Here is a 57,671-nt window from a genome sequence, read left to right on the forward strand (position 1 = left end):
AGGAGCTGCATGACGCGGCGGAGCATGCGCTCGTCGGTCGGCGCGAGCGCGGCGGCGTGGCGGGCGTAGCGCGTGGCGATGGTGTAGTCGCCGCCGTCCTCGAAGCGCGCCGCGAGTCCCCACGCGCACGCCGCCGCGCGGTCGCGCAGCTCGGTGCGGCTGCGCTCGAGCCAATCCTCGAACTCGCCGGCGTCCTGCACGAAGAAACCCGGCAGCAGCTCGCCGCGCCGGTACAGCTCGAGCGCGCGCGAGTAGTAGCTCTTCTCGACGCACTCGCTGAACTCCACCGCGTCGCACCACACCGCATCGGGGGCGAGCCCGATCTCCTCGTCGCCGCGCGCCGCGAGCGCCGCGGCACCGAGCGCGCGCCGGAGCGCGTACACCGCCTTGCGCAGCGCCGCGCGGGCGTGCTCCTGGTCGAGCTCGGGCCACAGGAGCCCGACGAGCCGGTCGCGGCGATGCAGCGCGCCGGGCGACGCGAGCGCGAGGTAGGCGAGCAGCGCGACGCACTTCGACTGCGCGAGCAGCGCGCCCGCCTCCTCCGCGGCGACGCCGCGCAGGTCGGTCGGGCCGAGCAGCCGGAGCTCGATCATGGCGGCCAAGGTACGGCCGACGTGGGCGGGGGGAAAGTCGACCTGGCGGCGCGGCGCGCGCGGAACGCTCGCGGAACGGTTCGCGAACGCCGGGCCCACGATGCCGGAACCGCCGCCGCGAACATTGGGCGCCGTGACGTCGACGCTCGATTCCGCGACCGCAACCGGCCCGCCCATGCCCACCCGCCTCGACCTCCAGCGCACGCTCCCGCTCGGTCACGCACGCCCCGACACGGACTCGGCGCTCGACCCGCGCGCGTTAGGCACCCGCTACCGCGTCGAGCGCGAGCTCGGCGGCGCCGGGGCGAGCCGCGTGCTGCTCGCGCGCGACCTCGCGGCCGACCGCAGCGTGGCGCTCAAGATCCTCGGCGCCGGCGCCGACGCGGCCGAGCGCGCGCGGTTCGATCGCGAGATCGCGCTCACGGCGCGCCTGCGCCACCCCGGCGTCATCGAGGTGCTCGACGCCGGCCGCGTGGGTCCCGGCGGCTCGACGTACTACGTGATGCCGTACGTCGGCGCCGAGTCGCTGCACGAGCGGATCGCGCGTCACGGGCCGCTCGCCGTGGGCGACGCGCTCCGCATCGCGCACGCGCTCGCCGGCGCGCTCGCCCACGCGCACGCGCACGGGGTGGTGCACCGCGACGTGAAGCCGGCGAACGTGCTGCTGGCCGGCGCGCGCCCGGTGCTCATCGACTTCGGCATCGCGTGCACGCTCGACGGCGACGTCGGCGGGGAGCGCATCACGGCGACCGGCTCGCTCGTCGGCACGCCGACGTACATGAGCCCCGAGCAGGCCGCCGGCGACGGCGGCGTGGACGGCCGCGCGGACGTGTACGCGTTAGGCTGCGTGCTGTACGAGATGCTTACCGGCGAGCCGCCGTTCAGCGGCCGTACCGACGTCGTGCTCTGCCGCCGGCTGCGCGAGCGGCCGCCGCATCCGCGCCATCGGCGGCGCGACATCCCGGCCGACGTCGACGCCGCGGTCGTGCGCGCGCTCGCGCCGCTGCCGACCGCGCGCTACGACAGCGCCGCCGCGTTCGCCGCCGCGCTCGAGCGCGCCCTCGCGCGCGACGCCGGGCGCGCCGAGCGCGGCGAGCCGTGGCACACGCGCGGCTGGCGCGTGCTGCGGTCGCTCGGCCTCGCGCTCACGATCGGGGCGTGAACACATTGAACCGCAGAGGACGCAGAGGGGTGCAGAGGACTGCCTCTTCGAATTGAACCACAGAGGGCACGGAGGACACGGAGGAGAACCACGTCAATGGGTTTCCTCCGTGTCCTCTGTGCCCTCCGTGGTCAATGGCAGTTGACGTTCTCTTCGACAGGTTCGAGGTGCCAGGCGAGTACTCTGGGGATCCAACGGCGATGAAGAGGATCTCGAGATCTCTTCAATCGCACGTGGATCCCCAGGGTACTCGTCTATCCCCTCGCTCCATCGATGTTCTCTGCGACCCTCTGCGTCCTCTGCGGCTCGATACGAAGCGTCGGCGCTCCACGTTCACGACGCCCGATCGATCTCGTCGCGGACGAGGTAGTACGACGGCCCGCGGCGGCCGCGGCGCAGTCGGACGAGGCCGAGCTGCGTGAGCATGCGCACGTGCGGCGCGATCGCGCGCCATGCCGCGCCGAGATCTTCCGCGAACTCGCGCGGCGTGCGGGGACCACCGCTGAGCATGTCGAGAATCGCGCGACGGCGTGCGTCACGCAGCACGTTGCCTCGAGGACGCATGGGCCCACCGTGGTCCGCGGCACGCGCGCGCGCCAGCGCGGTGGGATCGGCCGTGCATTCGCGCGGGCGAGTCGCGTCACGCGCCGTCGCTCTCGTCGAGCCCGCGCTCGGCGCGGCGGAGCAGCTCGCGCAGCCGCGTCGCGTCGACGGGACGCACGTCGGTGCGAGCGCGCACGGCGCCGGAGCGGCCGTCCTCGGCGGCGAACAGCGAGGCGAGCATCCCCTCGACGCGCGCGGCGAGCACGTCGCGCCGACGGACGAGCGCGTGATACACGCCCTGGCGTCCGTTCAGCCGGTGCGTCACGAACCCGCGCTGCTCGAGCCGGCCGAGCAGGGTGGCGATCGTCTTCGGCGCGACGTCGGCGCGGTGCCGCACCGCGGCGTGCACGTCGGCGATGGTCGCCTCGCCCCCGGCCCACAGCGCGCCGAGGATGAGCAGGTGCAGGTCGGTGAGCTCGGCGAGCTCGCCGCGTCGCGGCGGGGCCGCGCTCACGGCGTCGTCGCCGCGCGGCGCGGGCGGGCGAGCGACGCGAGCCCCAGCTCGTCGAGCACGCGGCGGAAGCGCGCGCTCGGACGCACCTCGTCGAACAGCGGCGACCAGAGCGGCTCGGTGGCGAGGAACGGGTCGTGTTGCTCCACGGCGCGCTCCAACGCATCGAGCGCCGCGGCGGTGTCGCGCACGCCGAGCTCGAGGTGCGCGAGCGCGAGCGGCCGGCCCGGCAGGGTGCCTAACCCGTCGATGCGTGCGCGGTACTTGCGCGCTTCCTCCAGGTCGCCGGCGCGCGCCGCCGCGTAGCCCGCGAGGCCGAGGCCGAGCGCGGAGCGCGGCTCGAGCGCGAGCCCCGCGCTGAGCGCGGCGAGCGCGTCCGCCGGCCGGCCGTCGAACAGATGCACGGCGCCCATGAGCATCCATCCCGTCGCGAGCGTGGGATCGCCCTGCACCGCGAGCGACGCCTCGGCGCGCGCGCGCGCGGGCTGCCCCGCGGCGGCGAGCGCCACGGCGAGCGACGCGTGCGTGATCGCGGTCGACGAGTCGAGCCGCGCGGCGCGCTCGAGCGCGGCCACCGCGCCGGCGGCATCGCCGCGCACGAGCCGGTGCTCGCCGTACGCCTGCCACGCACCCGCGTCGCGCGGCATGCCGGCGAGCGCGCGCTGGTACGAGCGCTCGGCGTCGTCCCACTGCCAGAGCGCGTCCTGCACGCGCGCCTGCGCGATGTGCGCCTCCCCCGACCCCGAGTCGAGCGCCACGGCGCGCTCGGCGGCGGTCGCGGCGCGCGCGAGCGCATCGGTGACCGACGCGGCGCCGTAGAGTGGGAGCAGCGCGTACGCGTCGGCCAGGGCGCTCGCGGCGGGCGCGTACGACGGCGCGAGCTTCAGCGCGCGCTCGAACGCGCCGATCGCCTCGCGCAGCGCGCGCGGACGGCGCGTGCGCACGAGATAGCGGCCGCGGAGCACGAGCTCGTACGCCTCCGGCGGCACGGCGGCGGCCGCGTTAGGCGCCCGCAGCGCGTCGGCGGCGCCGGGCCGGATGCCGTTCGCCACGCCGGCGACGACGTCGTCCTGGAGCGCGAACAGCTCCTCGGTGCCGTGCTCGAACGCGCCGGCCCACTGCATGGTGCCGCTCTTCGCGTCGACGAGGCGCGCCGTGGTGCGCACGCGTCGGGCCGCGCGCTCGAGCGTCCCCTCGACGAGCAGCGAGGCGCCGAGCCGGCGCGCGATCTCATCGGGGCTCATCCCCTCGCGCATGAGCCCCTGCACGCGCGACGGCGACACGACGCGCACCGACGGCAGCCGGCTCAGCATCGCCGCGAGGTGCGCGGTGACGCCCTGCGCGAGGTGCGCGTCGGACGAGTCCTCGCTCAACGAAACGAGCGGGACCACGAGAACGACGGAGGCGGGTACGGCGGAAGCGGGTGAACCGGCAGCGGGTGAACCGGCAGCGGGTGCGGCGGACGCGGATACGGCAGTGCGGGCACGCCACGCGGCGCCTAACGCGGCGACCACCGCCAGCGCGCCTAACGACGCGAGGACGGCGGTGCGACGCGCGGGCGAGATCCGGCGTGGGAGCGCGGCCGCCCGCCGGCGGCCGGTGTCGCTCGCGGCGACGCTGAGCCGCTCGACGACGGCCGCGGCGTTCGCGGGGCGGTCGGCGGGCTGCGGGGCGAGGCACTCCTGCACGAGCTCCGCGAGCGACGCCGGCACGTCGGGACGCACCGCGTCGACCGGCGGCGGCAGCTCGGTGAGCTTCGCCCGCAGCAGCGCGTGCGGCGCGAGGTCGGCGAACGGCGCGGCGCCGGTGAGCATCTCGTACGCCGTGACGCCGAGCGCGTAGACGTCGGCGCGGCTGTCGACGGCGGGGTCGCCCGCCGCCTGCTCGGGCGCCATGTACAGCGGCGTGCCCACCGAGAACCCGGTGCCGGTGAGCGAGTCGCGCGACGGTGCCGATGCGTCGGGCGCGCCGCCTAACGGCCGCTCACCGCTGCCGCCGTGCACGGCGTCCCGCAGCGCCTTCGCCACGCCGAAGTCGGCGACCATCGCGGCGCCGCTCACGAGCAGCACGTTGCGCGGCTTCACGTCGCGGTGCACGATGCCGCGCTCGTGCGCGTAGGCGAGCGCGCGCGCGCGACGTCGCGCAGGATCGCCGTCGCCTCGGCCACCGGCAGCCGCGCGCGGCCGGCGAGCCGCTCGGCGAGCGACGCGCCCTCGATGAACGGCATGACGTAGTACGGCACGCCGTCCACGTCTCCGGCGCCGATCACGCCGACGACGTTCGGGTGGTGCAGCCCGGCGACGAGCAGGATCTCGCGCCGGAAGCGGTCCACCGCCGACGGCGTCGCTAGGTGGCCGGGGAGCACCTTCACCACGACCAGGCGGTCGAGCGCCACGTCGCGGGCGAGGAAGACGCGCGACATGCCGCCCGGCGTCAGCTCGCGCTCCACCTGGTACGTGGGGCGCAACCGCTCCACCACGCGCTCGGCCGGCACGTCGAGCGTCCCGACGGCCGGCCGCGCCCGCGGGCCCGTGCCGCCGGAGTCGCTCGCCCAGGTCATGCCCAGTCTGACACCACCGGAAGGCCTTCGGTTTCAGCGCGACGGCCGATCATCAGCCCGCGAGCGCCCGGTCCAGCTCGTCGAGCAGGATCTCCAGATCCGCCGGCACCGTCTTGTAGTTCGTGATGCACGCGCGTAAGACGCGTTCGTCACCGGTGAGCGCGACGTCGCTGATCCAGGCGTGCCCGCGCGCCTGCACCGCCGACACGACCGCCGCCGTCGTCCGCTCGCCGGCGCGGATGCGTGGGTGCGTGAAGCACGCGAGCGGCAGCGGCGTGTCGTTGACGACGATCCAGCCGCGCTCGCGCAGCCGCGCGCGGAGCAGGTCGCCCATGTCGGCCTGGTGCTCGAGCGCGGCGGCCATGCCGTCCGCGCCTAACGTGGCGAGCGTCATGAACAGCTTGAGCCCGATGAACCGACGGGACCACTGCAGGCTGCCGCGATAGAGATCCTCGCGCCCCGGTGCATCGGGCGGCACGTACGACGCCTCGACGTCGAACGCGTGGCGGAGCACCTCCGGGTGCCGGGTGAAGAACATCCCGGCGCCCATCGGCACGGAGAGCCACTTGTGCGCGTCGCAGGTAACGGAGTCGGCGCGCTCCACGCCGCGCACCGCGCCCCGCAGCCGCGGCGACAGCGCCGCCGCCCCGCCCCACGCCGCATCCACGTGGTACCACGCGCCGCACGCCGCGGCCACGTCGGCGAGCGCGTCGAGATCGTCGATGATCCCCGCCCCGGTCGTCCCCGCCGTGGCGACGACGAGCACCGGGCGCCATCCCGCGGCCCGGTCGGCGTCGATGCGTGCGCGGAGCGCGGCGGCGTCCATCCGCAGCCGGTCGTCGTGCGGCACGACACGCAGCGCGTCCTCGCCGAGGCCGGAGACGCGGACGCACTTGTGGAACGAGTGATGGCTCTGCGTCGACACGTAGACGGCCGGCCGCTCGCCGAGCGCCGCGGCGCCCCGCTCGGCGTACGCCGGCATCACGTGCGACAGCGCGGCGACGAGCGCGGTCTGGTTCGCCTCGTTGCCGCCGGTCGTGAAGTGCATCGCGCACGCGGCGGGGTCGAGGCCGAGGGCGCGCGCCACGAACGCGAGCGTGTGCCGCTCGATCTCGTTCCCTGCCGGCGAGTGCGCCCACGCCGCGAGCTGCGGGTTGTAGAGCGCGGCCAGCGCGTCGGCGCACACCGCGGCGGGATGCACCGCGGGGTTGAACAGCCCGAAGTAGCGCGGGTGCGTGACGTGGAGCGACCAGTCGCGCAGCATCCGCGCGACGTCGGGGAGCACGGCGTCGAGCGGGCGCGCGGCGTCGAACGGATACGCCTCGGCGAGATGGGCGCGGATCTCGGCGGCGGTCACGTCGGGGGTGACGCGCAACGAGGCGACGGCTTCCGGGAACGCTCGGATCTCGCGGGCGAGGACGTCGAGCGCGTCGGGCGAACGGTCGGCGGTGGTCACGGGCGGAGATCTAGGGCCGGCGCGGCCCGCCCGATATCACCATCCGACGGTCTTCGCCGAGCGCGGGCGTTGACAGGTCTCGCTCCGGTTCCAAGAGTTGAGCGCCCCTCCTCCTGTCCCCCCGCCCCCCGCCCCACGCTCAGATGACGGAGAGCTCCTCCGCGCGTCCCCACACCGGACCGCGTGTCGCAGTACTCGTGGTCGGCGTCGTCGTCGTCGCGTTCGCCCTCATCGACCGGTGGCTCACCGTGCGACGCGGCTTCAGCGCGCCGGTGGGCACCGTGCCCTTCCTGGTGTTCGGCGGCCTGCTCGTGGCCGCGGGGCTGTTCGGGCGCAACGTGGTGCCGGCGTATCGCGGCACCGCCACCATCCTCCTGAACGTCATCCTCCTGCTCGTGCTCGTCGAGGGCGCGTCGGCGATGCTTCGCCGCTGGCGGGCGCGCAACCGCGTGGAGCGCAGCTACGAGGAAATGGCGTGGCACCCGTTCTACCGCGACAAGCCGTGGGCGGCCGAGTACTGGCGCGAGTTCGAGGAGTCGAAGCCGATGGCGTACGCGCCGTTCGTCATCTTCCGGCGGCGCCCGTACAACGGCCAGTACATCCACATCGACCGTGACCGCCGCCGCGTGACGCCGGGGGCGAACTGCGCGCCCGGCGCGTTCGTGGTCTACATGTTCGGCGGCTCCACGATGTGGGGCACGGGCTCCCCCGACTCGGCGTCGATCCCGGCGTACGTCCAGCAGGGGCTGGCCAAGCGCGTGTCGGGCCCGGTGTGCGTCGTGAACTTCGGCGAGAGCGCGTACGTCTCGCTCCAGGGGATGATCCAGCTCGCGCTGCAGCTGCGCGCCGGCGCGCGCCCGAACGCCGTCGTGTTCTACGACGGCATCAACGACGTCGGGACGACGTGGCAGTTCGGGCGTGCCGGCAGCCACTCCGACCAGTCGGACATCGCGGCGGCGTTCGAGCGGCGCAGCGCCGTGCGGCAGCTCGCGGAGCAGACCTCGACGTACGCCGTGCTGCGCCAGAGCTTCGCGCCGGTGCGACGCGACACGTTCCCCATCGCGGGGCTCGCCGACTCGGTCGTGCACAACTACCTCGGCGTGACCGAGGTGGTGCGCGCGCTCGGCAAGGCGTACGGCTTCCGCACCCTGTTCTTCTGGCAGCCCGCGCTGAGCGAGTCGGGCAAGGTGATGACGGCGCTCGAGAAGCGCGACGTCGGCACGCGCGCGCGACGGCACCTGCAGCTGTTCGCGGAGACGTACACGCGGATGCGCGCGATCGCCGCACGCGACTCCGCCGACGATCTGCACGACCTGTCGAGCGTGCTCGCCGACATGCGCGGCGACGTCTTCCTCGACCAGGCGCACCTCACGCCCGACGGCAACGCGCGCGTGGCGGCGGCGATGCTGCGCGCATGGGACGGGCTGCCGGACTGCACGGCCCCGCGCGGGTGCGCGCCGGCGGCGCTCGCCGCGCGCTAGCGCCGCGACTCCACGTACGGGGTCTCCTGAGACTGAAGAAGGACTGAAGGAGGACTGAAGAAGGAAACACCAACAGGGTTGTTGGTCCTTCTTCAGTCCTCCTTCAGTCCTTCAGAAACACGTACGTGGAGGCCCGTCAGAAGATCGTGTAGATGAACGGCGCGAGCGCCGAGCCCTGCGCGAACACCATGAGCCCACCCACGGTGAGCAGCACCACGACGATGGGCAGGAGCCAGAACTTCTTCCGCTCCCGCATGAACGCCCACAGCTCGCCTAACAGTCCGCGACGGGCCACGATCGGATCCTCCCGGTAACTAGAACTGACGCTCCATGCGCTCGGCGGTCGGCACCGCCGGCATGTGCGGCTCCCACCGCGACGCGGTGCGCGCGCGGCGGCCGCCGATCGGGCCGCCGGTGCGCCGGCGGACGAACCCGGCGGGCGTGATGGCGACGAAATAGACGACGCCCATGAACACCGGCGTCGTGACCTTCGAGATGCGGTGCGCGAGTCCCATCCACGCGCGCTCCACGGGGCCGAGCGCGGTCGGCGCGACGAGCGCCGCGACGACGAGCGCCCCGCCGACGCCCTGCAGCACCGCGGCGGTGCGCACGCGTCCGCGCCACCACGCGATGCCGCCTAACGCGAGGAACGCGAGGCCGACCGTGAGGCCGAACTTCCGCCCGTCGGCGGCACTCAGTCGAGCTGGAACTCGCGCTGCCATTCGGTCTCCTCCTTCCACTCGCCCTGCCCCGCCTTGTGCAGCACGAACGGGCCGAGCACCAGGCCGTCGATGTGTGTGCGCATGAAGCAGCGATACGCGTCCTCCGGCGTGCAGACGATCGGCTCGCCGCGCACGTTGAACGACGTGTTCACGACCACGGGGCATCCCGTGAGGTCGCGGAACGCGGCGATGAGGTCGTGATAGTCGGGGTTCGTCTCGCGGCTGACGGTCTGCACGCGGGCCGAATAGTCGATGTGCGTGACGGCGGGGATGTCGGAGCGCACGATGTTGAGCTGGTCGATCCCCCACAGCTGGCGCGCGTCGTCGGGCATCGGGATCTGCCGCTCGCGCTTCACCGGCGCGACGAGCAGCATGTACGGCGAGTCGACGTCGAGCTCGAACCAGTCGGCCACGTCCTCGCGCAGCACGCTCGGCGCGAACGGGCGGAACCCCTCGCGGAACTTGATCTTCAGGTTCATCTGCGCCTGCATGCGCGGGCTCCGCGGGTCGCCGAGGATGGAGCGGGAGCCCAACGCGCGCGGGCCGAACTCCATGCGCCCGTTGAACCAGCCGACGATCTTCTCGCCCGCGAGCTCCTCGGCCACGTGGCGCAGCAGCTCGTCGCGCTCCATGCGCCGATAGCTCGCCCCCTTCGATTTCAGGAACGCCTCGATCTCGTCGTCGCCGAACGAGGGGCCGAGGTACGCGCCCTTCATCGTGTCCTTGCCGCGCACGACACGCCGCTCGCGCGCGAGGTAGCGATGGTGGATGAGCTGCGCGACGCCGAGCGCGCCGCCGGCGTCGCCCGACGCGGGCTGGATCCAGATCCGCTCGAACGGCCCCTCGCGCAGCAGCCGGCCGTTGCCGACGCAGTTGAGCGCCACGCCGCCGGCGAGGCAGAGGTTCGGCAGCCCGGTCTCGCGGTGCGCGGTGCGCGCCATGCGGAGCATGATCTCCTCCGTGACCTCCTGCACCGAGCGCGCGAGGTCCATCTCCTTCTGCGTGAGCTTCGACTCCGGCACCCGCGGCGGCCCGCCGAACAGCTCGTCGAACGCGGCGCTCGTCATGGTGAGGCCGCTGAGATAGTCGAAGTACTTCTGGTTCAGCGTGAACGAGCCGTCGTCGCGCAGGTCGACGAGGTGCTCGTAGATGCGGTCCACGTACGTCGGCCGTCCGTACGGCGCGAGGCCCATCACCTTGTACTCGCCGGAGTTCACCTTGAACCCGGTGTAGTACGTGAACGCGGAGTAGAGCAGGCCTAACGAATCGGGCCACCGCATCTCGCGCAGCAGCGTGAGGTCGCGCCCGCGGCCGACGCCGATCGACGCCGTGGCCCACTCGCCCACGCCGTCCATGGTGAGGATCGCCGCCTCCTCGAACGGCGACGGGTAGAACGCGCTCGCGGCGTGCGACTCGTGGTGCTCCGCGTACAGCAGCGACCCGTCCCACCCGCCGAGCGCGGCGCGCAGCTCGCGGTCGGTGAACAGCTTCTCCTTGATCCACAGCGGCCCCGCCATCAGGAACGAGCGGAACCCCTTCGGCGCCACGCCGAAGTAGGTCTCGAGGATGCGCTCGAACTTCAGCAGCGGCTTGTCGTAGAAGCCGACGTGCGCGACGTCCTCGATCCCGATCCCGGCCTCGCGCAGACAGTACGCGACGGCCTGCGTGGGGAACCGCTCGTCCCCCTTCTTGCGCGTGAAGCGCTCCTCCTGCGCCGCGGCGACGATCTCCCCGTCGCGCAGCAGGGCGGCGGCGGAGTCGTGGTAGTACGCGGAGATGCCGAGGATGTACTCGTGCGCCATGTGCGTCAGACCGCGCGGGCGGGAGGATGAGGCGGGCAGGACCCGCGGGCGAGCGACGGCCCACGATGCGTCCGGGCCCCGATCGTGGCAAGCGACGGGTCGACGCATCGTGTGGCGCACGCGCCACGGAACAGTGGCCTCGGCGCCAGTGGTGCGCCGTTTCCAGCCGCAGGGTATGTTGTGACTCCCTCGAGCGCGGGGTCGTCGAGCCGCGAGCCCTTCCGGCCCGACTCCGCCGCCATGGACCGCCGGTCGCCCCCGCCACGGTGCGGGTGTGACTCCCCGACCGGCCCGACCGACAGCCCTCCACTTCCTCGCATGAACATCGCCGTCGTGGGTCACGTCGACCACGGGAAGAGCACCATCGTCGGCCGTCTGCTGGCAGATACGGGGACTCTCCCGGATGGGAAGCTGGAGCAGGTGCGCGCCACGTGCGCGCGCAACGCGAAGCCGTTCGAGTACGCGTTCCTGATCGACGCGCTGAAGGAGGAGCAGGGCCAGGGCATCACCATCGACTCCGCCCGCGTCTTCTTCAAGACGCCGCGCCGGCCGTACATCATCATCGACGCGCCGGGGCACCTGGAGTTCCTGAAGAACATGATCACCGGCGCCGCGCGCGCCGAGGCGGCGCTGCTCGTCGTCGACGCCCGCGAGGGGGTGCAGGAGAACACGCGCCGGCACGGCCGGCTGCTCCCGCTGCTCGGCGTGCGCCACGTCGCGGTGCTCGTGAACAAGATCGACCTCGTCGACTACAGCCGCGCCGCGTTCTGCGCGCTGGAGCACGAGCTGCGCGAGTTCCTCGGCGGCTACGGCGTGACGATCGAGGCGTGCATCCCCGTGTCCGGCCGCGAAGGGACCAACCTCGCCGCGCGCGCGCCCGAGACGCCGTGGTACGCGGGACCCACCGTGGTGGAGTTCCTCGACGCGCTGGAGGAGGAGCCGGCGCCGGTGGAGAAGCCGTTCCGCATGCCGGTGCAGGGCGTCTACAAGTTCACCGCGCAGGGCGACGACCGCCGCATCGTCGCCGGCGGCGTGGCGTCGGGACGGCTCCGCGTGGGCGACGAGGTGCTGTTCTACCCGTCCGGGAAGCGCAGCCGCGTGAAGACGCTGGAAGGCTTCAACGTCGACCCGCGCGCCGAGGCGGGCGCCGGCGAGGCGGCCGGGTTCACGCTCACCGACCAGATCTACGTGCAGCGCGGCGAGGTGGCGTGCCGCGCGGACGAGGAGCGTCCGTCGGTCGCCGCGCGCATCCGCGTGTCGCTGTTCTGGCTCGGCACGCAGCCCCTCGTGCGCGGCCGCCAGTACCGCCTCAAGCTCGGCACCGCGTCGGTGGGGATGGAGCTGGAGGCAGTCGAGCAGCTCGTCGACGCGTCGGAGCTCGGCGAGCGCGACACGGCGGACGCGGTGCAGCGCCACGAGGTCGCGGAGTGCGTGCTGCGGCTCGAGCGCCCGCTCGCCGTGGACGCGGAGATCGGCATCGCGGCGACGGGTCGATTCGTGATCGTCGACGAGTGGGAGATCCGCGGCGGCGGCATCGTGCGCGAGGCGCTGCCCGACCCGCAGGCCGCGGTGCGCGAGCGCGTGCTGGTGCGCAACGCGAAGTGGGAGCCGAGCGGCATCCCGTTCGAGCGGCGCGTGGAGCGCTACGCGCAGCTGCCGGCGATGGTGCTCATCACCGGCCCGCGCGACGCCGACCGGAAGAGCCTCGCGCGTGCACTGGAAGCCAGGCTGTTCGAGGAGGGGCGGCTCGTCTACTTCCTCGGCATCGGCAACCTGCTCTACGGCGTCGACGCGGACCTCGAGCGCACCGGCGTGCACCGGCACGAGCACCTGCGGCGTCTCGGCGAGGTGGCGAACCTCATGCTCGACGCGGGGATGCTGCTCGTGGTGACCGCCGCGGAGCTGACGCCCGACGAGCTGGATCTCGTCGGCACGGCGGTGGAGCCGGGGCGCATCCACACGGTGTGGCTCGGCGGCCGCGGGCCTAACGATCTCGCGTCGGACCTCGTCGTGGATGATTCCGATCTCGGCGGCGAGCAGGTGGAGCGCATCTGCCGGCTGCTCGAGGAGCGCGGGGTGGTGGGACGATGAGCGCGCGTGGCGGGGATGGCTCCGTGGCACGCACCGCTCCTCGAGTGTTGGACGCGGATCACGCGGATCACGCGGATAGGCCGATGGCTGAAGCCGGGAGCCTATCCGCGCCATCCGCGCGATCCGCGTCCACTCTCACGGAGCCCGACGCGCTCGCGGGGGCCCGCGACGGCGCGCTGATCTCCGACGAATCGCTCGCCCGACTCGTGCGCATCGCCCGCCACGCCGGCGCCGCGATCATGCCGTACTATCGAATCGACAGCGGCGCGCGCGCGAAGAGCGACGGCAGCCCGCTCACGCTCGCCGACGAGGCGGCGCACCACGTGATCGTCGACGCGCTGCGCGCGTGGACACCGGACGTGCCGGTCGTCTCCGAGGAAGGCGAGATCCCCGACGCGTCGGTGAGGCAGTCGTGGCGCCGCTTCTGGCTCGTCGACCCGCTCGACGGCACGAAGGAGTTCCTGCACCGGAACGGCGACTTCACGGTGAACGTCGCGCTCGTCGAGGACGGCGAGCCGGTGCTCGGCGTCGTCTACGCGCCGGCGATCGACCGGTGCTGGTACGCGGGCAAGTCGTTAGGCGCGTGGGTCGAGGCGCCCGACGCGCCGCCGACGCGCGTCCACTCGACGCCGCCGGCCGAGGGCGCGCCGCTCGTCGTGGTGGAGAGCCGGTCGCACCCGTCGGAGGCCCTCGAGCGGTGGCTCGCGACGGTGCCGGTGGCGCGCCGCGTGCCCGCGGGCAGCTCGCTCAAGTTCTGCCTCGTGGCCGAAGGGACGGCGGACGTGTATCCGCGCTTCGGGCCGACGATGGAGTGGGACGTCGCCGCCGGCGACTGCGTGTTCCGCGAGTCGGGCATCGACGGACCACGGCGCTCGCCGCTCACCTACAACAAGCCGGATCTGCGGAACGGCGACTTCGTCGTGGGGCTGTGATGTTCTACGAGACGCACTGGCGATCGATCATCAAGGCGGTCTCCTGGCGCATCATGGGGACGGTGGCGACGGCGCTGCTCGTCTTCATCTTCACGCGCAAGCTCGCGTTGTCGCTGTGGGTCGGCGCGCTGGAGTTCACGTCGAAGATCGGCCTGTACTGGCTGCACGAGCGCGTGTGGGACCGCCTGCGCTTCGGCAAGAAGGAGGTGCGGCCGGCGGTGATCTGGTTCACCGGCCTCTCCGGCGCGGGCAAGAGCACCATCGCCGACAAGGTGTACCGCGCGCTGCAGGAGCGCGGCCTCCGCGTCGAGCGGCTCGACGGCGACAGCGTGCGCGACATCTTCCCGGCGACGGGGTTCACGCGCCCCGAGCGCGACCAGCACGTGCGCCGCATCGGGTTCCTCGCGAGCAAGCTCGAACAGAACGGCGTCACGGTCGTCGCGTCGTTCGTCTCGCCGTACGAGGAGTCGCGGCAGTTCGTGCGCGGGCTGTGCGGCCGCTTCGTGGAGGTGCACGTCGCGACGCCGCTCGCCGAGTGCGAGAAGCGCGACGTGAAGGGGCTGTACGCGAAGGCGCGCCGCGGCGAGATCACGAACTTCACCGGCATCGACGATCCGTACGAGGAGCCGACGCGCCCCGAGCTGCGGCTCGACACCGCCGCGCTGTCGCTCGACGAGTCGACGCTGCGCGTGCTGCAGTACCTGGACAAGCAAGTGCTGAGGGTGAGCTGATGACGGACCATCTCGACCGCCTGGAGGCGCAGAGCGTCTACATCCTGCGCGAGGCGTACGCGTCGTTCCGCAGCCTGTGCATGCTGTGGTCGATCGGGAAGGACAGCACGGTGATGCTGTGGCTCGCGCGGAAGGCGTTCTACGGCCACGTGCCGTTCCCGCTCGTGCACATCGACACGTCGTACAAGATCCCGGAGATGATCCAGTACCGCGACCGCCTCACGGCGGAGTGGCGGCTGAACATGATCGTCGGGCAGAACCGCGAGGCGCTCGCCGCGAAGCAGACCTTCCCCGACGGCGCGATCGATCGCATCAACTGCTGCCGGCTGCTGAAGACCGAGGCGCTGAAGAACACGCTGAGCGGCGCGTGGCCGCGGCAGCGGTTCAACCACGACCTCGGCGCGTACGAGCCGGACCCGAACCCCGAGCCGTTCACCGGCGTCATCGCCGGCGTGCGCGCCGACGAGGAGGGGAGCCGCTCGAAGGAGCGCTACTTCTCGCCGCGCACGGTGCGCTCGCAGTGGAACGTCGGCGACCAGCCGCCCGAGTTCTGGAACCAGTTCAACACCGACTTCCCGCCCGGGACGCACGTCCGCATCCATCCGCTGCTCGACTGGACGGAGCTGAACGTGTGGGAGTACATCGAGCGCGAGCGCATCCCGACCGTGTCGCTGTACTACGACCAGGGCGAGGGGCAGCGCTATCGCTCGTTGGGCTGCGGCCCGTGCACGCTGCCGGTCGCGTCGGACGCGCAGACGGTGTCCGAGATCATCGTGGAGCTGCGCTCGGGCCGCTACGCGAACGTGGCTGAGCGCTCGGGACGCGCGCAGGACAAGGACGACGGCGGCGGGCTCGAGACGCTCCGGCGCGAAGGGTACATGTAAGCGCGATGACGGCGACGACTGCACGGCCACGCCGGCACGGCGAGCACTTCACGCCGACGTCGGCACGGCGACCGCCGCACCCGGGCGCGCCGCCGGCGACCGCCCGCGAGCACGGCACGTCGTATCGCGCCGACGTGCAGGGGCTGCGCGCCGTCGCGGTGCTCGCGGTCGTGCTGTACCACGCGGGCGTGCCGCTGTTCGGCGGCGGCTACGTCGGCGTGGACGTGTTCTTCGTCATCTCCGGCTACCTCATCACCGGGCTGCTGCTGCGCGAGGTCGAGCGCACCGGCACGATCGACTTTGCGGCGTTCTACGGCCGGCGCGTGCGCCGACTGCTCCCCGCCGTGACCGTGGTGCTGCTCGCGACGTTGGGCGCGACGGTGCTCTTCCTGTCGCCGCTGGAGCAGCGCGAGCTCGCGCCGGCGGCGCTCGCCGCGGCGCTCTACGCGAGCAACTTCTGGTTCGGCTTCCAGGCGACCGACTACCTCGGCGGGGACGTGCAGCAGAACCTGGTGATGCACACCTGGTCGTTGTCGGTCGAGGAGCAGTTCTACATGGCGTGGCCGCTGCTGCTGCTCGTCGGCGCGCGGTTCGGCGCGCCGGATCGGCGGCGCGGGCGGCTGCTCGCGCTCATGACCGGCGTGGCGCTCGCGTCGTTCGTCGGGGGCCTGTGGCTCATGACGCGCTCGCGACCGTGGGCGTTCTTCGGCTCGCCGCCGCGCGCGTGGGAGTTCGCCGCGGGCGCGCTCGTGTGCCTGGCCGAGGCGAGGCTGGCGACGTTAGGCAGGCGCGCGGCGACGGCGCTCGCGCTCGTCGGCGCGGCGGGGGTGCTCGGCGCGATCGTCGCGTTCGGCGACCGCACGGCGTTCCCCGGGGTGGCCGCCGTGCTCCCCGTCGCGGGCACCGCGCTGCTGCTCGCCGCGGGGGCCGCGCGCACGCCCGGCGCGGTGTCGCGACTGCTCGGCGTCGCGCCGCTGCGCGCGGTGGGCGACTGGTCGTACTCGCTGTACCTCTGGCACTGGCCGCTGCTCGTCTTCCCCGCGCTGCTCGGCCTCACGCTCGGACCCGCGGCGCGGGCGGCGTGCGTGCTGGCCGCGCTCGCGCTCGCGTGGGCGAGCTACCGGTGGGTCGAGAACACGCTGCGCTTCGATCGGCGGCTCGTCGCGCGGCCGTGGCGCTCGCTCGCGCTCGGCGCGTGCCTGACGGTGGCGGCCGGCGCGGCGGCCGCTGCGGTGTGGGCCGCCGGCGGCCGCACGATCGACGCGCGCATGGCGTCGTACCGGCACGCGCGCGACCTGCCGAAGGTCTACGCCGACGGCTGTCACGCCGAGTTCTCGAAGGTCGACGTCGGCGGGTGCGTGTACGGCGTCGCCGATGCGCGGCGCACGGTCGTGCTGTTCGGCGACAGCCACGCGGCACAGTGGTTCCCGGCGCTCGAGCGGCTCGCGCGCGACGGGAAGTGGCGACTGGTCTCGCTCACGAAGTCGGCGTGCCCGCCGGCCGACGTGTCGGTGACGAACCCCGATCTCGGCCGCCCGTACCGGGAGTGCGACGCGTGGCGCGCGAAGGCGATCGCGCGCGTGGCGGCCGAGCGGCCGGCGCTCGTCGTGATGACGAGCGCCTCGGGCTACATGTTCGAGGCAGGCGCCGGTGCGGGCGCCGGTGTCGGCGCCGACGCATGGCGCGATGGGATGCGGCGGACGCTGCTCGGTCTGCGGCGCGCGGGCGCGCCGATCGCGGTCGTGCGCGACACGCCGCGCCCCGGCTTCGACGTGCCGCGCTGCCTCGCGCGGGCGCTGCGCAACCACGGCGCGTCGGCGGCCCAATGCGACTTCGCGCTCGACGCGAACCCGTGGGGCGCCGAGGTGTTCGGCGTGAACCGCGAGGCGGCGCGCGGGCTCGACGACGTGCGGTTCGTCGATCTCTCCGACGTCATCTGCGACCGCGGCCGGTGCGTGGCGACGCGCGACGGAGAGGTGATCTTCCGCGACACGAACCACCTGGCCGTGCGGATGGCCGAATCGCTCGCGCCGGTGCTGCGCGACCGGCTGCGCACCGCCGGCCTGCTGCCGCCCTGACGGGCCACGCCAACCGGACGACGTCACCACGTTAGGCGGGAGGATACGATGACCGCGAAGGTGTTCTGCATCGGGTTCCACAAGACCGGCACGAAGAGCCTCACCGCGGCCCTCGGCACGCTCGGCTACCGCGTCACGGGGCCGAACGGCGTGCGCGACCCGGACATCGCGACGAAGGTGCTCGACCTCGCGAACGCGCTCGTGCCGAAGTACGACGCGTTCCAGGACAACCCGTGGCCGATCATCTACCGCGAGATGGACGCGCGGTACCCGGGGAGCAAGTTCATCCTGACGCTGCGCGACCGCGACGCGTGGATCCGGAGCCAGGTGAACCACTTCGGCACCGAGGTCACCCCGATGCGCCAGTGGATCTACGGCGAGCATGCGGGCTTTCCGGCGGGGAACGAGGACATCTATCTCGCGCGCTACGACCGGCACAACGCGGAGGTGCGGGAGTACTTCGCGCACCGTCCCGACGACCTGCTCGTGATGCCGATCGACGACAGCGCGGACTGGGAGCCGCTGTGCCGGTTCCTCGGCCGCCCGATCCCCGACGTGCCGTTCCCGCACCGCAACAAGGGCAGCGATCGGCAGGTCCGGCGCGAGCGGGGCGAGGGGCCGCCGCCGCACCTCGGGCTCGTCGACGTCGCGGCGCCGAGGTCGACGGCGGGCGGATTCCTCCGGCGGCTGCTGGGGCGGGGACGCTAGCGCCTAACGGCCGTCAGTCGCCGACGCCGGCCAGCACCGAATCGACGGCCGGCGCGTCGGCCGACGCGGGCCCGGCCGCGCAGGCCAGGAAGCGCCGCGCGAGCTCCCCCACGAGCGGCTCGCGCAGGCCGGCGGTGTGGCCACCGGGCAGGTCGTGGGTCACGACCTCCGCGGCGAGCTCGCCCCAGCCGTAGGTCGCGTCGAGCCGCGCGCCGGCGCGCTGCTCCGCAGCACGGAACAGCACGATCGTCCCGTCGTAGAAGCGGCCGCGGTAGCGCCGCGCGATGCGGCGCGCGGCGAGGCTGAAGCGCGTCACGCGCTCCGGGAGTGCGAGGTCGTGCGGGGCGCGCCGGTGCTCGTACTTCCACGCGAGCCAGTCGCCGCGCGCCTTCTCCAGCCACCACCGCCGGACGCGCTGCACGCGCCGGTAGAGCGTGCGCGCCGAGCGGCCCTGTCCCGGGTCGGCGTCGAGGACGGCGCGGAGCGTCTTCAGCCGCACGCCGCCATGGTCGTAGAGCCAGTGCGCGATGCGTGCGCCGAGCGTGTACGTCGGGTGGCCCGGCGCGGGCTGATCGTAGAGCGCGACGAGCGGTACCTCGTGCCCGCGCTCGCGCATGACGCGCGCGAGCTCCACGGCGATCCAGCCGCCCATCGACAGCCCGAAGAAGATGTACGGGCCGTGCGGCCGCACCTTCAGGATCTCGTCCGCGTAATACGCGGCCATCGCCTCGATGGTCTCGTGCGGCTCCTGCGTTCCCCAGTTGCCTAACGCCTGGAGCCCGTACACCGGATGGCGCCCGCCGATCGCCGCCGCGAACCGCTCGTAGATCAGCACGTTGCCCATCTTGCCGTGCGGGCAGAACACCGGCACGCCCGCCGCGCCGGCGTCGCCGAACGGCACGACGCACTGCCACGACGCCGCGTCGGCGGGCGCGCGCAGCAGCGCGGCCAGCTGCTCCACCGTGTCGTGCTTCAGGATGGTGACGAGCTGCAGACGCCGGCCGAACTCCTTGCCGATGCGCGTGAACACCTTCACGGCCGCGAGCGAGTGGCCGCCGACGTCGTTGAACCGGTCGGTGACGCCGAGCCCCGTGACGCGCAGCACCTCCTCCCAGATGCGCAGCACGCGCGCCTCCACGTCGTCGCGCGGCGCGACGACGTCGTCGCGCGCCGGCTCCGCCTCGGGCGCGGGGAGCGCCTTGCGGTCGATCTTTCCCGTCGGCGTGATCGGCAGCGCGGGCAGCTCGACGTACGACGACGGCACCATGTGCGCGGGCAGCGTGCGTCCGAGCGCCGCACGCAGCTCGGCGGCGGTCGTGGTCGCGCCGTCGACCGCCACGTAGTACGCCACGAGGCGCGGCTCGCTGCCCGCGTCGGCGCGCAGCACGACGGCGGCGTTGCGCACCGCGTCGAGCGCGACGAGCGTCGCCTCGATCTCGCCGAGCTCGATGCGGTAGCCGCGCAGCTTCACCTGCCCGTCCATGCGGCCGAGGAAGTCGAGGCGTCCGTCGGGGCGGAAGCGGACGCGGTCGCCGGTGCGATAGAGCCGGGACGCGGGACTCGGGACTCGGGACTCGTCCGGCACCCGAGTCCCGAGTCCCGAGTCCCGAGTCCCGAACGGGTCGGGCACGAACCGCTGGGCGGTCAGCTCGGGACGATCGAGATAGCCGCGCGCGACGCCGACGCCGCCGATGTGCAGCTCGCCGCCGACGCCTAACGGGACTGGACGCATGCGGTCGTCGAGCACGTAGAACGTCGTCGCGTCGATCGGCCGCCCCACCGGCGCGACCGGCTCGGGGCCCGCCGCGGTCACGCGGTCGGCGGCCGACCACACGGTCGTCTCGGTCGGCCCGTACATGTTCCACAGCTCGCCCCCGCCGGCCAGGAGCGACTCGGCCAGCGACGCGGCGAGCGCCTCGCCGCCGCACAGCAGCTTGGCGCCGCGCGGGTTCGTCCAGCCGACCTCCAGCAGCATGCGCCACGTCACCGGCGTCGCCTGCACCACCGTGACCCGGTGCCGCTCGATGAGGGCGGCGAGCGCCTCGCCGTCGACCGCGGCGCTCCGCGGCGCGATGACGATCCGCGCGCCGACGACGAGCGGCAGGAACAGCTCCGGCACGGCCATGTCGAACGAGATCGTCGTCACGGCGAGCATCGCGTCGCGCGGCGCGAGGCCCGGACGCTCGCGCATCGCCAGCAGCAGGTTCGCGAGGCCGCGGTGCTCGAGCACCACGCCCTTCGGCCGGCCGGTGGATCCCGACGTGTAGATGACGTAGCAGACATCCTCGGGCGCGGCGAGCGCCGGGGCCGGGGCGCCCGCCGCGTCGCGCACGATCTGCGGCCAGTCGCGGTCGAGGCACAGCAGCGCCGCGGGCGGGGCGCCTAACGATTCCGCGTGCGCGGTGAGCGTCGCGAGGCTCGTCGCGGCCACGCGCTCCTGCGTGAGCAGCAGCGGCGTGCGCGCATCGGCGAGCATGTACGCGAGGCGCTCCACGGGATACTCGGGATCGAGCGGCAGGTGCGCGCCGCCCGCCTTGTGGATCCCCATGAGCGCCACGTACATGTCCATCGACCGCTCCACGCAGACGCCGACGAGCACCCCCGGCCCCACGCCGCGCGCGGCGAGCGCGCGCCCCAGCGTCGCGGCGCGCGCGTCGAGCTCCGCGTAGGTCATCGTCGCGTCGCCGAACTCCAGCGCGATCGCATCGGGCGTGCGCGCCGCCTGCGCGGCGAACAGCGCGGGCATCGTCGCGCCGCGGCGCTCGGGATGCGCCGTCGCGTTCGACCCGCTCCACACCGCGAGCAGCTCCTCGCGCTCGGCGGGCGTCATCATCTCCAGCTCGGCGAGCGGGCGGTCGCCCTTCGCCACCATCTCGCGCAGCAGCGTCGCGAGGTGGCCGAGCATCCGCTCGATCGCCGCGTCGGCGAACCGCGCCCGGTAGTACTCGATCCGCAGCAGCAGCGCCGCCTCCCCGTAGCCGCGCACGCTGAGCGGGAACGTCGTCTGCTCGCGGAAGTAGAAGCCCCGGCACCGCGCCGGGTCCAGCCGCTCGAAGCTCGTCGTCTGCCGCTCGTTCTCGTAGACCAGGATCGTGTCGAACAGCGGCGTGCTGCTCGGCACCGCGCTCGCCGCCTGCACCGCGGGGAGCGGCGTGTGCTCCGCCACGCGCACCGCCACCTGCGACGCCCGGATGCCGCGCAGCCACGCGACCACGGGCTGCTCGGCGGGGATGCGCACGCGCACGGGCAGCGTGTTGATGAACAGCCCCACCATGTCGCGCACCGCCGGGTCGCCGTCGAGCGGCGTGCGGCGGCAGGCGCGCGTCGCGCCGAAGACGACGTCCTCGGCCCCCGTGTAGCGCGCCAGCAGCAGCGCCCACGCGCCCTGCACCAGCGTGTTCAGCGTCAGCTCGTGCCGCGCGGCGAACGCCTTCAGCGCGTCCGTATCCTCGACCGACAGCGCGAGCGCGCGGTCGGTGTACGCCGGCGCCTCGGCGTCGGGGTCGGGCGCCGGCGCCGGGAGGTCGGGGAAGACCGGCTCCGCGTAGCCGCGCAGCGCCTCCGCCCAGTACGCGGCCGCCGGCGCGGGGTCCTGCCGGTCGAGCCAGTCGATGAACTCGCGGTATGCGCGTGGCGCGGGCGGCGCGGGCGGCGCGGGCGGCGCGGGTGCTGTGGGCGGCGCGGGCTCCTCACCGGCTTCCAGCGCGTGGTAGGTCGCGAGGACCTCGCGCAGCACGATGATGAAGCTGCGCCCGTCGAGGATGATGTGCGGGAAGCTCCACACGAACTCGTGCCGATCGGCCGCGCTGCGGAAGAGCGCGAGCCGGAACAGCGGCAGCGCGTCGAGCCGGAAGCCCGCGCGGCGGTCGGCCGCGAGGTACGCCGCCACGCGGCGGCGCTGCGCGGCGGCGTCGAGCGCGCGCACGTCCTCCACGTGCACGGCGAGCGGCGCCGCGTCGACGCCGTCCACGCCGTCGACGCCGTCGACGACCTCCTGCCGCGGGGCGTCGACGTCCTCCCAGCGGAAGCGCGTGCGGAGCGCGGCGTGGCGCGCCGTGACCCGCTCCCACGCGCGGAGGAACCGCGCCACGTCCACGCCGTGCAGCGTGCAGCCGATCTGCTCGAGGTCGACCCCCGCCTCCGGTGCCCGCAGCCAGTGGTACAGCATCCCCTGCTGCAGCGGCGACAGCCCGTACGCGTCCGCCATGCCTAACGACCCGCGGTGGCCCGCTCCGCCGAGCGCTCGCCGAAGATCCGGCGCGACAGCGCCTGCAGTTCGGGGTCGGCGAGCATGTCGTGCAGGCGGGGATCCTGCTCGAAGTCCTTCCAGCGGTCCATGACCTTCATCTGGCGCGCGCCGTTCAGCCGCTTCCAGTACTCGCCGAGGCGGCGATACGTCTGCGGGCGGAACAGCTTGCGCCAGTGCTTGAACACGTCGCCGTACGTCAGGTCGGCGCTCATCGCGGTCTTGTCGAACGAGGAGCCGCCGCCGATCTCCGAGACGTGGCGCAGCGACGCGTCGGAGAACGTGCCGCCGAGCCGGCGCGAGAGCGTCTGGCGGTACTTCCTGTCGGCGAACCACCGATTGTACAGCACCACCACGGTGTCCTCGTCGCCCCGCTCCTCGACCGCGATCGCGGCGCGCGCGAGCTCCTTCCAGTACGCGACGATGGTCGGCAGATCCTTCACGCCGGTGAGCTTCTCGAGCTTCTTGAGGCGGCTCGCGAAGTTGTTCGCCGGATCGCGCAGGATGAGGACGTCGAGGCGACGCGCGCTGCGACCGAGGTACGCCTCGCGCCGCGCCTCGAACGCCGGCGAGAACGCGCTCGCCAGGAGGCTCGTGGCGTTCGGCAGGAGCCGCTTCGCGTCGTCCTCGTACGAGTAGACGAGGAGGTCCTTCGGCGTGTCGCGCCACGCCTCCTGCGGCACGCCGTCCATCCCGTACGCGAACCGCTGCGGCGCGACGACGTACGGGTCGTGGTCGCCGTGGCGGACGTTGTTCAGGAAGCACGCCGGCCGCCCGGCGAACTGCTCGACGATCCACGTGATGATCGCGTGGTTGCCGCTGCGCTGCAGCCCGCACACGCGCAGCTCGAGCTCGTTGATGACCATGGGAGACGTCTGAAGCGTCGTCATGCGCGAGAGAAGAGGACGAGGCGCGCCGCGCTGCGCACGTTGGGCGCGAACGGATCGAGGAGCAGCGCCGCGACGAGCGCGCGCAGCGCGCCGCCGCGGTCGCCGGCGAAGTGGCGGCAGAGCGCGCGGTCGCACCAGCGCTCGGCGGGGCGGGGCGGCGGCGCGCTGCCTTTCACCGGCTCGCGGTCGGTGATCCCGCGCCGCCCGTACGCCCGCCGCAGGTTGTCGATCGTCACCGGGAGCCGCCGTTCGGTGATCCCCTCGCCGCCGCTCGCGTTCGCGTCGTGCAGGCGGTAGCGGACCAGCACGTCCGGCAGGTTCGCCAGGCGTCCGACCTCGGCGAGCCGCAGCCAGAAGTCGTGGTCCTCGCCCGTCGCGTGGGGCGTCGCGGGATACCCGCCGGCATCGAGCGCCGCCTGACGTCGGAACGTGGCACTCGGGTTCCAGATCGCGCCCCCCAGCCCCTGCATGTGGGCGCCGTCGATCGCCTCGTGCGCCAGGTAGCGGCCGCCGACGATGCGAACCGGCCGCCCCGCCGCGTCGACCGCGACACACCGCGCCCCGACCGCCACGCACTCGGGGTGGCGGTCGAGAAACGCGACCTGGCGCACGAGCCGCTCGGGGAACATCGCGTCGTCGGCGTCGAGGTTGGCGACGAGCTCTCCCTGCGCCGCACGGAGCCCGGCGTCGCGCGCGGCGGCCACGCCGCCGTGCGGCACCCGGAGCACGCGCAGCCGCCGGTCGCCCGCCGCCGCGCGCGTCGCCGCGTCGACCGACGCGTCGGTCGAGCCGTCGTCGACGACGAGCAGCTCGAGGTCGGCGAAGCCGCTGGCGAGCACGCTCCGCACGGCGTCGCCGACGTAGCGCTCGGCGTTGTAGACCGGCATGAGCACCGAGACGCGGGGCGCGGCGGCGGTCGACTCGGCGGCGGGAGCGGCGGGGGGCGGGAGCTGCGTGTGAGTCATGCGCGACCTAGCGTATGTCCGTCCAGGGAATCCGGGCAAGCCTGGTGAGCGCGTACGCGCGAGCGCACGGGCGCCACGCCCGCGCGGCGTTGCCCTTTCGTGACCTGGGCGTTACCGTGGCCGGGCACCACTGGAGCGCCGTGGACCCCCGTTGTCGCGGCACCGTCTCCCTCACCGCCACGTCGGAGCTTCCCCGTGTACATCGATCCCGCCGCGGGCAGCATGATCCTGCAGATGCTCGCCGCAGGCCTGGTGTCCGTGCTCGCCCTCGCGAAGAACGTCCGCCGGAACATCGTGCTCGGCATCAAGTCCCTCTTCGGGCGCCGAGAGTCGCGATGACGCTGCAGGTCGTCGCCGGGTCCTTTCGAGACCCGAGCGGGTTCGTGTACACGAAGAACGGCACGCTGTATCGGCAGGTCAACCGGGTGTTCGCCGAGGAGTACGACGCGGTGCGCGCCTCGGGACTCTACGAGGAGCTCGCATCCGCCGGGCTCCTCGTCGCGCATGCGGAAGACGATCCAGCCGCCGCCGCGACACCGGACGCCCACGTGGTGCTCCGCCCGGAGCGCGTGCCGTTCATCTCGTATCCCTACGAGTGGTCGTTCGGGCAGCTGAAGGACGCCGCGCTCCTCACGCTCGACGTGCAGCGGCGCGCGCTCGACCGGGGGTTCGCCCTGCGCGACGCGAGCGCGTACAACGTGCAGTTCGTCGACGGCCGGCCGATCCTCATCGACACGCTGTCGATCGGACGCTACACGGTCGGGGAGCCGTGGATCGCGTACCGGCAGTTCTGCGAGCACTTCCTCGCCCCGCTCGCGCTCATGGCGCACACCGACGTGCGGTGCGCGGCGCTTCAGCGGCAGTACCTGAACGGTATCCCGCTCGACCTCGCGAGCAAGCTGCTGCCGACGCGCACGCGATTCAGCCCGTCGATGCTGCTGCACATCCACCTGCACGCGCGCGCGCAGCAGAAGTATCAGCACGCCGACGTGAAGGCGGAGACGGGCGGCCGCCGCATGACGACGGCGGCACTCCGCAACTTCCTCACGAGCCTGCGCGACTCCGTGGAAGGGCTGAAGTGGGAGCCCGCGGGCACGGAGTGGGCGGACTATACGACGAACACGAACTACAGCGACCGCGCGCACGACGCGAAGAAGGCGCGCGTGGCGGAGTTCGCGAGCCGCGCCGGCGCGCGCGTGGCGTGGGACCTCGGCGCGAACACGGGGCTGTTCAGCCGCGCGGTGCGTGACGCCGGCGTGCCGACGGTGCTGTCGTTCGACATCGATCCGGCGGCGGTGGAGCGCAACCATCGCGCGATCAAGGCGAGCGGCGAGCGCGGGATCACGCCGTTCGTGCTCGACCTCACGAACCCGTCGCCGGCGCAGGGGTGGGCGCACGAGGAGCGCATGTCGCTGGCCGAGCGCGGACCGGCGGATCTCGTGCTCGCGCTGGCGCTCGTGCACCACCTCGCGATCTCCAACAACGTCCCGCTCGAGCGCGTCGCGGCGTACCTCGCGCAGCTCGGCCGGTGGGTCGTGATCGAGTTCGTCCCGAAGAGCGACTCGCAGGTGCGTCGACTGCTGACGAACCGCGAGGACGTGTTCCCCGGCTACACCCGCGAGGGGTTCGAGGCCGCGTTCGCGCCCCACTTCACGACGGCGGCGTGCGTACCCGTGGAGGAGTCCGAGCGATGGCTGTATCTGTTGGAGCGCCGTTAGGCACCTCGCCGCTCACGCCCGACGTCGCGCGCGGGCCGCACACGCCGGGCGGTGCGCCGGCGCGCCGCAGCCGGTGGACGGTGCTCGCCGCGCTGTACCCGCTGCTGCTCGGGGTCTTCCCGGTGCTCGACGTCGCCGCCGGGAAGGCGGGGACGTACTCGGTGAGCGACCTGGTGCTGATCGTCGCCGTGCTCGCGGGCGTCGTCGCCGTGGCGATGCTCGCCGGCGCGGCCGTGGCGCGGCTGCTCGGCCGCGACGAGCCGCTCGCGCGCGGCGCGCTGCTCGCCGCGTTGGGCGTCGTGTGGGTGCTGTACTACATGCCCCTCGCCGAGGCGCTGGCCGGCGTGTGGCGGCCGCTCGGGCGGGCGACGGTGCTCGGCGGCATGCTGCTGCTCGGCTCCGCGGCGCTCGCGTGGCTCGCGCTGCGGCGGCGCTGGATCCTCGGCGCGCTCGGCAAGTTCGTGACGCTCGCCGGCCTGCTGCTCGTCGGCAACGCGACGGCGCACGTGGTGGTGGAGAACGCGCGCAGCGCGCGCCGCATCGACGAGAGCGCGATCTGGAAGCTCGTGAACGCGCCGGTGCCGGTGCGCCCGGCGCTCGCCCGCCCGGGACCGAAGCGCGACATCTACCTGTTCGTGCTCGACGGCTACCCGAACGCGTCGGTGCTGCGGCAGAAGTTCGCGTACGACAACGGCGCGTTCCTCGACAGCCTGCGCGCGCTCGGCTTCACGATCCCGCAGCACAACCGCAGCAACTACACGCACACGATCCTGTCGCTGTCGTCGATGCTCAACTTCGAGCACGACACCCTGCTGGCGCGCGCGCTCGCGCCGGAGTCGCAGGACCACACGTTCCCCACGCGGCTCATCCAGCAGAACCGTGCCGCGCGGTTCCTGAAGTCGCAGGGCTACCGCTACGTGCTGTACCCGACGTTCTGGTTCGAGCCGACGCGCCGCAGCCCGATCGCCGACCGCACGTTCGCGGACGCGCGCGTGCGCAGCCCGGTGCGCGCGGCGCTGCTGCGCGGGGAGCTGCGCCGCACGATCTTCCGCTCGACGCTGCTCTCGAAGTTCCGCGCGTTCCGCCACAACTACGACGCGGAGTACATGCTCGACGAGTTCCGCGCGCTGCCCGAGGTGCCCGCGGACAGCGCGCCGACGTTCACGTTCGCGCACTTCATGCTGCCGCACCAGCCGATCGTGCTCGACGATCGGTGCCGGCCGATCAACGGCGAGGGGCGCATCGCGGGCATGATGGAGAACCCGGGGCCGACGAAGCTGTTCCTCGGCGCGGTGCACTGCGCGAACACGCAGGTGCTCGGTGTCGTCTCCGAGCTGCTGCGCCGCTCCGCCACGCCGCCGATCATCATCCTCGTCGGCGACCACGGCACGATCAGCCGCCGACCGGGCGAGAAGACGCGCGCACCACAGGACTCGATCGTCGCCGAGCGGCTCGGCGCGTTAGGCGCGTTCTACATGCCGGACGGCGGGGCGGCGATGTTCGCCGACTCGAGCACCCACGTCAACGTCCTGCGCCGCGTGTTCCGCTACTACCTCGGCGCCGACCTGCCCGACCTCGGGAACGACGGCTTCTTCACGGCGCCGGGGTCGCAGTACCGGTTCGTGCCGGTGGACGAGCGGATCGTGATCGGGGGCTGATCCTGTTCGTTGAACCGCAGAGGACGCAGAGGGCCGCAGAGGACTGCAAGTGTTGTCCTCTGCGGCCCTCCGCGTCCCTCTGCGGTTCAAACGAAAAGCGTCAGCGATGCTGCGCGAACATCCACGTGTAGAGATCCGGCGTCGCGTACGCCGTGTCCCACGTGTTCTCGCTGTGCGTGCCGGTGGGGTACTCGGTGTACTTCACGGTGCCGCCGGCGCTCTGCAGCGCGGCGACCATGGCGCGCGGCAGCGCGACGCTGAACTGCGCGTCGTTGTGGCCGTGGAAGAGCCACATCGGCACCGTGCGCAGCGCCTGCGCGACCGCCGGGAACGACGACTGCGCCGCGGCGGTCGACACGCCGAGGATCTCGGCGTCGGCCGGGGCGCACGAGATCGGCACGAACGCGGCGAAGCGCGTCGGGCTGCGGTACGCGATGGTGTACGCGAGCACGCCGCCGAACGAGATGCCGGTGAGGTACTCGCGCTTCGGGTCGATGCGATACGTCGCCACGACCTGATCGAGCGCCGCCGTCGCGATCGCGAGCATCGTCTCGCGCGGGAACGTCTCGCCGGCCGGGATCTGCGGGAACACGCCGAACGCGGGGAACGTCGCCGCCTGCGCCTTCACGACGAGCGCGAGCCCCTGCTGCACCTGCAGGTTGCCGTCGCTGCCGCGTCCGTGGCCGCCATGGAGCGCCATCACCACCGGCCACGTCGTGCCCGTGGTGTACGCCGCGGGGACGAAGACCTGGTACGGGTAGGCCACGCCGCCGACCGTCACGGTGCGCTTCACGAACGTCCCCGCCTCGGGCACCGTGGTGCCGGTCGTGCTCGTTCCCCCACCCGACGGCGTCGTGACCGCGGGGGTGCCGCTCAGCAGCTCGGTCGGGGATCCGCCCCCGCCGCACGCCGCGACCGACACGATCGTGCAGGCGAACAGGGCGAACAGGCTCCGGACATCGCCGCGCATTTTCCCTCCGAGAAGTGGCAGACACCGACGGCCGCGCACGCGCGGCTCCCATGCGTTCTACCCGGTCGGACGCGCCCCGGTCTCGTGCGACCGCAGCCGGATGGGCCGCGGCGTGACGGGGCGCACGCTCGCGGCGAACTTCTCCGACGTGAGCTACCGGTGCTGCGCCAGGAGCCAGTCGAACAGCCCCGGGGTCTCGTAGGCCTCGTGCCAGATGTCGTGGGTGCCGTCCGGCAGCTCGGTGTACCGGACCGGCGCGCCCATGTCCTGCCGGATGCGGACGATCCGGCGCGCGCTCGCCACCGGGATGCTCCCGTCGCGACGGCCGTGGAAGAGCCACATCGGCACCGGGCCGGCGCGCTGGATCACGGCGTGGAGCACGGAGTCGGCGTTCGCCCCGGCCGGACGGTCGGTGAGACAGACGACGCACACCTCGCCGGAGACGGGCACGTACGCCGCGAACCGGCTCGGGTTCTCCGCCAGCAGCTCGTAGCCCAGCTTCGCGCCGAACGAGTAGCCGGTGAGATAGGTGCGCGCGCTGTCGCCGTGGAACTCGCGCGTCGCGTCGTCGAGCGCGCGCATGGCGATGCGGGCGAAGATCGCGCGCCCGACCCCGTGCTCCAGCTTCGGCGCCTGCGGGAACACGACGATGGCCGGGAAGCTGTCCCGCCGCGCCCGCACCGTCTCGCCGAGGCCGGCGAGCGTCTGCTGCTGCCCGTCGGTCCCCATGGCGCCCGAACCGTGGAGGTACAGGATCACCGGCAGCCGACGCTCGGCGTCGTACGCGCGGGGAACGAAGACCTGGTACCGGTAGTCCACGCCGCCGTCGCGCACGGTGCGCATCACGAAGCCGTCGCCGGTCGCGGTGGCAGTGCGGGGTGGCAGGGTCGCGGCGTGGGCGGTGCGCGGCCCGTGGTCCCGGCCGGTGCACGCGGCGAGCAGGACGAACACGATCGGAGCGAGCGAGAGACGAGGCATGGTCATCTGCTACCCCACCCCGTCGCGGGCGGCTCCAGCAGATTGAGAGCTCTTAGCGGCGCGGCGGCGACGAGTGCCGCGCTGTAGCCGGGGGCGGCTGCGAGCCCGGTGATCGCCCAGCGTCCCGTGGCCTCGACGTCGAGCCGGTCGGCGACGAGCGCGGCCGCGCCGCCGGGCGCGAACGGGACGTCGAAGTGCCGCAGGCCGCGCGTGATGCCGTGGCCCGTCGCCTTCAGGTACGCCTCCTTCCGCGACCAGGTGGCGAAGAAGCCCTCGACGACGCGCGCGTCGTCCTCGCGGAGCGCGTGCAGCGCCCCCAGCTCCGCGGGGGAGAAGAATCGCTCGGCCAGCTCCAGGCACTCCACGGCCCGGTCCCAGCGCTCGACGTCGACGCCCACCGGCCCGTGCGCGGCGACGGCGACGAGCGCGAGGTCGCCGGAATGCGAGAGGTTGAACTCGAGCGCGGCGTCGCGGAGGAACGGCTTGCCGTGCTCCCCCACCCCGAACGCGAGCGCCGACGGCGCCGCGTCGAGATACGCGGCGAGCACGCGCCGCAGCCAGCCGTGGGCGACGCCGAAGCGGACCCGGTCGGCCGGGCGGTGGAAGCGGTCCATGCGCGCGCGCTCGTCGTCGGAGAGCAGCGCGCGCAGCGCGGGCAGCTCGTCGGCGGCGTCGAGCCGGACGCGCCAGACGTGCGCGTCACCCGGTCGCAGCGCGGGCGGCGCGGCGACCGCACGCCAGCCGTCGGTCACGAGCGATCGGCGTCGCGCACGACGGCGGCGAGCCGCTCGGCGAACGCGGGCAGATGACGCGTGATGAGCCCCACGTGCGACGACGGGACCTCGCTCACGCGCACCCCGCGCACGAGCCGCCCCCATCCACGCGTGGGATCGCGCCGCGCGCCGAGCACCTCGCTCGCCCAGACGACGTGCACCGCGCCGGCGTACGGCCGCTGTACGTACGCGACCGCCGCGCGCTGCTGGTGGAGCAGCGTGGCGAGCCCCGGCCCGGCCGCGCCGGCGCCCATGAGCCGCTCGTCCTCGCCGAGCCGCGCGTCGACCGGCGGCGCGCCGTCAGGCGCGGCGGCGGGGGCCGCGTTAGGCACTCCGTTAGGCCGCGTACCGGCCAGGCGGCGCCGGACGTTGCGCGACACCCACGCGAGCTGCTCGCCGAGCGGCCGGCGCGCGACGTCGACCACGCGGCCACGGTAGTAGCGCGCGCTGCGCAGGATCCCCGCGCGGCGGTCGAGTCGCCGCGCGCTCGGCGTGAGCGCGTCGACCGCGGCGAGCAGCGGCACGAGCCGACGGAACGGCGCGTTCAGCGCGGCGGTGTCGACGAGGACGAGCAGCTCCACGCGCTCGCCGGCGGCGGCGAGCTGCTGCGCGATCTCGTACGCCACGAGCCCGCCGACGCAGAACCCACCGACGAGATACGGGCCGTGCGGCCGCACGCGGCGCAGCTCCGCGACGTGGCGGCGCGCCATCGCCTCGATCGTCGCCGGCGCCTCGGTGCCGTGCGGCGCGTCGGGGCGCACCGTCGGCAGCACGATGAGCGGCCGCTCGGGCAGGTACCGCGCGAGCCGGCGACAGTACCACCCGCCGCCGCGCACGTCGCCGTGCACGAACACGAGCGGCGTGCCCGCGGCGTCGGGGTTCAGCACGACGAGCGGCGGCTCGCCCGCCGCCTCCACCTCGCCGGCGAGCACGCGCGCGAGCGCCTCGATGGTGCTGTGCTCGAACAGCGTGGCGACGGCGAGCCGGTGCCCGCGCACGCGCTCGATCTCGACGAGCATGCGCATGGCGAGCAGCGAGTGGCCGCCGACGGCGAAGAAGTCGTCGTGGATGCCGATCGGGCGATGGCGGAGCAGCGACTCCCAGATCTCCACCAGCTCGTGCTCGAGCGTCGTGCGCGGCGGCGCGTACGGCGTGGCGGAGCCGGTGGACTCGGCGCCCGCGGGCGCGGGGAGCGCGCGGCGGTCGGCCTTGCCGTTCGCGTTCAGCGGGATGGCGTCGAGCGCGACGAACACCGCCGGGACCATGTACTCGGGAAGCTGGGCGCGCAGGAACTCGCGCAGCGCCGCGGCGTCGTCGGCCGCGCCGGGCTGGTAGGCGACGTACGCGACGAGCCGCTTGTCACCCGGCACGTCCTCGCGCAACAGCACCACGCACTGCCGCACCGCGCGATGCCGCGCGAGCGCTTCCTCGATCTCGCCGAGCTCGATGCGGAAGCCGCGCAGCTTGACCTGGTTGTCGATGCGCCCGAGGTACTCGACGATGCCATCGGCGCGGAGGCGGGCGAGATCTCCCGTCCGATAGACTCGGGACTCGGGACTCGGGACTCGGGACTCGGACGCTTCTCCCTCCCGAGTCCCGAGTCCCGAGTCCCGAGTCCCGAACGGATCTCGGATGAACTTCTCCGCCGTGAGCTCCGCCCGATTGCGGTAGCCGCGCGCGACCTGCACGCCGCCGATGAGCAGCTCGCCGGGGATGCCCAACGGCTGGCGCTCGAGCGTGTCCGGGTGCACGACGTAGACGCGCGCGTTGTCGATCGGCCGGCCGATCGGCACCGGCGATCCGTCGTGCGGCCCGTCGACGCGCGGGTCGTGCGTCCACGACGTCGCGTACACCGTGCACTCGGTGGGGCCGTACAGGTTCGTGAGCTTCACCGGTGCGATGCGATCGAGGCGCGCGAGCAGGTCGCCGGGAAGCGCCTCGCCGCCGGAGACGAGCAGCCGCAGCCGGCTCAGCGCCTCCGCCGACGGCGTCTCCAGCACCATCTGCAGCTGCGACGGCACGAGCTGCATGATCGTGACGCCGTCGCGTGTGACGGTGCCCATCAGGTAGTCGGGATCCTGATGGCCGCCCGGCTTCGCGAGCAAGAGCCGCACGCCGGCGACGAGCGGGAGGAAGAACTCCCAGATCGACGCGTCGAAGCTCGCCGGGGCCTTCTGCAGCACGCAGTCGTCGGCGCGCAGCGGGAACGCGCGCTGCATCCACTCGACGTAGTTGACGACCGCGCGATGCGGGATCATCACGCCTTTCGGCCGCCCGGTGGAGCCGGAGGTGTAGATGACGTACGCGAGGTCGCTCGGGGCCGCGTCGTTAGGCAGCCGGTCGCCGCTCTCGCGCGCGATCTCGGGCCAGCACGCGTCGAGCTCGAGGACGTTCGTCGCACTCGGCGGGAGCACGCCGCGGTGCGCGCGGTCGGTGAGCACCACCGGGGCCGCGGAGTCCTCGAGCATGTACGCGATGCGGTCCTCGGGGTAGTCCGGATCGAGCGGCACGTAGTGGCCGCCCGCCTTCATCGCCGCGAGCTGGCCCACCACGAGCTCGAACGACCGCTCGAAGCAGAGCGCGACGCCGACGCCGGGCCCGACGCCCTCGCGCTTCAGCCGGCGCGCGAGCCGGTTCGCGCGCGCATCGAGCTCGGCGAACGTCAGCGTCTCGCGGCCGACCTGGAGCGCGATCGCGTTAGGCACGCGGTCGACCGCGGCCTCGATGCGGGCGATCAGCGTGCTGTCGTGCGAGTACTCGCGCGCCGTGTCGTTCCACGCGTCCATCCGCGCGCGCTCGGCGGCGCCGATGAGCGGCAGCCGCGTGACCGGCGTGTCCGGCGCGGCGACGATCCCCTCGAGCAGCGTGCGGAGATGGTCGAGCATCCGCTCCATGCGGTCGCGGTCGAACGCGTCGGTGCGGTACTCGAGTACCACCGCGAGCCCGTCGGCGCGGTCGGCGGCCGAGAGGCTCACGTCGGCCTTCGTCCATCCGCCGTCGGCGGCGAAGCGCTCCACCTGCACGCCGGCGAGCCCCAGCCGCTCGGGGCGGTCGTCGTGCAGCGTGAACAGCGACTGGAACAGCGGCGCCGTGCTGCCGCCGCGCGCCGACGCCAGCTCGAGCACGAGCTTCTCGTACGGCACCTCCTGATGGTCGAACGCGGCGAGGCTCGTCTCGCGCACGCGCGCGAGGTGCTCGGCGAACGTCGGCGCGCCGCCGAGTCGCGCGCGCACGACGAGCGTGTCCGCGAAGTAGCCGACGAGTCCCTCGACCTCGGGCCGCGTGCGGCCGGCGATCGGCGTGCCCACCAGCACGTCGTCCTGCCCCGTATAGCGCGCGAGCAGCACCTGCCACGCGGCGAGCAGCGTCATGAACAGCGTCGCGTCGTGCGCGCGGGCGAGCGCCTTCAGCGCGGCCGCGAGCTCCGGCGGGAACAGCGCCTGCACGCGCGCCCCCTCGGCCGACGGCAGACCGGAGAGTGGCCGGTCGGTCGGCAGCTCGAGCGCGTGCGGCGCGCCGGCGAGCGTGTCGCGCCAGAACGCGAGCAGCCGCTCGAGCCGCTCGCCCGACAGGTGCTCGCGCTGCCACGCGGCGAAGTCGCCGTACTGGATCGGCAGCGGCGGCAGCTCGGCGTCGACGTCGGCGAGCGCGGCCTCGTAGGACGCGGCGAGCTCGCGGAACATCACGCCGCGCGACCAGCCGTCGCTCGCGATGTGGTGCGAGACGAGGACGAGCACGTGCTCGTCGTCGCCGACGCGGAACAGCGCGGCGCGCAGCAGCTGGTCGCGCGCGAGGTCGAACGGCTCGCGCATCACGTCGCGCGCGCGGTCGGCGACGACCGCCTCGCCTGCCTCTCGCAGATCTTCCACGCGCAGCGTCACCGGGCGCGCGGGACGCACCTCCTGCACCGGGCCGTCGTCCGTGGCGCGCACGACGGAGCGGTAGATCTCGTGCCGCTCGACGTGCGCGTCGAGCGCGCGCTGGAGCGCGCGCACGTCGAGCGGCCCGCGCAGGCGGTAGGCGCGCGGCGCGTTGTACGCGAAGAAGCCGGGGTTCGCGGCCTGGAGCAGCCAGAGCAGCTCCTGCGCGAACGACAGCGGCGCCGGCGTGCCCGCCGGTCGGCGCGGGATGCCGGTGCGCGCGGCCGGCGGCGCGTAGTCGACGGGCAGGCCGGCGGCCTTGAGGAAGAGCGCCCGCTTCGCGGGCGACATCTTCGCGAGCCGCTCCTCCAGCGCCCTGTCCAGGGCCGGGGCGCCCTCGCTCACGTCGTGCCGCTCCCCTCTTCGAGCAGGCGCAGCGCGTCCTCCTCGCTCATCTCCTCGAGCGCGGCGAGGCGCAGCTCGGTGTCGATGCGCGACGCGAGCTGCTCCACCGTCGGCGTCTCGAACAGCGCGCGGATGGGGAGGCGGATGCCGAACGTCTTGCTGATCTTGCCGAGCATCCGGATGGCCATGAGCGAGTGGCCGCCGAGGTCCATGAAGTTGTCGGTCACGCCGACGCGCTCCTTCTTCAGGACGTCCGCCCAGATCGCGGCGAGCTGCTCCTCGGTCGGCGTACGCGGGGCGACATAGGTGTCGACCGCCGCGGCGCTCGCGTCGGGGGCCGGGAGCGCGCGCTTGTCGACCTTGCCGTTCGGCGTCAGCGGCAGCGTGTCGAGCAGCACCACCGCGCTCGGCACCATGTACTCCGGCAGCTGCGCCGCCAGCCACTCGATCAGCTTCTCGCGCGTCGGCCGGTCGCTGTGGCTCACCGCGTAACCCGCCTGCTTCGGCACCGCGTACGCCACGAGCGCCTCGTCCCGCAGCACGACGACGGCCTGCGCGACGCCGGGATTCGCGCGCAGGACCTGCTCGATCTCGCCCAGCTCCACGCGGAAGCCACGCACCTTCACCTGATCGTCCACGCGGCCGAGGAACTCGATGCTGCCATCGGGGAGGCGGCGCACGCGGTCGCCCGTGCGGTACACGCGCTCGCCTTTGAACGTCACGAACCGCTCGGCGGTCAGATCGTCCCGCTTCAGGTACCCACGCGCGACACCGGCGCCGCCGATCAGCAGCTCGCCGGGGATCCCGACTGGCTGCTCGTTGCCGAACGTGTCGACCACGTACGCATGCGTGTTCGCGAGCGGCTTGCCTAACGGCACGGTCGGGCCGCCTAACGAGTCGGGTGTCACCTCGTGGGTCAGCACGCCGACGGTGGTCTCCGTGGGCCCATAGTGATTGAGCACCCGGCACGTCCCGGCGTTCAGGAACGTCCGCGCGACTTCCGGCCGCAGTGCCTCGCCGCCGACGACGAGCCACTGGCGGGGCAGCGCCCCGAGTGCCTGCCCGTGGTTCGGCGTCGCCTTGATCACGTCGAGCGGGTGCGCCGCGACGTACTCCGCGAACCGCGCGGGATCCGTCGTCACCTCCTTGGAGAGCACGTGCAGCGTGCCGCCCGCGATGAGCGACGGCAGAAGCGCGGTGTTGCCGAGGTCGGCCGCGAGCGTGCTGACCATGCCGAACTGCAGCCCATCGAGCGTGCCGAGCACCCGCGCGATCGCGCGCGCGTAGTGCACCGCGTTCGCGTGCGTGACGGCGACGCCCTTCGGCGTGCCCGTCGACCCGGAGGTGTAGAGCACGTACGCCAGATCGCCCGGCGTCGCCGTGCGCTCGAGACTCGTGTCCGCGAGGACGCCTAACGCCGCGGCATCGAGCGTGACCGCCTGCACGGCTGCAGGCAGCTTCGCCGCACCCACCGCATCGGTCACCACGACCTTGGCTCCGCTCTCGGTGAGCTGGGTCGCGAGACGGGCCGCCGGGGCGTCCACCGAGAGCGGCATGTACGCGCCGCCCGCCTTGAGGATGCCCAACAGGCCGACGATCGCGTCGGCCGAGCGGTCGAGCAGCAGGCCGACCGGCGCGTTAGGCACCACGCCGAGCGAGTGGAGATGGCGCGCGAGCCGGTTCGTGCGCGCGTCGAGATCCGCGTACGACAGGGCCGCGTCCGCGCCGACGACCGCCGTGCGCTCCGGCACGCGCGCCGCCTCCGCCTCGAACAGCGCGACCAACGTCGCCGGCGCGCCCGTGTCGGCGGCCGTGTCGTTCCATGCCGCGAGCTGCGTCCGCTCCGACTCCGTGAGCAGCGGGATCCGCGACACGCGAACGTCGGCGTCGGCCACCGCCGCCTCCAGCACCTGCTTCACGTGCGCGAGGAACCGCTCGACCGAGTCGGGCCGATGCAGGTCCGTGCGCGCGCGCAGCGTGAGCGCGAGGCCGTCGGGGCGGTCGCTCATGAACAGCGTGAGGTCGAACTTCGTCGTCGCCGCGTCGAGGCCGAACGGCTCCAGCACCACCTCGCCCATGCGCGGCGACGGGAGCTGCGACGAGTCGAGCTGGGTGAGCACGACCTGGAACAGCGGCGCGACGCCGACCGCGGTGCGGCCCTCGAGCTCCAGCACGAGCTTCTCGAACGGCACGTCCTGGTGATCGTACGCACCGAGCGCGCTCTCGCGCAGGCGCGACAGCAGCGCGCCGAACGTCGGATCGGCGGCGAAGCGCGCGCGCTGCACGATGGTGTTCGCGAGATACCCGATGAGCCCTTCCGTCTCCGGCTGCGCGCGCCCCGCGATCGGCGACCCGACGAGCACGTCCTGCTGCCCGGTGTAGCGGTGCAGCACGGTCGCATACGCCGCGAGGATCACCATGTACGGCGTCGCGTCGTGGCGCTGGCCGAGCTTGCGAATGCCGTCGCGCAGCGCGGCGTCGAGGTGCACCGTGCGCGCGACGCCCTCGTACCTCGAGACGTTCGGCCGCGCGAAGTCGGTCGGGAGCCGCAGCACGTGCTCCGCGTCGCCGAGCTCCTCGCGCCACCAGCCGAGCAGCGAGGCGAGCCGGTCGCCCTGGAGCTGCTCGCGCTGCCAGATCGCGTAGTCGGCGAACTGGATGGGAAGCGCCGGAAGATCCGCGTCGCGCCCCGCCGCGAGCGCCTCGTAGAGCGCGGCGAGCTCGCGGAACACGACGTCGCGCGACCAGCCGTCGAACGCGATGTGGTGCGACTCGAACAGCAGCACGTGTTCGTCGGCGGCGAGGCGCAGCAGCGTCACGCGCAGCAGCAGATCCGACGCGAGGTCGAACGGCCGCGCGCTCCGCTCGCGCACCACGCGCAGCGCCTCCGCCTCGCGCGCGTCGGCGGCGAGCGACGAGAGGTCGACGACGTCGAACGGCACGGGCCGCGGCGGGTGGATCACCTGCACCGCCTGGTCGTCGTGCGTCGCGTACGTGGTGCGCAGGATCTCGTGGCGCGCGACGAGCGCGTCGAACGCGCGATGCAGCGCGTCGACGTCGAGCGGGCCGCGGAGACGCCGCGTGCGCGGGATGTTGTAGGCGACGTTGCCGGGCGCGGCGCGGTCGGCGAGCCACAGCAGCTCCTGGGCGAACGACGCCGGGAGCATGACGGTCTCGCTGGCCGCGGTGAACGGCGGCGTGGCGTGCGGGTCGAGCGTGGAACCGGACATCTGCACTCCTCAGTGGCTCGCGCCGGCGGGGGGGGGCCGGCGGGGGCGGGCTTACCGATACGATAGGCGTCGCGCGACACGCTGCCGATACCGCCCGACGGGCCGGCCGGCGGCGTGCCCGCACCGCGCTCGGCGTCGATGCGCGCGGCGAGCTGCTCGACGGTGGGGGTCTCGAACAGGGTGCGCAGCGCGAGCCGCACGCCGAACGTCTTGCTGATGCGGCCCAGCACGCGGATGGCCATGAGCGAGTGGCCGCCGAGGTCCATGAAGTTGTCGGTCACGCCGACGCGCTCCTTCTTCAGCACCTCGGCCCAGATGGTCGCGAGCTGCTCCTCGGTCGGCGTGCGCGGGGCGACGTAGGTGTCGGCCGCCGCGGCGCTCGCGTCGGGGGCCGGGAGCGCGCGCTTGTCGACCTTGCCGTTCGGCGTCAGCGGCAGCGCGTCGAGCAGCACGACCGCGCTCGGCACCATGTATTCCGGCAGCTGCGCGGCCAGCCACTCGACCAGCTTCTCGCGCGTCGGCCGATCCGAGTGCGACACCGCGTAGCCTGCCTGCTTCGGCACCGCGTACGCCACCAGTTCTTCCTCATTGAGGACGACGACGGCCTGCGCCACGCCGGGATTCGCGCGCAGCACCTGCTCGATCTCGCCCAGCTCCACGCGGAAGCCGCGCACCTTCACCTGATCGTCCACGCGGCCCAGGAACTCGATGCTTCCATCCGGGAGCCGCCTCACGCGGTCCCCGGTGCGGTAGACACGCTCGCCATGGAACGCGACGAACCGCTCGGCCGTCAGGTCGTCGCGGTTGAGGTACCCGCGCGCCACACCCGCGCCCCCGATCAGCAGCTCGCCGGGAATCCCCACCGGCTGCTCATTGCCGAACGTGTCGACCACGTACGCGTGCGTGTTCGCGAGCGGCTTGCCTAACGGCACCGTCTGCCCGCTCAACGAGGCCGTGGTGACCTCGTGGGTGAGGACGCCGACGGTGGTCTCGGTCGGGCCATAGTGATTGAGCACCCGGCACGTCCCCGCGTTCAGGAACGTCCGCGCGACTTCCGGTCGCAGTGCCTCGCCGCCGACGACCAGCCACTGACGGGGCAGCGCCCCGAGTGCCTGCGCGTGGTTCGGCGTCGCCTTGATCACGTCGAGCGGATGCGCCGCGACGTACTCCGCGAACCGCGCCGGATCCGTCGTCACGTCCTTCGAGAGCACGTGTAGCGTCCCGCCCGCGATGAGCGAGGGCAGGAGCGCCGTGTTCCCGAGGTCCGCGGCGAGCGTGCTCACCATGCCGAACTGCAGCCCATCGAGCGTGCCGAGCACCCGCGAGATCGCGCGCGCATAGTGCACCGCGTTCGCGTGCGTCACGGCGACACCCTTGGGCGTGCCCGTCGAGCCCGACGTGTAGAGCACATACGCGAGATCGTCCGGCGTCGCCGTCGGCTCGATGCTGGCGCCCGAAAGCGCGCCTAACGAATCGAGCGTGACCGCCTGCACGGATGCCGGCAGCTTCCCGGCCCCGGCCGCGTCGGTGACGACGACCTTGGCCCCGCTCTCCGTGAGCTGCGTCGCGAGCCGCGCCCCCGGCGCCTCGACCGACAGCGGCATGTACGCCCCGCCCGCCTTGAGGATGCCGAACAGCCCGACGATCGCCTCGGCCGAGCGATCGAGCAGCAAGCCCACGGGCGCGTTAGGCGTCACGCCCAACGACCGCAGCTGCCCCGCGAGCGCGTTCGCCCGCGCGTTCAGCTGCGCGTACGACAGCGCCGCGTCCGCGCCGACGACCGCCGTGCGCTCCGGCACCCGCGCCGCCTGCGCCTCGAACAGCGCGACGAGCGTGGCGGGAGCGCCCTCGTCCGCCGCGGTCTCGTTCCACGCCGCCAGCTCCGCGCGCTCCGCCGCCGTCGCCAGAGGCATGCGCGACACGCGCTGCGTCGCGTCGGCCGCCGCGCTCTCCAGCACCGTCGCGAGATGGCCGAGGAACCGCTGGATCGTCGCCGGCTCGAACAGCTCCGAGCGATACTGCGCCACGAGCTGCAGCCCGTCCGCGCGCTCGGACACGAGCAGCGTGAGGTCGAACTTCGTCGCCGCCATGTCGACGCCGAACGGCTCGACGGTCACGCCGTCGAGCGCGAGCGCGGTCGACGCGCCGGTGTCCTGCATCGTGAGCACGACCTCGAACAGCGGCGCGTCGGCCAACCGCTCCTGCCCCTGGCGCAGCTCGAGCACGAGCTTCTCCAGCGGCACCTCCTGATGGTCGTACGCGCCGAGCGCGCTCGCGCGCACGCGGCCGAGCAGCTCGGCGAACGTGGGGTCGCCGGTGAAGTCGGCGCGCTGCACGAGCGTGTTGTTCAGGTACCCGACCACCGACTCCAGCTCGCGCGCCGAGCGGCCCGCGCTCCCCGAGCCGATCAGGACGTTCGCGCGGCCGGTGTAGCGGTGCAGGACGGTCGCGTAGGCCGCGAGCAGCACCATGTACAGCGTCGCGTCGTGGCGCTGGGCGAGCGCGCGCACCGCGGCGAGCGTGTCCGCCGACAGCGTCGCGGTCGCGCGCGCGCCGGCGAACGTCGGCACCGCCGCGCGCGGACGGTCGGTGGGGAGCGCGAGCGGCTCCGTCGCCTCGCCGAGCTGCGCGCGCCAGAACGCGAGGAGCTTCTCCAGCCGCTCACCCGAGAGCTGCGCGCGCTGCCACGCCGCGAAGTCGCCGAACTGCACCGGCACCTCGGGCAGCGACGCTTCCCGCCCGCCCCGGAACGCCGCGTACGCCGGGGCCAGCTCGCGGAGCAGGATGCCTAACGACCAGCCGTCGAGCACGATGTGGTGCGACTCCAGCAGCAGCACGTGGTCCGCGGGGCCGAGCACGAGCAGCGTGGCGCGGAACAGGTGCTCCTTCGCGAGGTCGAACGGCCGGCGGCCGCGCTCGCGCGACACGCGCTCCGCCTCGCGCTCGGGCCACGCCGCGCCGCTCAGATCCACGACGTCGAGCGCGACGGGCGCCGGCGGGTCGACGAGCAGGCGGTGCTCGCCGTCGACGTCGGCGAAGCGCACGCGCAGCGACTCGTGCCGTGCGGCGAGCAGCGACAGCGCGCGCTCCAGCGCCGCGACGTCGAGCGCGCCGCGCAGGCGGCGCGACACCATGAGGTTGTACGCCGTCATGCCCGGCGTCGCGCGATCGAGGAGCCACAGCAGCTCCTGCGAGAACGACATGGGCACCGGCGCGTCCGGCGCGCGGCGCGGGATCCCGGCGCCCGCCGACGCGTCGATCCCCTCGGCGTCCAGCAGGTCGGCGAGGAGATCGAGGTCGTCGTCGAAGCGATCCGGCGCGTCGCCGGCGGAATGGTGCGTCATGGTCGTGGTTACCGCGGGTCGGTGCTGGACTTCTCGCGCCGGAGACGCTCGCGCTCCTCCGGCGTCATCTGCTGCGCGCGGCGGAAGAGCCGCGCGATCGTCGTCGTCTGGCCGGCCTTCGGCTCGAGCTCCGCGAGCGCCCGCGCCACCCCAGCCACGGTGGGCGCCTCGAAGAAGCGTCGCAACGGGAGCGAGGTGCGGAAGATCCGGCTCACCTGCCCCGCGATCCGCGTCGCGAGCAGCGAGTGGCCGCCGAGGTCGAAGAAGCTCGTCTCGATCCCCACGCGGTCGCGCGCGAGGACCTCGCGCCACACGCCGGCGACCACCGCCTCCACGTCGTCGCGCGGCTCCAACAGCTCGTGCGCGGGCGCCGCCACCTCGGGCGCCGGCAGCGCCGCGCGATCGAGCTTCCCACTCGGCGTCAGCGGGAGCGCGTCGAGCCGCACGAGCGCGGCCGGCACCATGAACGTCGGAAGCCGACCGCGCAGCGCGGCGAGCAGCGCCGCCGCACCCGGGTCGCCGCCGGCCGCGGCGCAGTAGTAGCCGACGAGCGCCTCCGCGTCGCCGACGTCGCGCCGCACCGTGACCGCGGCCGACGCGACGCCCGGCTGCGCCGCGAGCAGGCTCTCGATCTCGCCGAGCTCGATGCGGTAGCCGCGCAGCTTCACCTGCTGGTCGAGGCGCCCGAGGTAGTCGAGCTGCCGGTCGGCGCGCCAGCGCACGCGGTCACCACTGCGGTACATCGTGGCGCCACCGCCGACGAACGGATCCGACACGAAGCGCTCGCGCGTGAGCTCCGGGCGGTTGAGGTACCCCGCCCCGACCCCGAGCCCGCCGATGAACAGCTCCCCGGGCACCCCCACCGGCACGGGCGCGCCGGCGGCGTCGAGCACGTACGTGCGGCACCCGGGCAGGGGCCCGCCGATCGGGATCCCGCGCACGCGGTCGCCGAGGCGCGCCATCGTCGGCATCACCGTCACCTCGGTGGGCCCGTACGCGTTGAAGAGCCGCCTGCCGGGCGCCCACCGCTCGACGATGTCCGCGCCGCACGCCTCGCCGCCGGAAAGCACCGTGCGGAGCGCCGGCACGCGCGACGGGTCGATCGCCCGCAGCATGACCGGCGGCAGCAGCGTCGCGGTGATCCCCTCCGCGGCGATCATCGTCGCGAGCGCGTCGGGGTCCGTCTGCACCTCCTTCGACACGAGGTGCAGGCACCCGCCCTGGCACAGCGACCAGAGGATCTCGAGCACCGACGCGTCGAAGCTGAGCGCGGAGAACTGGAGCACGCGCTCGTCGGGCGTCACGCCGAGCTCCTGGCCCAACGCGCTGGCGAGGTTGCACGCGCCGCGGTGGCGCAGCAGCGCGCCCTTCGGCCGCCCCGTGGAGCCTGACGTGTAGATGACGTACGCGAGGTCCTCGGCCCCGGCGCCGCCGTCGAGGCGCGCGTCGACGGCGCCTAACGACTCGTCGTCGGCGAAGACGAGGGTCCCCGCCTCCGGCACGCGCCCGACGAGCGCGCGCTGCGTGAGCAGCACGGGCGCGCCCGAGTCCTGCACCATGAACGCGAGCCGCTCGCGGGGGTAGTCGGGGTCGAGCGGGAGGTACGCGCCGCCGGCCTTCATCACCGCCAGCGCGCCAATCGGGAACTCCATCGAGCGCTCGACGCACAGCCCGACGATCGTGCCGCGTGACACGCCCGCCGCGCGCAGTCGGTGGGCGAGCGCGTTCGCCCGCCGCTCCACCTGCGCGTACGTGAGGCGCTGCTCGCCGAAGCGGAGCGCGACCGCGTCGGGGCACCGCTGCGCCCAGCGCTCGAACATCCCGTGCACGGTGGGCGCGAGCTGTTGCACCGCCGGCCGCGCGCTCCACGCGAGCAGCGCCGCGCGCTCCGCCGCCGTGGCGAGCGCCAGCCGCGACACGCGCTCGTCAGGCGCGGCCGCCGCCGCCTCGATGAGGGTGCCTAACTGCGCGACGAGCCGCGCGACCGTCGCCTCGTCGAGCAGGTCGCGGCGGTACTCGACGGCGGCGCGCAGCCCATCGGGGCGCTCGGCCATCAGCAGCGACAGGTCGAACTTCGACGCGCCGACGTCGACGCCCAGCGGCTCCATCGTCGCGACGCCGAGCCGCTCGGGCGCCTCGTGCACATCCTGCACGCTGAACATCACGCGGAACAGCGTGGCCTCTGCCGCCGGCGCGCCCGCGCGCAGCTCGCGCACCAGGCGCTCATACGGCAGCGCCGCGTGCTCGAGCGCGCGCAGCGCGGCGTCTCGCGTGCGCGCGAGCAGCTCGGCGAATGTCGGGTCGTCGTCGAAGCGCGCACGGAGCGCCAGCGCGTTCACGAGGTGCCCGACGAGCGGCTCCGTCTCCCGACGCGCGCGGCCCGACACCGGCGCGCCGACCACGAGGTCGTCCTGCGCGCTGACGCGGAACAGCAGCGACTGGAACGCCGTGAGCAGCACCGCGAACGGCGTCGCGCCGTAGCGCGCGGCGAGCGCGCGCGCCGCGTCGCGCGTCACCGCGGGAAGCGTGACCGCGTACCGGGCGCCGGGCCCGCCCGCCGACGCCGAGCGCGGGTGGTCGAACGGCAGGTCGATCACGGCGGGCGCACCGCGCAACGCCTCGCGCCAGAACGCGAGCGCCGGTGCGGCGCGCTCGTCGTCCACGCGGGCGCGCTCCCACGCCGCCACGTCCGCGATGTGCACGTCGAGCGGCGGCAGCTCGTGCCCGCGCCCTTCGTAGTACGCGGCGAGGTCGCGCAGCAGCGGGACGATCGAGCCGCCGTCGAAGACCGCGTGGTGCGCGACGAACAGCAGCACGGCGTCGTCCGCGGCGCGGCGCACGAGGCCCACGCGGAACACCGGGCCTGCGGCGAGGTCGAACGGCCGCGCCGCGATCTCGCGCAGCGCGTCGGCGGCCGCGGCGTCGTCGGCCGCGTCGACGAGCTCGAGACCGACCGGGCGGGACGGGTCGACGACCTGGCGCGGCCCGCCGCTCGTCTCGACGAACGTCGTGCGCAGCGCCTCGTGGCGGGCAACGAGCGCGCCCAACGCGGCCTCGAGTCGCGCCACGTCGAGCGGCCCGCGCACGCGCCGTGCGAGCGGGACGTTGTACGCCGCGGTGCCGGGCGCCATCTGCTCGTGCAGCCAGAGCAGCTCCTGCGCGAATGAGAGCGGTGCCGGCCCCTGATCCGCGCGCCGCGGGATGCGAGCCTCGGCGCCGGCCGTACCGCCCTCCGCCAGCCGCCGCACCACGAGCGCGGCGAGATCGGCCACCGTCCGCGCCTCGAACAGCGCGCCGATCGTGAGCCGCACCGGCACCACATCGGCGAGCCGCGCGATCACGCGCATGGCGAGCAGCGAGTGCCCGCCCAGCGCGAAGAAGTCGTCGTCCACGCCCACGCGCTCGACGCCCAGCGCGCCGGCCCACGCGTCGGCGATCTGCGCCTCGAGCGGCGAGCGCGGCGCGGTGTACGGCCGAGCCGCGGCGGCGACCGCCTCGGCCGACGGCGCCGGAAGCGCACGGCGGTCCACCTTGCCGTTCGGCGTCAGCGGCAGCGCGCCGAGCACCATCACGGCGTTAGGCACCATGTACTCGGGCAGCGCCGCGCGCAGCCGCTCGCGCGCCGCGCCGAGCACCGCGTCCGCCGCGGCGGCATCGTCGAGCACCACGTAGCCCACGAGCTGCGCGTCGCCGCTCTCCGCGCGCCGCGCCGCGACCGCCGCCTGCGCCACGCCCGCGGTGCGCGCGAGCACGCTCTCGATCTCACCGAGCTCGATGCGATAGCCGCGCACCTTCACCTGATCGTCGAGGCGGCCGAGGTACTCCAGCCGGCCGTCGACGTGGCGGCGCACGAGATCGCCGGTGCGATACATCCTCGGTGCCTCGGCGCTCCACGCTCCACGCTCCACGCTCGCTTCCACGTCCGTCGGACCGAGCGTGGAGCGTGGAGCGTGGAGCGTGGCAGGGGCGAACGGATCCGGGACGAATCGCTCGGCCGTGAGATCTGGCCGACCGTGATAGCCGTGCGCGAGCCCCGCGCCGCCGATCCACAGCTCGCCCGGCACGCCGAGCGGCGCCGGCTCGCCGGTCGGCTCCAGCACGTACAGCGTGGTGTTCGCGAGCGGCTCGCCTAACGATATCGGGCCCGGCGTCGCGACGTGCGCGCGCGTCGACCAGATCGTCGTCTCCGTCGGGCCATACACGTTCCACAGCGCGGCGCCGCGCGGCACGAGTGACTCGGCCAGCCCCGGCGGCCACGCCTCGCCGCCGCACAGCATCGTGAGCGTCGGCGTGCCGCTCCAGCCGGTCTCCAGGAGCAGGCGCCACGTCGCGGGCGTCGCCTGCAGCATCACACCGCGCGCGCGCGCCGCGGTGCGCTCGACGAGCGCGCGCAGCGCCGCGCCATCGACCGCGGTCGCGCGCGACGCGAGCACGACCTCCGCGCCGGTCACGAGCGGCAGCCACAGCTCCAGCCCCGCGATGTCGAAGCTGATCGTCGTCACCGCGACGAGCGCGTCGCCGGCCGCGAGCCCCGGGCGCTCGGCCATGCTGGCGAGGAAGTTCGCCAGCGCGCGGTGCGGGATCATGACGCCCTTCGGCCGCCCCGTGGAGCCGGAGGTGTACAGCACGTACGCGAGCGACTCCGCGTCGACGTCGCACGGCGCGAGCGCGTCGATCGGGTCGCCGCTCGCCCACGTCACGCTCTCGATCCGCTCGATGGGCGCCTCCACGGCCGGCAGCCGCGGCGCCGACTCGGCGTCGGTGAGCACCGCGCGCACGCCGGCGTCGCCGAGCACGTGCGCGATGCGCTCGGCCGGGTACGACGCGTCGACGGGCACGTAGGCCGCGCCGGCGCGCAGCACGCCGAGCAGCGCCGGGACGAGCGACGCGCTCCGCTCGACGCACACGCCGACGCGGTCGCCGGGCCGCACGCCTAACGATTCGAGCCGCCGCGCGACGAGCGCCGAGCGGCGCGCGAGCTCGGCGTACGTCAGCGTCTCGTCCTCGGCGCGGACGGCGACGGCGGCGGGCGACGCGGCGGCCACGGCGAGCACGCGCGCCGGCACCGTCCACGCGGGGAGCGGGCGCGCCGTGTCGTTCCACCGCTGCAGAACCGTCAGGCGCTCCGCCGCGTCGAGCAGCGGCAGCCGGCTCACGGCCACGTTCGCGTCGCGCGACGCGGCCTCGAGCAGCGTCGCATAGTGCGCGAGCAGCCGGTCGATCGTCGCCGCGTCGAACAGGTCGGTGTTGTACTCCGCCACGGTGACGAAGCCGCCGTCGGGAGCGGAGCGCACGACGAGCGTGAGCTCGAACTTCGCCGTCTCCTTCGCCACGCGCGCCGGCGCGACGTCGAGGCCGGGGATCCGCGGCGGCCCGCCGAGACCGTCGAGGAGCTGGAACGCGACCTGGAAGATCGGGCTGCGGCTGCGGTCGCGCGTCGGCTGCACGCGCTCGACGACCTGCTCGAACGGCACGTCCTGGTGCGCGAGCGCCTCGGCGGCCGCGTCGCGCACCTGCGCGAGCAGCGCGGCGAACGGCGCGCCCGCATCCACCGCGACGCGCACGGCGAGCGTGTTCATGAACAGCCCGACGATCGGCTCCAGCTCCGTGCGCCGACGCCCCGACGTGATCGAACCGATCGCGAAGTCCGCCTGTCCGGTGTACCGGTGCAGCACCGCGGCGAACGCGGCGAGGCACGTCGCGTACGGGGTCGCGCCGCGCGCGCGGGCGAGCGCGCGCACGCCCTCGGCCACCGCGGCGGGGACGTGCCGCTCGCGCTTCGCGCCGGCGACGGTCTGCACGGCGGGACGCGGCCGGTCCGTCGGCAGCTCCAGCGGCGCGACGCCCGTTAGGCGCGCGCCCCAGTAGTCGAGCTGACGCGCCGCGGCGGGCGACTGCAGCGCGCGGCGCTGCCACACCGCGTAGTCGGCGTACTGCAGCCCGAGCGGCGCGAGCGCGTCGCCCGCGTACGCGCGCCCGATCTCGTCGAGCAGCACGCCCATCGACCAGCCGTCGGCGACGATGTGGTGCAGCGTGAGCAGCAGCACGTGCTCGTCGTCGGCCGTGCGCAGCAGCGCGGCGCGCACGAGCGGCCCGGCGGCGAGATCGAACGGCGCGTTCGCGTGGGCCGAGCTCTCGGCCGCCACGCGCGCGTCGCGCGCCTCGGGCGCGAGCGCGCGCAGGTCCGTCACCGGCAGCGGCACGCGCAGCGTGGGGAGGATCACCTGCGCCGGCGCGTCGTCGCGCAGCGCGAACACGGTGCGCAGCGCCTCGTGCCGCGCGACCACGGCATTCAGCGCGTGCTCGAGCTTCGCGGCGTCGAGCGCGCCCGTCAGGCGCAGCGCGACCGGCAGCGTGTACGCCGCCGACTCGGCGTCGATCTGGTCGAGGATCCAGAACCGCTGCTGCTGGAACGACGTCGGCAGCACCGGCGTGTCGCCGTCGCATGCGACCGGCACGAGCGGATGCGCGTCGTCGTCCGCCGCCACGCCCGACAGCTCGTCGACGAGCGCCGCCACGCGCGCCACGGTCGCGCCGCGCAGCAGCTCGTCGAGCGGCACGTGTACGCCCAGCTCGTGGCGGATGCGGCCGAGGACGCGCATCGCGAGCAGCGAGTGGCCGCCGAGGTCGAGGAAGCCGTCGTCCACGCTCACCGCGGGCAGCGAGAACGCGTCGGCCCACATCTCCGCGATGCGGCGCTCGGTCGGCGTGCGCGGCGCGACGATCTCTCGCGCCGCACGCGCCTCCGGCAACAGCGCGACGAGCGCCTTGCGGTCCGCCTTGCCGCTCGGCGTGAGTGGCAGCGCGTCCAGCGTCACGAACTGCGACGGCACCATGTGCGGCGGCAGCGACGCGCCGAGCGTGTCGCGCAGCGCTTCCGCGTCAGGCACCACGGCGTCCGGTTCGGCGACGACACACGCGACGAGCTGCGGGCCGGTGACGGCGTCGTCGCGCACGACGACCACCGCCTGCGCGATGCCGGGCACGCCGGTGAGCGCGCTCTCGATCTCCCCGAGCTCGATGCGGAAGCCGCGAATCTTGACCTGGAAGTCGAGCCGCCCGAGGTACTCCACCGTGCCGTCGGGCCGCCACCGCGCGAGGTCGCCGGTGCGATAGAGACGGGACCCGGGACTCGGGACTCGGGACTCGGGCGCTTCTCCCCCCCGAGTCCCGCGTCCCGAGTCCCGCGTCCCGAACGGGTCCGGAACGAACCGCTCGGCGGTCAGCTCGGGGCGGCCATGATAGCCCATCCCCACCTGCACGCCGCCGAGGTACAGCTCCCCGGCGACGCCTAACGGTACGAGCTGGCGGTGCGCGTCGAGGACGTGCAGCGTCGTGTTCGCGACCGGCCGGCCGATCGGCACGACCGCGGGCGGCTCGGGGCTCGGGGGGCACGGCCAGTACGTCACGTCCACCGCGCACTCCGTCGGCCCGTACAGGTTGTGCAGCCGGCTCCCCGGCAGCGCCCGATAGAACCCCGCCACCAGGTCCGGCGCCAGCGCCTCCCCGCTCGCCAGCACGTCCCGCAGCGAGACGCACCCCGCCGCCGTCGGCTCCGCGAGGAACGCGCGCAGCATCGAGGGCACGAAGTGGCACACCGTCACCCCGTGCCGCTGGATCGTCGCCGCCAGGTACGCCGCGTCGCGATGCCCCCCGGGCCGCGCCAGCACGAGCTTCGCCCCGCTCATCAGCGGCCAGAAGAACTCCCACACGCTCACGTCGAAGCTGAACGGCGTCTTCTGCAGCACCACGTCGCCCGCGCCCAACGCGTACTCCGCCTGCATCCACCGCAGCCGGTTCACGATCCCGCGGTGCGCATTGAGCGCCCCCTTCGGCCGCCCCGTCGACCCCGACGTGTAGATCATGTACGCCACATCGTCCGCCGCCGGCCGCGGCAGCGGCACAACGTCATCCGCGTGATCCGCCACATCCGCGCGATCCGCGTCCTCCGCCGCGCCGTCGAGCAGCACGAGGGTCGCCTGGTGCGCCGGCAGCGTCCCCGCCAGCGCCCGCGTCGTCAGCAGCACCGGCGCCCCGGAGTCGGCGAGCATGTACGCCACGCGCTCCGCCGGGTACTCCGGATCGACGGGCACGTACGCCCCCCCCGCCTTCCCCACCGCCACGAGCGCGACCACCAGCTCGACCGAGCGCTCCGCGCACACCGCGACGAGCGCCCCCGCACCCACGCCTAACGCGCGAAGCCGCCGCGCCAGCGCTGCCGCGCGCGCCTCGAGCGCCGCGTACGTCAGCGAGGCACGCTCGTCCACCACCGCGACCGCGTCCGGCGTCCGCGCCGCCTGCTCGGCCAGCAGCGACACCAGCGTCGCGTCCTCGCTGCCCAACGATCGCGCCGTGTCGTTCCACTCGGCGAGCTGCGCGCGCTCCACGGCGGTGAGCAGCGGCAGCCGCGACACCGGCCGCTCGGGCTCCGCCACCGCACCGGCGAGCAGCACGCCGAAGTGCTCCGCCATGCGCGCGATCGTCGGCGCGTCGAACAGGTCGGTGCGGTACTCGATCATGCCGTCGTAGCCGCGCGTCGTCTCGCGCAGGCCGAGCACGAGCTCGAACTTCGCGCTGCCGAAGTCCGTCGGCACCACCGACGCCTCGACGCCGTGCAGCGCCGGTGCGGCGATCTCGCCCGTCGCGAGCTGGAAGCTCACCTGCGCGAGCGCGCCCGCGCCGCCCGTCCCGAGCTCCGCGGCCACGAGGTCGAGCGGCACGTCCTGGTGCTCGAACGCCTGCATGCTCGTGTCGCGCACGCGCGCGACGAGCGCCGCGAACGTCGGGTCGTCGTGCAGCGCCGTCCGCAGCACCACGAGGTTCGGGAAGTAGCCGACCACGCGCTGCAGCTCCGGCAGCGCGCGCGCGGACACCGGCGTCCCCACGGCGACGTCGTCCTGCCCGGTATACCGCGCGAGCAGGGCCTGGAACGCGGCGAGCAGCGTCATGAACGGCGTCGCGCCGTGCGCCCGCGACAGCGCACGCACCCGCTCGGCCAGCTCCGCCGGAAGCGTGAAGCGGTGGCGCGCGCCGGCGAACGACGGCGTCGCGGCGCGCGGCCGGTCGGTCGGCAGCTCCAGCCGCGTCAGGCCGCGCAGCCGCTCGCGCCAGAAGTCGAGCTGCGGCGCGAGCGCGCCCGCGGCGTGCTGCGCGCGCTGCCACACCGCGTAGTCGGCGTACTGCACGTCGAGCGGCGGCAGCGACTCGCCCGCATAGAGCGCCGCGAGGTCGCCGAACACGACGTCGCGCGACCCCTCGTCGCACACGAGGTGATGCGACACGAGCGCGAGCACGTGGTCGTCGGCGCCGAGTCGCACGAGCAGCGCGCGGAGCTGCGGATCGCGCGCGAGGTCGAACGGGCGGCGCACGAACGTGCCTAACAGATTCTCGAGCGCTCCGTCGTCGCCGGCCGTGAGGTCGGCGCACGCCAGCGCGACGGGTGCGGGCGCGTCGATCACCTGCTCCGGCCCCGCCGCGCCGCGCACGAAGCGCGTGCGCAGCGCCTCGTGCCGCGCCACGAGCCCGTCGAGCGCCCGCCGCAGCGCGGCGACGTCGAGCGGGCCGCGCAGGCGCAGCACGCGGGGGACGTGGTACGCCACGAGCTCGGGGAGCGCCTCGTGGAGGCTCCACAGGAACTCCTGGCCCAACGACAGCGGCGCCCGCGCGGCGTCGGGCCGGCGCGGGATGGTCGTCGCACGCGCCTGCCGCGCCGCCTGGAGCTGCCGCTCCACGAGCGCGCGCCGCTCCGGCGACAGCTGCGCGAGCCGCGCGGCCAGCGCCGGTGTCATCGACGTGCCGCCGCCGTCGGGCGTCGTCATTCCTTCGCCTCGCCGGCGCCCGTGGTGAGGCCGCGCACCTGCTCGTCGGAGAGCCCCTCGATCTCCGCCAGCGCGCGCGCCAGCTCCGCCTCCTCGCGGGCGCGCAGCTCCGTGTCGACGATCGCCGCGATCTGCGTCACGGTCGGCGTCTCGAACAGCGCGCGCAGCGCGAGCCGCACGCCGAGCTCCTTGTTGATGCGTCCGAGCACGCGGATGGCGAGCAGCGAGTGGCCGCCGAGGTCGAGGAAGCTCTCGGTGACGCCGATACGCTCCTTCTTGAGGACGTCCTGCCAGATGCGCGCGACCGTCCCCTCGGTCGGCGTGCGCGGGGCGACGTAGGTGTCGGCCGCCGCGGCGCTCGCGTCGGGGGCCGGGAGCGCGCGCTTGTCCACCTTGCCGTTCGGCGTCAGCGGCAGCGCGTCGAGCAGCACCACCGCGCTCGGCACCATGTACTCCGGCAGCTGCGCCGCCAGCCACTCGACCAGCTTCTCGCGCGTCGGCCGGTCCGAGTGCGACACCGCGTAGCCCGCCTGCTTCGGCACCGCGTATGCCACGAGCGCCTCGTCCCGCAGCACGACGACCGCCTGCGCCACGCCGGGGTTCGCGCGCAGCACCTGCTCGATCTCGCCGAGCTCCACGCGGAAGCCACGCACCTTCACCTGATCATCGACGCGGCCGAGGAACTCGATGCTTCCATCCGGGAGCCGCTTCACGCGGTCACCCGTGCGGTACACGCGCTCGCCATGGAACGCGACGAACCGCTCGGCCGTCAGATCGTCGCGCTTCAGGTAGCCGCGTGCGACACCCGCGCCGCCGATCAGCAGCTCGCCGGGAATCCCCACTGGCTGCTCGTTGCCGTGCGCGTCGACCACGTACGCATGGGTATTCGCGAGCGGCTTGCCTAACGGCACCGTCTGCCCGCTCAACGAGGCCGTGGTGACCTCGTGGGTGAGGACGCCGACGGTGGTCTCGGTCGGACCATAGTGGTTCAGCACCCGGCACGTCCCCGCATTGAGGAACGTCCGCGCGACCTCGGGCCGCAGCGCCTCGCCGCCCACCACGAGCCACGTCGTCGGCAGCGCCGTCCCGAGCGCGACGACGTGGTTCGGCGTCGCCTTGATCACGTCGAGCGGGTGCGCCGCGACATACTCGGCGAACCGCGCCGGGTCCGTCGTCACGTCCTTCGAGAGCACGTGCAGCGTGCCACCCGCGATGAGCGAGGGCAGGAGCGCCGTGTTCCCGAGGTCGGCCGCGAGCGTGCTGACCATGCCGAAGTGCAGCCCGTCGAGCGCGCCGAGCACGCGCGAGATCGTGCGCGCATAGTGCACCGCGTTCGCGTGTGTGACGGCGACGCCCTTCGGCGTGCCCGTCGACCCGGAGGTGTAGAGCACGTACACCAGATCGTCCGGCGCGGCCACAGAGTCGACGTTCGCATCCGACGATGCGCCCGACGCGTCGACGGTCACCGCCTGCACGGACGCGGGCAGCTTCCCGGCCCCGGCCGCATCCGTCACGACGACTTTGGCCCCGCTCTCCGTGAGCTGCGTCGCGAGCCGCCCCGCCGGCGCCTCGACGGAGAGCGGCATGTACGCGCCGCCCGCCTTCAGGATGCCTAACAGCCCGACGACTGCCTCGGCCGAGCGATCGAGCAGCAGGCCGACCGGCGTGTTGGACGACACGCCTAACGACCGGAGCTGCCGCGCGAGCGCGTTCGCCCGCGCGTTCAGCTCCGCATACGACAGCGTCGCGTCCGCGCCGACGACCGCCGCGCGCTCCGGCACCCGCGCGGCCTGCGCCTCGAACGACTCGACGAGCGTGGCGGGAGCGCCGAGCGCCGCGGCCGTGTCGTTCCACGCCGCGAGCTGCGCCCGCTCGCCGGCGGTCAGCAGCGCGATCTTCGAGACGCGCACCTCGGCGTCCGCCACCGCCGCCTCGAGCACGCTCCGCACGTGCCCGAGGAACCGCTCCGCGTACCCCGGCATGAACAGGTCCGTGCGGAAGCCGAGCGCGAGCCGCAGCCCCTGAGGCACCTCGGCTACCAGCAGCGTGAGGTCGAACTTCGTCTGGCCGATGTCGAGGCTCAGGAACTCCAGCGACGCGGCGCCGAGCCGCAGCTCGTCGGGCAGCGTGTCCTCCATCCTCAGCACGCAGGAGAACAGCGGCGCGTGGCTCGGCGTCCCCGGCGCGTCCGCCGCGCGCAGCTCGAGTACCAGCTCCTCGAACGGCACCGCCTCGTGCTCGTACGCGTCCACCGCGTTCTCCGAGATGCGCTCCAGCAGCTCGGCGAACGTCGGATCGTCGGCGAAGCTGGTCCGCATCGCGAGCGTGTTCGCGAAGTAGCCGAGCAGCCCCTCCACCTCCGGGCGCGTGCGGCCGGCGATCGGCGAGCCGGTGATGATGTCCGCCTGTCCGCTGTACCGGTGCAGCACCGTCTGATACGCGGCGAGCAGCACCATGTACGGCGTCGCGCCGTACGACTGCCCGAGCTCGCGCAGCCGCGCCACGAGATCGTTCGGCAGCACGCTGTCGCGGCGCGAGCCCGCGAAGCCCTGCGCCGCCGGACGCGGGAAGTCGGTCGGCAGCTCGAGCGTCGGCAGCGGCTGCGCGAGACGGCCGCGCCAGTAGTCGAGATGCTCGCGCAGCTCCGGCCCCTCCGCCGCCGCGCGCTGCCAGATCGCGAAGTCGGCGTACTGGATCGGCAGCGGCGCGAGCGCAGGGGCGCGCCCGGCCGAAAGCGCGTCGTACGCGGCGCTCAGCTCGCGGAACAGGATTCCCTTCGACCACCCGTCGGAGACGATGTGGTGCGACACGAGCACGAGGATGTGATCGTCGGCCGCCAGACGGATCAGTCGCGCGCGCAGCAGCAGGTCCGCGCCGAGGTCGAAGCACGTCGTCGCCTCCGCCATCACGAGCCGCTCCGCCTCCGCCTCGCGCGCGTCGGCCGGCAGCGACGTGAGATCCACGACCGGCAGCGCGAACGGGCGGTGCGCGTGCACCACCTGCTGCGGCTGGCCGTTGGGCCCGGAGCGGTACGTCGTGCGCAGCAGCTCGTGCCGCGCCACGACCGTGTCCAGCGCGCCGCGGAGCGCCTCGGCGTCGAGCGCCCCGCGCACGCGGATCGCGCGCGGCACGTTGTACGCCGTCAGTCCCGGTGCTGCCCGGTCGAGCAGCCAGAGCAGCTCCTGCGCGAACGACATCGGCGCGACGTCCCCCGCCGTCGTCGCCCGACGCGGGATCCCGCCCTCCTCCGGTCCTGCGCTCTGCCCCGCCATCCGTGCCTCCGTCGTCATCGCCCGTCGCTCGTCCACCGTCACGCCGTCCCCGCCCGCGCGCGGTCCACCGCGCCCGCGAGCTGCTCCAGCGTCGACGCCTCGAACAGCGTGCGCAGCGGCAGCCGCACGCCGAACGACTTGCTGATCTTGCCCAGCGCGCGGATGGCGAGCAGCGAGTGCCCGCCGAGCGCGAGGAAGTTGTCGCCCAGCCCCACGCGCTCCTTCTTCAGCACCTCCGCCCAGATCGCGGCGAGCTGCCGCTCCGTGTCGGTGCGCGGCTCTGCGAATTGCTCGCCCTGCTGCTCCGCCGCATCGGGGGCGGGGAGCGCGCGCTTGTCGACCTTGCCGTTCGGCGTCAGCGGCAGCGCGTCGAGCAGCACCACCGCGCTCGGCACCATGTATTCCGGCAGCTGCGCCGCCAGCCACTCGACCAGCTTCTCGCGCGTCGGCCGGTCGCTGTGGCTCACCGCGTAGCCCGCCTGCTTCGGCACCGCGTACGCCACCAGTTCTTCCTCATTGAGGACGACGACCGCCTGCGCGACGCCCGGATTCGCGCGCAGCACCTGCTCGATCTCGCCCAGCTCCACGCGGAACCCGCGGACCTTCACCTGATCATCGACGCGGCCGAGGAACTCGATCGACCCATCGGGGAGGCGGCGCACGCGGTCCCCGGTGCGATAGACACGCTCGCCATGGAACGCGACGAACCGCTCGGCCGTCAGATCGTCGCGCTTGAGGTACCCGCGTGCGACGCCCGCGCCCCCGATCAGCAGCTCGCCGGGGATCCCCACCGGCTGCTCGTTGCCGAACGTGTCGACCACATACGCGTGCGTGTTCGCGAGCGGCTTGCCTAACGGCACCGTCTGCCCGCTCAACGAGGCCGTGGTGACCTCGTGGGTGAGGACGCCGACGGTGGTCTCGGTCGGACCATAGTGGTTCAGCACCCGGCACGTCCCCGCGTTCAGGAACGTCCGCGCGACCTCCGGCCGCAGCGCCTCGCCGCCCACCACGAGCCACGTCGTCGGCAGCGCCGTCCCGAGCGCGACGACGTGGTTCGGCGTCGCCTTGATCACGTCGAGCGGGTGCGCCGCGAAATACTCGGCGAACCGCGCCGGGTCCGTCGTCACGTCCTTCGAGAGCACGTGCAGCGTGCCGCCCGCGAGCAGCGCGGGCAGCAGCGCGGTGTTGCCGAGGTCCGCCGCGAGCGTGCTCACCATGCCGAAGTGCAGCCCGTCGAGCGCGCCGAGCACGCGCGAGATCGCCCGCGCGTAGTGCACCGCGTTCGCGTGTGTGACGGCGACGCCCTTCGGCGTGCCCGTCGAGCCGGAGGTGTAGAGCACGTATGCCAGATCGTCCGGCGCGGCCACAGAGTCGACGTTCGCATCCGACGATGCGCCCGACGCGTCGAAACTCACCGCCTGCACGGACGCGGGCAGCTTCCCTGCCCCGACCGCGTCGGTGACGACGACCTTCGCCCCACTCTCCGTGAGCTGGGTCGCGAGCCGCGCCGCCGGGGCGTCCACCGAGAGGGGCATGTACGCGCCGCCTGCCTTCAGGATGCCCAACAGTCCGACGATCGCCTCGGCCGAGCGGTCGAGCAGCAGGCCGACCGGCGCGTTAGGCACCACGCCGAGCGACCGGAGCTGCCGCGCGAGCGCGTTCGCCCGCGCGTTCAGCTCCGCATACGACAGCGCCGCGTCCGCGCCGACGACCGCCGTGCGCTCCGGCACCCGCGCCGCCTGCGCCTCGAACAGCGCCACCAGCGTCGCCGGCGCGCCCTCGTCCGCCGCGGTCTCGTTCCACGCCGCCAGCTTCGCGCGCTCCGCCGCCGTCAGCAGCGGCAGCGCCGACACGCGACGCGTGGGCTCCGCGACCGCTGCCTCCAGCACGGTCGTCAGATGGCCGAGGAACCGCTCCGCGTAGCCGCCCGTGAACAGGTCCGTCCGGTACCACAGCGCGAGCTCCAGCCCGTCGGCCCGCTCCGTCGCGAGGATCGTGAGGTCGAACTTCGTCCCCGCCGCGTCCAGCTCCACCGGGCTCGTCGCCGCGTCGCCGAGCGTGAGCTCCGCGCCGAGCGTGTCCTGCATCGTCAGCACCACGCGGAACAGCGGCGCGTGCGACTGCGCGGCCCCACGGCTCCGCTGTAGCTCCAGCACGAGCGACTCGAGTGGCGTGTCCTGGTGCTCGAACGCGCCGAGCACCGTCTCCGACGCGCGCGCGAGGAGCGCCGCGAAACTCGGATCGCTCTCGAAGCGCACGCGCATCGGAAGCGCCTGCGAGAAGTAGCCGACGACGTCCTCCAGCTCGCGCCGCGTGCGGTTCGCGACGGCCGACCCGATCACGATGTCGTCCTGCCCCGAGTAGCGGCGCAGCACGGTCGCGTACGCGGCGAGCAGCACCGTGTACGTCGTCGTCGACGTCCGCTGGGCGAGCGCGCGGATCGCGGCGTGCAGCGCGGGCGGCAGCACCACCGTGCGCCGCGCGCCGGCGAAGCTCTGCACGGCGCCGCGCGCGAAGTCGGTCGGCAGCTCCAGCACCGGCAGGTCGGCCAGCCGCGCGCGCCAGTAGCCCAATGCGGTCTCCAGCGCCTCGCCGCGCAGCGTCGCGCGCTGCCACGCCGCGAAGTCGCCGTACTGCAGTGCCGGCGGCGGCAGCTCCGTGCCCGCGTACAGCGCGCCGAGGTCGCGGAAGATCTGCCCGTACGACCACGCGTCGGACACGATGTGGTGCGTGAGCAGCAGCAGCACGTGGTCGTCGTCGGCCAGCCGCGCGAGCGCCGCGCGGAACCCCGGCTCGCGCGCGAGGTCGAACGGACGGTTCGCCTCGGCGCGCAGCGCGGCGAGCGCCGCCGCCTCGCGCTCCGCGGCGGGCACCGCGCGCACGTCGTGCACGACGAGCGCGAACGGCGCCGCCGGTCGCACCACCTGCACCGCACCGTCCCCCTCCGCGGCGAACACCGTGCGCAGCGACTCGTGGCGCGCCACCAGGCCGCCTAACGCGCGCTCCAGCGCCCCGACGTCCAGCGGGCCGCGCACGCGGCGCGCGAGCGGCGAGTTGTACGCCGTCAGGCCGGGCGTCGCGCGGTCGAGGAGCCACAGCACCTCCTGCGCGTACGTCGCCGGCACCGGCGCCGCCGGGTCGCGCGGCGCGATCGCGCCGCCGCCCTCGTCGGGCGCGTCGAGCCCCTCGGCCGCCAGCAGCTCCTCGATCAGCCGCTGGCGCTCCCGCTCGAGGTCGAGATCCGCGCGCGTCGTCTGACTCTCCATTCGTCCGTCCCGTCGCTGCTCAGG

General features: G+C 73.8%; 32 protein-coding genes and 1 pseudogene (2 of these 33 cut by a window edge). 11 read left to right on the forward strand and 22 right to left on the reverse strand.

From position 1 onward, the window contains the following. Positions 1–593, reverse strand: partial view of an AfsR/SARP family transcriptional regulator gene (locus J421_RS30235; RefSeq protein ID WP_025414869.1) — the 5' portion only. Its footprint begins 139 nt before the window's first position; the window shows 593 of its 732 coding nt (coding positions 1–593); it begins with the start codon at positions 591–593; its stop codon lies off the left edge, out of view. 175 nt (positions 594–768) lie between these two features. On the opposite strand from J421_RS30235, the gene J421_RS30240 reads away from it, so the two are divergent. Then, entirely contained in the window at positions 769–1,755 is a 987-nt protein-coding gene (locus J421_RS30240) for a serine/threonine-protein kinase (RefSeq protein ID WP_158508993.1), read from the forward strand. Between the two features lie 333 nt (positions 1,756–2,088). Here J421_RS30240 and J421_RS32440 read toward each other — a convergent pair whose 3' ends face one another. The 5 genes from J421_RS32440 to J421_RS30265 all read right to left on the reverse strand — a co-directional run bounded on the left by J421_RS32440 (position 2,089) and on the right by J421_RS30265 (position 6,825). Continuing rightward, positions 2,089–2,319, reverse strand: coding sequence for an ArsR family transcriptional regulator (locus J421_RS32440; RefSeq protein ID WP_025414871.1), 231 nt, complete (start codon positions 2,317–2,319; stop codon positions 2,089–2,091). 76 nt (positions 2,320–2,395) lie between these two features. Then, positions 2,396–2,812 (reverse strand): BlaI/MecI/CopY family transcriptional regulator, encoded by a 417-nt coding sequence (locus J421_RS33290; RefSeq protein WP_025414872.1) that lies wholly within the window; start codon positions 2,810–2,812, stop codon positions 2,396–2,398. Next, a complete protein-coding gene (locus J421_RS30255; RefSeq protein ID WP_025414873.1) occupies positions 2,809–4,905 on the reverse strand; it encodes a serine/threonine-protein kinase in 2,097 nt (698 codons plus the stop codon). Before J421_RS30255 ends, J421_RS33290 begins: the two co-directional genes overlap by 4 nt. Continuing rightward, positions 4,890–5,369, reverse strand: a complete 480-nt coding sequence (locus tag J421_RS30260; protein WP_025414874.1) for a protein kinase domain-containing protein — start codon at positions 5,367–5,369, stop codon at positions 4,890–4,892. Before J421_RS30260 ends, J421_RS30255 begins: the two co-directional genes overlap by 16 nt. Positions 5,370–5,421: 52 nt before the next feature. Further along, on the reverse strand, positions 5,422–6,825 hold the full coding sequence (locus J421_RS30265; protein ID WP_025414875.1) for a pyridoxal phosphate-dependent decarboxylase family protein: 1,404 nt from the start codon (positions 6,823–6,825) through the stop codon (positions 5,422–5,424). Between the two features lie 143 nt (positions 6,826–6,968). Between J421_RS30265 and J421_RS30270 the strand changes: the two genes are divergently transcribed. Continuing rightward, the gene (locus J421_RS30270) at positions 6,969–8,306 is read left to right on the forward strand and encodes an SGNH/GDSL hydrolase family protein (RefSeq protein WP_148306637.1); all 1,338 of its coding nucleotides are present in this window, start codon (positions 6,969–6,971) and stop codon (positions 8,304–8,306) included. 136 nt (positions 8,307–8,442) lie between these two features. On the opposite strand, the gene J421_RS33295 is transcribed toward J421_RS30270, so the two are convergent. The 3 genes from J421_RS33295 to J421_RS30280 are packed head-to-tail and all read right to left on the reverse strand — an operon-like array spanning position 8,443 to position 10,830. Continuing rightward, positions 8,443–8,562, reverse strand: a complete 120-nt coding sequence (locus J421_RS33295; protein ID WP_236646406.1) for a DUF5989 family protein — start codon at positions 8,560–8,562, stop codon at positions 8,443–8,445. Positions 8,563–8,620: 58 nt separating this feature from the next. Beyond that, complete coding sequence (locus tag J421_RS30275) at positions 8,621–9,028, reverse strand: SxtJ family membrane protein (protein ID WP_025414877.1); 408 nt, start codon at positions 9,026–9,028, stop codon at positions 8,621–8,623. Next, positions 9,001–10,830 (reverse strand): carbamoyltransferase family protein, encoded by a 1,830-nt coding sequence (locus J421_RS30280; protein WP_104023514.1) that lies wholly within the window; start codon positions 10,828–10,830, stop codon positions 9,001–9,003. Before J421_RS30280 ends, J421_RS30275 begins: the two co-directional genes overlap by 28 nt. A gap of 318 nt (positions 10,831–11,148) precedes the next feature. Here J421_RS30280 and J421_RS30285 point away from each other — a divergent pair, with 318 nt between their 5' ends. The 6 genes from J421_RS30285 to J421_RS30310 all read left to right on the forward strand — a co-directional run bounded on the left by J421_RS30285 (position 11,149) and on the right by J421_RS30310 (position 18,254). Beyond that, positions 11,149–12,921: a GTP-binding protein gene (locus J421_RS30285; protein ID WP_025414879.1), complete on the forward strand. Its 1,773-nt coding sequence runs from the start codon at positions 11,149–11,151 to the stop codon at positions 12,919–12,921. Positions 12,922–13,004: 83 nt separating this feature from the next. After that, a complete protein-coding gene (gene cysQ / locus J421_RS30290; RefSeq protein ID WP_201773180.1) occupies positions 13,005–13,853 on the forward strand; it encodes a 3'(2'),5'-bisphosphate nucleotidase CysQ in 849 nt (282 codons plus the stop codon). Continuing rightward, on the forward strand, positions 13,853–14,584 hold the full coding sequence (gene cysC, locus J421_RS30295) for an adenylyl-sulfate kinase (RefSeq protein ID WP_025414881.1): 732 nt from the start codon (positions 13,853–13,855) through the stop codon (positions 14,582–14,584). The genes cysQ and cysC overlap by 1 nt, the downstream gene beginning before the upstream one ends. After that, positions 14,584–15,468 (forward strand): sulfate adenylyltransferase subunit CysD, encoded by an 885-nt coding sequence (gene cysD, locus J421_RS30300; protein ID WP_025414882.1) that lies wholly within the window; start codon positions 14,584–14,586, stop codon positions 15,466–15,468. The genes cysC and cysD overlap by 1 nt, the downstream gene beginning before the upstream one ends. A gap of 5 nt (positions 15,469–15,473) precedes the next feature. Beyond that, entirely contained in the window at positions 15,474–17,546 is a 2,073-nt protein-coding gene (locus J421_RS30305; protein WP_025414883.1) for an acyltransferase family protein, read from the forward strand. Between the two features lie 48 nt (positions 17,547–17,594). Then, complete coding sequence (locus tag J421_RS30310; protein WP_025414884.1) at positions 17,595–18,254, forward strand: sulfotransferase family protein; 660 nt, start codon at positions 17,595–17,597, stop codon at positions 18,252–18,254. Positions 18,255–18,267: 13 nt separating this feature from the next. Here J421_RS30310 and J421_RS30315 read toward each other — a convergent pair whose 3' ends face one another. From J421_RS30315 to J421_RS30325, 3 genes are read right to left on the reverse strand one after another with little or no spacing between them, the layout of a single operon-like run. Continuing rightward, entirely contained in the window at positions 18,268–22,461 is a 4,194-nt protein-coding gene (locus J421_RS30315; protein ID WP_025414885.1) for a non-ribosomal peptide synthetase, read from the reverse strand. A 2-nt stretch (positions 22,462–22,463) separates the two neighbouring features. Continuing rightward, entirely contained in the window at positions 22,464–23,390 is a 927-nt protein-coding gene (locus tag J421_RS30320; RefSeq protein WP_148306638.1) for a hypothetical protein, read from the reverse strand. Continuing rightward, a complete protein-coding gene (locus J421_RS30325; protein WP_025414887.1) occupies positions 23,387–24,355 on the reverse strand; it encodes a glycosyltransferase family 2 protein in 969 nt (322 codons plus the stop codon). The genes J421_RS30320 and J421_RS30325 overlap by 4 nt, the downstream gene beginning before the upstream one ends. A 195-nt stretch (positions 24,356–24,550) precedes the next feature. Between J421_RS30325 and J421_RS33300 the strand changes: the two genes are divergently transcribed. Genes J421_RS33300 through J421_RS30335 form a run of 3 tightly spaced genes read left to right on the forward strand, consistent with a single transcriptional unit; the run spans position 24,551 to position 27,731 of the window. Further along, entirely contained in the window at positions 24,551–24,694 is a 144-nt protein-coding gene (locus J421_RS33300) for a hypothetical protein (protein WP_158508995.1), read from the forward strand. Then, positions 24,691–26,073: a class I SAM-dependent methyltransferase gene (locus tag J421_RS30330; protein WP_104023515.1), complete on the forward strand. Its 1,383-nt coding sequence runs from the start codon at positions 24,691–24,693 to the stop codon at positions 26,071–26,073. The genes J421_RS33300 and J421_RS30330 overlap by 4 nt, the downstream gene beginning before the upstream one ends. After that, positions 26,046–27,731 carry a hypothetical protein gene (locus J421_RS30335; protein ID WP_148306640.1) on the forward strand — a complete coding sequence of 562 codons (1,686 nt, stop codon included), beginning with the start codon at positions 26,046–26,048 and terminating at the stop codon, positions 27,729–27,731. The genes J421_RS30330 and J421_RS30335 overlap by 28 nt, the downstream gene beginning before the upstream one ends. 100 nt (positions 27,732–27,831) lie before the next feature. On the opposite strand, the gene J421_RS30340 is transcribed toward J421_RS30335, so the two are convergent. The 10 genes and pseudogenes from J421_RS30340 to J421_RS30385 form a co-directional block, all read right to left on the reverse strand. Then, complete coding sequence (locus J421_RS30340; protein WP_025414889.1) at positions 27,832–28,701, reverse strand: carboxylesterase family protein; 870 nt, start codon at positions 28,699–28,701, stop codon at positions 27,832–27,834. A gap of 153 nt (positions 28,702–28,854) precedes the next feature. Beyond that, entirely contained in the window at positions 28,855–29,679 is an 825-nt protein-coding gene (locus J421_RS30345; RefSeq protein ID WP_104023516.1) for a carboxylesterase family protein, read from the reverse strand. 2 nt (positions 29,680–29,681) lie between these two features. Beyond that, positions 29,682–30,431, reverse strand: coding sequence for a 4'-phosphopantetheinyl transferase family protein (locus J421_RS30350; RefSeq protein ID WP_025414891.1), 750 nt, complete (start codon positions 30,429–30,431; stop codon positions 29,682–29,684). Then, entirely contained in the window at positions 30,428–34,717 is a 4,290-nt protein-coding gene (locus J421_RS30355; protein ID WP_025414892.1) for a non-ribosomal peptide synthetase, read from the reverse strand. Before J421_RS30355 ends, J421_RS30350 begins: the two co-directional genes overlap by 4 nt. After that, positions 34,714–37,947: a non-ribosomal peptide synthetase gene (locus tag J421_RS30360; RefSeq protein WP_025414893.1), complete on the reverse strand. Its 3,234-nt coding sequence runs from the start codon at positions 37,945–37,947 to the stop codon at positions 34,714–34,716. Before J421_RS30360 ends, J421_RS30355 begins: the two co-directional genes overlap by 4 nt. 197 nt (positions 37,948–38,144) lie before the next feature. Further along, positions 38,145–41,291: pseudogene (locus J421_RS30365) on the reverse strand (non-ribosomal peptide synthetase); the annotation flags it as partial. 8 nt (positions 41,292–41,299) lie between these two features. Beyond that, a complete protein-coding gene (locus tag J421_RS30370) occupies positions 41,300–51,109 on the reverse strand; it encodes a non-ribosomal peptide synthetase (RefSeq protein ID WP_025414895.1) in 9,810 nt (3,269 codons plus the stop codon). After that, positions 51,106–54,399, reverse strand: coding sequence for a non-ribosomal peptide synthetase (locus J421_RS30375; protein ID WP_148306641.1), 3,294 nt, complete (start codon positions 54,397–54,399; stop codon positions 51,106–51,108). The genes J421_RS30370 and J421_RS30375 overlap by 4 nt, the downstream gene beginning before the upstream one ends. Positions 54,400–54,419: 20 nt before the next feature. Then, a complete protein-coding gene (locus J421_RS30380; protein ID WP_025414896.1) occupies positions 54,420–57,647 on the reverse strand; it encodes a non-ribosomal peptide synthetase in 3,228 nt (1,075 codons plus the stop codon). Between the two features lie 19 nt (positions 57,648–57,666). Continuing rightward, positions 57,667–57,671: the end of a non-ribosomal peptide synthetase gene (locus tag J421_RS30385; protein WP_025414897.1), read on the reverse strand. It continues 6,361 nt past the right edge of the window; 5 of the gene's 6,366 nt are visible here — the last part of the coding sequence; its start codon lies beyond the right edge, outside the window; it ends in the stop codon at positions 57,667–57,669.

This window comes from Gemmatirosa kalamazoonensis, assembly GCF_000522985.1.
Taxonomy (GTDB): Bacteria; Gemmatimonadota; Gemmatimonadetes; order Gemmatimonadales; family Gemmatimonadaceae; genus Gemmatirosa; species Gemmatirosa kalamazoonensis.

Bases quoted from the DNA above. Each gene is read 5' to 3' on its own strand.
- J421_RS33295 (WP_236646406.1), bottom strand. From the start codon at position 8,562: ATGCGGGAGCGGAAGAAGTTCTGGCTCCTGCCCATCGTCGTGGTGCTG.
- J421_RS30270 (WP_148306637.1), top strand. From the start codon at position 6,969: ATGACGGAGAGCTCCTCCGCGCGTCCCCACACCGGACCGCGTGTCGCA.
- cysC (WP_025414881.1), top strand. From the start codon at position 13,853: ATGTTCTACGAGACGCACTGGCGATCGATCATCAAGGCGGTCTCCTGG.
- J421_RS30380 (WP_025414896.1), bottom strand. From the start codon at position 57,647: ATGGAGAGTCAGACGACGCGCGCGGATCTCGACCTCGAGCGGGAGCGC.
- J421_RS30260 (WP_025414874.1), bottom strand. From the start codon at position 5,369: ATGACCTGGGCGAGCGACTCCGGCGGCACGGGCCCGCGGGCGCGGCCG.
- J421_RS30320 (WP_148306638.1), bottom strand. From the start codon at position 23,390: ATGACGACGCTTCAGACGTCTCCCATGGTCATCAACGAGCTCGAGCTG.
- cysQ (WP_201773180.1), top strand. From the start codon at position 13,005: ATGGCTGAAGCCGGGAGCCTATCCGCGCCATCCGCGCGATCCGCGTCC.
- J421_RS30340 (WP_025414889.1), bottom strand. From the start codon at position 28,701: ATGCGCGGCGATGTCCGGAGCCTGTTCGCCCTGTTCGCCTGCACGATC.
- J421_RS30280 (WP_104023514.1), bottom strand. From the start codon at position 10,830: ATGGCGCACGAGTACATCCTCGGCATCTCCGCGTACTACCACGACTCC.
- J421_RS30375 (WP_148306641.1), bottom strand. From the start codon at position 54,399: ATGACGACGGAGGCACGGATGGCGGGGCAGAGCGCAGGACCGGAGGAG.
- J421_RS30335 (WP_148306640.1), top strand. From the start codon at position 26,046: ATGGCTGTATCTGTTGGAGCGCCGTTAGGCACCTCGCCGCTCACGCCC.
- J421_RS30345 (WP_104023516.1), bottom strand. From the start codon at position 29,679: ATGCCTCGTCTCTCGCTCGCTCCGATCGTGTTCGTCCTGCTCGCCGCG.
- J421_RS32440 (WP_025414871.1), bottom strand. From the start codon at position 2,319: ATGCGTCCTCGAGGCAACGTGCTGCGTGACGCACGCCGTCGCGCGATT.
- J421_RS30285 (WP_025414879.1), top strand. From the start codon at position 11,149: ATGAACATCGCCGTCGTGGGTCACGTCGACCACGGGAAGAGCACCATC.
- cysD (WP_025414882.1), top strand. From the start codon at position 14,584: ATGACGGACCATCTCGACCGCCTGGAGGCGCAGAGCGTCTACATCCTG.
- J421_RS30325 (WP_025414887.1), bottom strand. From the start codon at position 24,355: ATGACTCACACGCAGCTCCCGCCCCCCGCCGCTCCCGCCGCCGAGTCG.
- J421_RS30315 (WP_025414885.1), bottom strand. From the start codon at position 22,461: ATGGCGGACGCGTACGGGCTGTCGCCGCTGCAGCAGGGGATGCTGTAC.
- J421_RS30370 (WP_025414895.1), bottom strand. From the start codon at position 51,109: ATGACGACGCCCGACGGCGGCGGCACGTCGATGACACCGGCGCTGGCC.
- J421_RS30330 (WP_104023515.1), top strand. From the start codon at position 24,691: ATGACGCTGCAGGTCGTCGCCGGGTCCTTTCGAGACCCGAGCGGGTTC.
- J421_RS30360 (WP_025414893.1), bottom strand. From the start codon at position 37,947: ATGTCCGGTTCCACGCTCGACCCGCACGCCACGCCGCCGTTCACCGCG.
- J421_RS30305 (WP_025414883.1), top strand. From the start codon at position 15,474: ATGACGGCGACGACTGCACGGCCACGCCGGCACGGCGAGCACTTCACG.
- J421_RS30310 (WP_025414884.1), top strand. From the start codon at position 17,595: ATGACCGCGAAGGTGTTCTGCATCGGGTTCCACAAGACCGGCACGAAG.
- J421_RS30240 (WP_158508993.1), top strand. From the start codon at position 769: ATGCCCACCCGCCTCGACCTCCAGCGCACGCTCCCGCTCGGTCACGCA.
- J421_RS30275 (WP_025414877.1), bottom strand. From the start codon at position 9,028: ATGGCAGCGCGAGTTCCAGCTCGACTGAGTGCCGCCGACGGGCGGAAG.